The organism is Aliarcobacter trophiarum LMG 25534, assembly GCF_003355515.1.
Classification (GTDB): Bacteria; Campylobacterota; Campylobacteria; order Campylobacterales; family Arcobacteraceae; genus Aliarcobacter; species Aliarcobacter trophiarum.
The window spans coordinates 1,038,085-1,095,755 of sequence record NZ_CP031367.1 but is presented as its reverse complement, the minus strand read 5'-3'; the positions used below and the strand labels follow the sequence as shown (position 1 = coordinate 1,095,755).

Genomic DNA, 57,671 nt, shown 5'->3' with positions numbered 1-57,671 from the left:
ATACTCTTTAGTTGCAGCTAGGTTTTTACTTCTCTTATCTCCAATAGATATAAGTTTGTTTGATGAACTTTTTGAATATCCAGGAAGAGCAACAGCAATAGTTGAAATATCACTTCTCATAGCGATATCTTCAGCAAATGGTGAATATCTAGCAAGGGTATCACTTCCTTCATCCCAAGTTCCATGAATAATAATATTTAAAGCTTCACCATCACCATCAAATTTTTTATAAGATATACACTCATTTTGTACATATATAAAATCCTCACCTTTTTTATTACAATCCTCTTTTATACTGTTTGCAAAAGCAATATTTGCAAATAAAATTGAAGTCAAAATCAAACATTTTTTAAACATTTTTTATCCTTTTTTATCTATTTAGTAAGCTGTAATTCCTATATAACCAGCAACTTGTCTCTCTATTACTTCTACTATTCCAGCTTGAGTAAATGAAACACCATCTATAAAATCACTCTCTTCCCATTTCATAGTTTCCATTGTATTTTTACAAGCTATAAATTCAACATCATACTCCATAAGAGAACTTATTCTTGTAAGAGTTTGTTTATCTGCATCTTTTTTTAAAGCCCTAAGACCTTTTCCATAAGCAACAACTACAATTTTTAAACTTTCAGCTGGGTACTCTTTTAGAATATTATACATAGAACCAATAGTATGATTTACTGTATCCATATCTCCTGTATATAAAGAGTAAACAACTTTTCTAGGATTTTCAAAGCTAGGTTTTGGTTCACTAAATTTATTCTCTCCAAATACAAAACTAACTAAACAAAAAATTAAAAACAGTTTTTTAAACATTATAACTCCTCTACATTCATATTTTTTAAAATCTTTCCAGATTTTATGATTTTACAATAAATTCCCCTTTGTCCTTTTAAAAGCTTTGGTAAGTTCTTATCAAAAACGGATAAATGGTTACAAACTGTACATATTTGTGTAGTTTGAATAACTGCATCACCTATTTTAAAGCAAGTTCCTACTTTAAAATCGTGAGGATCAAAATCTACTAAGATATTCTCTCCTAAACTCCCTAATTCCAAATCTATATTATTTGCTTTTGCTAATTGATATGACTTTATACCAACAATCATAACAGTTTGGTCAAGATTCTTTTTTGCGAATTTATCAAACTCTATTCCATGGTTTTCTATTAGATTTAAGTTTACAACTTTTGGTCTTGGTAGTCCACTTGACTCTTTTGTTGCACTAAATATTTCTAAAACTTCACCTAAAATCATCATTTATTCTCTTTTAAAATATTCATAAAATCACTCTTTATCCAAGCTCCAGGGTATTGAGATATTAACTTCGCATTGCTATTTAAAAAGAAAAAACTAGGAGTAAGCCTTTTATACTCTTTTTGTAAATTAAAAGGCAGTGAAAACTTATCCATATCTATTTCTAAAAATATAAAATTTTCATCCAACATTTTTCTTATAGAGATATCTTTAAAAACTTCTCTATCCATTTTTTTACAAAAATAACAGCTCTCGGAAGTTGCATATATTATTATTTTTTTATTTTCAATTGTAGCTTTTTTTAAGATTTCTTTCTCTTGCTCTTCTGAATAGTTTGAGTATTTAAGAGTATCTTTTTTATCTATATTCTCTTTGTATCCAAAAAAATAACTAGTTAGATTTTTATAATCTTCATCATTTAATTGCCCTTTCATACTAGCCTTATTATCATAGAATGGAAGAATATTATCATCGCAAATAGAGTTAAATCTATCTGGATTTTCTAAGTAAGATTTTAAAAAACTCTCTATTTCTAGCTCTTGGAACTCTTTTTCATTCTCATCTCCAATCTTTTTTGAGCTATCAAACATTGCAAAAACTATCATATTTGCACTAGGAGCTTTTAAGTTTAGTAAAGAGTTTTGTTTTTCAAAGAAGTTCTCTTTTATAGAGTTCATAGGGATATACTCTTTATGACAAGAGATACATTTTGTATCAAACACTTTTTTACCATCTTCAAAATTTGCAAATAGAGTTAAAGCTAAAACAAATAAAATAGATATGATTTTCATATAAATTCTCCAAATTTTTTCTAAATAGAACAATATAAACTTATAGCTCTATTTAAAAAAACATAAAGAAAAAATCTTTATGTTTTTTAGATTATATAATCCCTGGATTACCTTTAACTCCTACAATATCAGGAGTATCAATTTTTAATTTACTTATATGTTTCATATTTTTTAGATATGCTTCAACAGTCTCCCAAACAGGTTCACCATCAGATTTTGCTCCAACAGTTGACCAACCAGAAACTTTATAAGATTTATTTGCATCCAGTTTTTCACCAGTTTTACTTAAAGTAATATTTGAAATTCTATTACCAATTTTTGCTTTTGGATCGATTCTATAAGATATTCCACCTGTTCTCACCATATCACCACCTTGTTGTAAGAATGGGTCTTCATTAAATAGGTTATCAGCAACATCTTCTAAAATATCTTTTAAATCACTACCTTTTATATCTCTTAAGTAAGTTTCAGGATAAGTCATAGCTGTTTGAGTCATTAAATCATCAAAAGTAATTGTTTGATTTGGCATAATTGAAGTTCCCCATCTAAATCCTGGGCTTAATGAGATTTGAGCACCTTTTACATCAATTAACGCATCACAAATAATTTGATCCCAAGAGCCATTGAAATTTCCTCTTCTAAAAAGAGTCTCTTCTGTTGTAGCAATTGGACGAGTTAGCTCTTTTAGATATGGTAGCCTTACATCTTCAATATATTTTTTCATAGCTTTATCTTCTGGAACTAAATCAGAAAAGATTGGAAGAAGTGTAAATTTAAAATCTTTGATTTTTCCATTTTGAATATCTAAATCTAAAACATTCAAGAATTTACCATTACTTCCCGCATTACAAACATAAGTTGTTCCTGCTGAATTTTTAACTGGATATGCTTCAGGAACACCATCATGTGTATGCCCTCCCATAATAAAATCTATTCCAGTACAAACTTCTGCCATCTTTTTATCTGTATCAAATCCATTGTGAGAAAGCACAATAATAGCATCTGGTTTTTCCTCTTCTTTGATTTGATCAATAAGCTCTTGCATACTATTTTCATTTATTCCAAATGTCCAGTCAGGAATAAATCTTTGTGGATTTGCAATAGTTGTATATGGAAATGCTTGACCAATAATTGCTACTCTTGCATTCCCCATTTTTTTAATTGTATAAGGTTTAAAAGCATGTCCACTATCTTCATCATAAGCTTCAACTCCATTCATCATAGAGTCCTCTTTTACAAAAATATTTTGAGCTAGAAATTCAGATTTCAACTCTTTTATATTCTCTAAAATCTCTTCAGCTTTATATGTAAACTCCCAGTGACCAACACATATATCAACTCCAAGTAAGTTTAAAGCTCCAACCATATCCTTACCTCTAGTCCAAAGTGAAGTTGCACTTCCTTGCCATGTGTCTCCACCATCTAAAAATAGGGTTTTATCTTTTCCAAAACTATCTCTTAAAAAATCTACTACTGTTTTTATTTGTGCAAAACCACCTGTTTTTCCCATAACTTTTGCATGCTCTTCAAAATTTACACAAGAAAATGCATACTCTAATCTTTTATTACCTTTTATTCCATAATAATCTAAGAACTTTTCACCAACAATATGTGGTGGTTTTCCTAAGTTTCCAAAGAAACCTAGATTTACACTAGGCTCTCTAAAATATACAGGTAAAAGCTGTGCATGACTATCTGTCATATGTATAAATCTTGCATTCCCATAAGGTTTTAATTTATAATAATCTTCTATCTTTTTAGAAGTTTCTACCATTCTTGTATGTGAGTTTGCAAATACAGGAGCAGCTCCTAGAACAGCCATCATATATACAAATTCTCTTCTACTAAATTTACTCATTTTTATTCCTTTTGCTCTATAAATAAAAAAAGTCAAGATAAAATCTTGACTTTTAAAAAATAGTTTTAAATACTTTTAGTATTTGTAACCATCACTAGGGCTAGCTAGTTTCCAAGTTTTTTTTGCTTGAGCCTCTTGAGTTAAAGCACTAATTGCAAAACTACAAGATCTCCATGTTGCAAACTCAATTGAAACTTTTTCGCCTGTTGGCTTAGCTTTTTCATCTACAAGCTCAATCTCTTTTGCACCATTTTTGATAGCCTCTTTAGAAAAATCAATATATTGACTAGCTTTCATACCAAATCTCATGAATTCAACACTATGTTCAATAGCTATTTTATTGTACTTTTCAGCAGTTTTAATTACTTTTTCAAGACCGTTTGCCTTAACATCACACTCTTTTATTACATCAAGTTTTGAATAATCTTCTGCAGCACTTAAAGTTAGTCCAAAAGATAAAAGAGCTACTACTGTTGAAATTTTTAAAATATTTTTCATTTTCATATCCTTTATTTTCTTACATCTGGACCATCAACTGGCATACCATTTGACATATAAGCTAAGAAATATAGCAACTCAATCATAGTTTGACTCTCATCTTTTGGTGGAACTTGACCTTGATCTACAACACAACCAGAAAGTCTTCTTTCTACTGTTCCTATATCTGTCCATTTAAGTCTTAGTACAGGAAAGTGTGTAACTTGTCCTAAAAGAGGAGATAAAACCTCATTTCTAACTCTTTGACCAGAACCTTGAACGTGGCAAGTTGCACAAGATAGTTTTAAATATCCTCTTTGAGTATAGTAATACTCTTTTCCTCTTTCATAAGCTTCTTTTTCAGCTTTACTATTGATTTTTATATCAAAGTTTTTACCAGCTTCTTTGCTTTCATTTACCCAATAAGCTTGAAATTCAGCCATAGGACCTTTTTTAGTTCCCCACTCTTTTTCACCATTTGCTCTTAAACAATCATTTATAGTACTTGTTAAAGATACCATTTTTTTTGTTTTTGTATCATAATATGGATATGTTCCTGCATTTGTTAAATCAGGAAAACAACTCTGTAAAGAGTTACCATTTGCAAATTTCTTTGTATATAAAACTTCACCTTTTTCGATAGCATCTTCATATGGTGGCATCTCTTTTAGAGCTTCATATTGGCTTCTTGCATCTTTTGAATATGCATAGCTTCCTATATTGAAGTCCATATGTTTGAGGTTTTTATCATATTTTTGTTCAAGCTCTTCTTCTGTAAAGTATGTAAAAAATCTATCTTTATTTTTTGCTGGGTCATCAAATTTTGCTTCAAAGAATTTAATCATCTCTAATCTATCTTTTTCAGCCCCTGCATTAAAATTAGTAGCACTTAAAACTGTTGTTGTTAGAGCTAAAATAATTGTAGATTTAACTAGTTTGTTAAGCATTTTCTCTCCTTTTATTTTAAATCAAATAGTTTTAAACTATTTGATTTTTTCTACAGTTATATCACTATTGCCTTTTAAATCTTTCCAACTTATCTCAATTTCATCACCAACTTTTGCACCTGTAAATGAGAATTTAAAGTAAGGGTCTTTTGATAAAAATTGACTAGAAGATACTTCATATACAATTTTTCCACCAACTTTTGCAACTAAATACGTAATAAAATTTGCCTCTTTTTTAGCTCTTTCTGCCTCTTGATAACTTAACATATCGTGACTTGCTAATGCTTTTACTTCACATACACCGTTTTTATCAATTTTTGCTTTTATTTTTGTTGTTCCTGCCATTTTATATCCTTTTATTTTTATTTATATATATTTATTTGTTTTTTAATATTGATTCTTTGTGGTTAAATCAACCACCACATCCACCGATTGTTACTTTTATCTCTTTAGAAACAGAGTGTAATTTTCCACCAACATCTGCAATTATTGTAACAGTACCTGTTTTTGCCATTTTAATTCTAAATGCATAATCTAAAACCATATCAGGTGTTGTTGTAAATACTGCAACTGCACTTTCAGGATTTGCATCTTGGAATACTGCTATTTTAGTTGCTTTTAAATCTGTTTTAAAAGATACTGGAATAACTGCACCATTTTCAGCAATATCTGGAGCTGTTAATGAAATTCCACCTTGAGTTGTAGCAGTTGAGCCAAAAATCTCTTTAACTGCATCATCAACTTTTGTAGCAGTCCAAGCTTTTGGTTTAGTAGTTCTAAAATCCTCTGCACTTAAACTATTTGGAATTGCAGCTACTGCAATAGCACCTAAACCTAAACCTAAAAAATTTCTTCTATTTAACATAATTCTTCCTTTATTTTAATTTATTGTTTTTAAATAAGCAACAACGGCTTTTATTTCATCATCACTTAGCCATCCATTTCTTCCAAATGCTGGCATAGCTGTAATTGGGTCACCAGGGTTTGTTGGATCGAAAATTTTATTATATAAAACTTCATCTGGCCAAAGAGCTAGATATTGTAATTTTGGTCCCATTGTTCCAGGTCCATCTAGCGTTTTCCCATTTGCATCATGACAAGCGATACAGTTACCTTTTGTATTTGTAGTGTATATCTTTTCACCTTTTTTAATCAATTCAGAATCGTCTGCTTGAGCATTTACTAAAAAAAATAAACTAAAAGCAACACATATAGCACTTTTCTTGATTAAACTCATAATACTCTCCTTATTTACTTGTTTCAATCATATAGTCAATGATTTTTTTAAGTTCATCATCACTAAGATCAGTTCCGCCTTTTGGAGGCATGCTATTTATACCATTAATTCCATTATAATAAACTTTATCCAATCCTTGTTTCATAACAGTTTCCCAAGCAGCTTTATCCCCTAAAACAGGTGCTCCTATAGCTGCATTTGCATGACAAGCTGAACAACCAGCATTCTCATACTCAGCTTGACCTGGTAATTGAGATGATTTATCAACTTTTGGTAAATCTCTAGCAGTTGATAGTGGCTCATTTGCAGTTGCAGTTAAATCATCTTGGATTTTCATAACAAGAGCATTTATATCACCTTTTATACAGTTTTTCATACATCTTTCACCTTTACCATAGTTTGTAGGATTTGAAAGATATTTTTTCATATTAAGAACACCTTCTTTTGGGTTCTTAGGTGTATTTGTCTCTGGATAGAAGCCTTTTTCGTTTGGCATAACTATTTTTAAAAACTTCTCTTTGTCTAATATATAGTCATCATCAAGCTCTTCACCATCTATTGTAATATCATTTATAGATAATAAATATGCTGTAAGTGCATAAGTTTCACTATTTGTTAAAGTTTTTGGTGCATTAAATGGCATTGATTCTTGAATATACCAAAAAAGTGTACTAGCATATGGCCAATATGAACCAATAGTTCTATCAGGGTTCATTGGATTTGGATTTTCATCTGCTGGATTTAATCTTTGATTCTTTAAACTCTCAAGACTTCCACCTGCAAGTTTTGGATAACCTTTTCCTCCACTTCCAAAATCTCCATGACACATAACACATTGTGCATCATAAAGTTCATTTCCAAGCTCAACACTACCTTGTGCTTTTTTAGGTTTTCCATCTTCTAAAACAACTTCACCTTCGTGCATATCGAACTCTGGTAAACCTGTTCCATCATACATTACATCTTTATTCCAAGCATCTATCTCTTTTTTAGTAGCATCTCTACCTAGATTAAACCCTTTTATACTTTGAGGGTTTATATGATATTGTGTATATTTACCATCTTTTATAGGATATTTAACAGCTCCATCAACAGAAGATGTAGAAGAAGCTTCAGCAAAACTTACTAAAAGTGTAGCTAATCCAATACTTAGAATAGTATTTTTAAACTTTGTTATGTTTTCTAATTTGAACATTGTTACACTCTCCTTTTGAAGTAATTTCCCAAGTAACTATTGCATTTCTATGATAAACACTTTCAACTCCAACAGCTTTTGTCTCTTGGTCTATTGTAGGTTGAATGTTTCCAAAATCGTCATAAGCTCTGCTTGATAGTAGAAGTGGTTTTCCATTCCATTTATAAATATAGCTAAATCGTGTCCATGATTTTGGCAATACTAAACCTTTTAGTTTTGCTTCAACCCAATTGTTTCCACCATCAAAAGAGATATCAACTCCTTTTATAGTTCCATGTCCACTCCATGCAAGACCTTCAATCTCTACCATATCACCAGCTTTTAGGTGTGTCCAAGGTTTCTCAGGACAAGGCTTTGTAATTACACTATTTACTTCATTTACCCAGAAAAATCTTATAGCTCTTCCATCTTTTTGAAGCATAGTATATTTTGAAGTCTCTTCTTTTGCGTGCCAAGGTTTGTCACTAAACTCTAATCTATTTAGCCATTTAGTATTTAAATTTCCTTCCCATCCTGGAACAACAAGTCTTATTGGGTAACCTTGTTCAGGTCTTAAAGCTTCTCCATTTTGTCCCCAAACAACCATAACATCATCAAGGGCTTTTTCAACTGGAATTGTTCGTGGATTTGAAGCATTATCGCTTCCAACTGCTAACATCCAAACAGCATCTTTATCTAAACCAATATCATCTAGTATTGTTTTAAGCATAACTCCAGTCCATTGTGCTGAACTCATCATACCTTTCATAAATTGTAAGCTATTAAATTGTGGTCCTCTCCATTCAGGACTTCCATTTGCAGGACACTCTATAAAATAAGTTCGTGTTTCACTAGGATATCTTTTTATATCTTCTAGTGTTAAAACAACCTCTCTTTTTACTTTTCCATGAATCATTAGCCTAAACTCATTTGGATCTACATGAGCAGTTCCTCCATGGTTTCTTGTAAAGAATAGTCCATTTGGAGTGATTATTCCTTCACTTTCGTGAATAGGGCACATTGATATTGATGCATAAGCATCACCTGAAGATAGAAGATTGTGAGTTCTTCTTATATTGTTATGCTCATAAGGTGAAGGAATACCATATAGATTTTTATCTACAGGGTCTCCTAGTTTTTGTCCCCAAGGAGCTTCTTTGATAATTGCATTATCGTCAGCTCTTAAAGAGACAGGCGATAAAATTGATGCCGCACTTATTGCCCCAGCTGAGTACATAGCAGTTTTTTTGAAAAAGTCTCTTCTGCTGTTAATAATTTTTGGCAAAGAGTTTTCTTGTTTTGTTAAAACTTTACTATTTTTCAAGCTAACCTCCTAATAAAATTGACTATTATTTAAATAGTTCTGAACTTTAATTATAGGTTTTATAAGTTGAAATAAAACTTAAAATATTAATTTTTCTTATAGGATAATTATTAAAAAGTAGTAAAAAATAGCATATAAGTAGCATATATAAATATTTGTTATATCTTGAATTTGTTTAGTTTATAAAGTATTAAAATTTACTTTCTACAGGCTTTATATCTAATTTAAAAAACTTATATAATTTTCTAATTAACATCATTAAAAATAAGCCATCTAACATACTTGCTATTATGAATGAAAAATACTCTTCTTGTGTTATTAAACCATAGTTATATGAAATCATTGCAATTGCAACCATAAAGGTAAGTGGCATTGAATCACTTAATGCAAATAGTGTTGTTTGTTTTGGTTTTAGATATTTTAAGAATACTAAAAATGAACTAATTAATCTTATAGATATAATAGTTATTATTATAAATAGAGCATGTTTTAAAATATCTAAAGTTATCATATCTAGTTTTACTGTTGAACCAGTATATATAAAGAAAATTGGTGCAAAGAAACCAAATCCAAAAGACTCTATTTTATGTAGCAACTCTTGTCTTTGCATAAAAAACATTTTAAAAAAGAGTCCAGCAGTAAATGCCCCTAAAACAACATCTATTTTTAAAATAAGCATGATTGATACTAAAATTAAAAGTAAAGAGATAGAAAATCTTATATCTTGATCGTGTTTATCATCTGTACTATCTGGAATTAAATATTTTTTAACCTCTGGAAACCACCAAAAAAGCATATAAGAGAATCTAAGAAGTAAAATTGTACCTATTATTACACTAACAATTGTTAAAATTGATATAAAAAATCCACTACTTAAACCACTATTTTCTGTCCAACTAGAAAATAGTGTAAGTGCCAAAATACTTACAATTTCACCTACAACTCCAATAGATAAAGCTAGATTTAACCAAGGTTCATCTTTACCATACTCTTTTATTAACATCATTAACATTCCCAAAGAGAATATTGGAATGGCTACAAAATATGTTAAGCCTAAATTAAAAAACCAGCAAACAGCACCTGCTAGTGAATATAAAAGAACAAAATATAGTATTACATTTATGGTCATTGTAGCTTTTATTATTTTTACTAGTTTAAAATTTATCTCTAAACCTGCTAAAAACATAAGATATATAAAACCAAATTTAGCAACCAGTTTCAAAGTCTCATCGCCATAAATAAGCCCAATATAACCACAAATTAATCCTAAAATTATCTCTACGACTACAACAGGCGCTTTTATAAGTTTTGAAACAAGAGGCGAAATCATTATTATTGTACAAATTGTAATAATTAAAATAATCTTTTCCATATATATCCTAAAAAAATATTAATATTTTGAAATTTTGATATTAATATAACTATTCTTTATCTTCTATTATCATTCCAGCTTCCCTTAAGAATGGGCTAGCAACAAAACTTATTTTTTTTAATTTATCATATTTTGCAAAAGAGAGATATAAAATATCCTTTGCTCTTGTAACTGCAACATAAAAAAGTCTTCTCTCTTCTTCAAGACTTCCACCTTTACTCATGAGCTTTCTATTTGGAAATCTTCCATCCATTAAATCTATTATATAAACCTCTTTAAATTCTAAACCTTTACTTGCATGAATTGATAAAAGATTAACTCCTTCTCCTTCGCTAAGTTCACTTCCACCTAAAATCATTGAGTTAATAAATTTTGATAAATCAGAGAAGTTTCTTGATAAATTCTTTAATAACATAGCTTTTCTATTTATCTTTGCCAAAGATTTTGTTTTTTGTATAGGGTTTATTGTTCCATCTTTTTGTGTTGCTCTTTTTGTTGATAACATATCTTTTAATCTTGAATAAATCATTGAAGAGCTAATTGATGTAACCATTGTTTCTGGATTTTTTGTTCTTTTTAACTGTTTTAAAAGAAGATATAAATCATAAATATATTTAGCTCCATCAACTCCTAATTTAGGGTGTTTTAGTATGGGATTACTTAAAAATGCCTCTTCAAAATTACAATCTTTAAATTTTGAAACAGACCCTAACTCTATAAAATCATCAAAAAGACCTAATTGTTGGCTTTTTCTTTTTGTTTCATAAGGATTGTTTATATCTTTATTTGGATAAAAAAGTCCATTTAGTAAATTTCCACTTCCTAATTTAATTAAAGCATCAAAAATATCTTTTGCGATTGCCTTTCCTATACCTTTACCATGTTCAACTATATGAATAAATGCCATCATATCATTGCTTATAACTTGTAAAACTAAAACATCTAAAATAAATTTAACTTCAATAGAGTCAAAAAAACTCATTCCACCTTTTCTCTTTGCAGGAATTCCAAACTCTCTTAAATTTGCTTCAATCCCATCTGCACTAGAGTTATTTCTATAAATTATTGCAATTTCACTATGAGAAGTCTCGCTTTTTGAGATAAGTTCTGAAATATATTCGTATTGTGAAAAAAGCTCGTCAAAAGCTAAAAGCTTTGGAAGATACTTATGTTCAGCTCTAACAACTTCTAGTTTTTTTGGATAAATTCTCTCATTATATTCAATAACTTTTGTTGCTAAGTCTAAAATAGGCTTTGTGGATCTATAGTTTTTTTTTAAAGTAAAAACATTTGCATCAGGATATCTCTTACTAAAACTAGAAATAATACCAATATCAGAACCATTAAAAGCATAAATACTTTGGTCATAATCTCCTACACAAAATAGTGATTGTGGTAAGAATGCATCAAGAAGCCTTCCTTGAAGTGGGTTTGTGTCTTGATATTCATCTACAAGAATCTCTTTAAAACTGAATCTCTTATCTTTTAAGACTTCAAGCATAGTTGTAAGTAAATCATCGAAATTAACATATCCATACTCTTTTTTAAGAGAATTAAACTCATCAATAACATCTTCATAAATTAAACTATATATCTCTTGACTTGAATTCTTCTCTTTTAACCAACTGCTGAAATCTTCACTATTATTTGAATTTAGATATAACGAGTACATATCATACAAATATCCACCATCATAAGGATTTGCTTCCTCATCTCTATCCATAAAAACTCGTTTTTCATAAATAGATTTAAATAATGTTTTAAGCTCATTTGGTTGTTTTAAAGTAATATTTAACTCTAGTTCTTTTAAAAGTTTATATGACACTGAGTGAAATGTTCCTGCCATAATCTCTTTTGCTATCTCCTTTGAAAAGATATTAGAAACTCTAGAAACCATCTCAGAAGCAGCTTTATTTGTAAAAGTTAGTAGTAAAATCTCCCTTGGTTTTACTCCATTATTGAGTAAATGAGAGATTCTTCCAACAATAGTAGAAGTTTTACCAGTTCCTGCACTTGCAATTATAAGATTGTAACCGCTTTTACAAAGGATAGCTTCTTTTTGTTCGTGATTTAGATTTGATAGAGGCATATTAAAAGCTTATATATTTTTTAGAGTATAAAATCATTTTGAAATAGTATCATAAAAGCTTTAAGCTAGATTGAAAATGAAGTGGTTGAAAAAATTGAGCAAAAAAAAAGGCCGCCTAGGGGAAGCGACCTTTCTACACAAGGAAACATAAAAAAATTATCTATTTAAGAAACTTATCTTAAAAAATACTCGTATAAATTAAGTCATAAACTTAACTTATGTTGAAATTATACAGAGTAAAGATTAATGTAAGATTAATAAAAAGTAGAAATCTATAAATTCCTACCTTAGCCCAGGATTATGGGTTTTTCACCTCTTTTTACAACTTCACCAATGATCTTTGCATATCCAAAACTATAATCTTCAATCTCATTTATAAACTCTTTTGCATCCTCTTTATTTATAGCTATCAAAAGTCCGCCAGAAGTTTGAGCATCACATAAGATTGCTTGTAAAATAGGGTCTATCTCAGTTTTAAATATAATTTTATCTTCTATAAACTTCATATTTCTTTTTGAACCACCTGGAAGAACTCCATCTTTACAAAAAGAGAAAGCCTCTTTTACAAAAGGAACTTCATTTGTTGATATAGAAAAACTAATATTTTGATTTATACATTCAAAAGCATGACCTAAAAGCCCAAATCCTGTGATATCTGTACAAGAACTAACTCGATATTTTTTCATAATTTTTGATGGAATATAGTTTAAACTAGACATGATATCTGCACAATGTTTGATTAAATTTAAAGGAATTAAATCTCTTTTTATTGCTGTTGTTAAAACTCCCATCCCCAATGGTTTTGTTAAAACAAGGAGATCTCCAACTTTTGCACTATTATTTCTTATTATATTGTTTGGGTGAATTATTCCAGTTACACTCAAACCATAGTACATTTCAGGTGTTTGAATGGTATGACCACCAAGAAGTGAACCACCACACTCTTTTATTTTATCATTTCCACCTCTTAAAATCTCTCCAAGTGCCTCTTTTGAAATATTTGTAGCATCAAAACCAACTACATTCAAAGCAGTTTTAACATCAGCACCCATCGCAAAAATGTCGCTTAAAGAGTTTGCAGCAGCTATTTGCCCATAAATATAAGGGTCATCAACTACAGGAGTAATAAAATCTACAGTTTGAACCAGTGCTAAATCATCATTTATTTGATAAATACCAGCATCATCACTTGTATCAAATCCTACTAATATATGTTCATTTTCTGCTTTTAAGTTACAAAGAGCTTGTTTTAGATCTCCCGGACCCATCTTTGCAGCACAACCAGCAGCTTGAACAAACTTTGTTAGTTTATATTCGTTGTTCATTTTCGTGTCTTTTTTTAAATTTAATACATTATACTTAAGGAATTTTAAATTTTTAGTTAAATAAAAAGTAAATAAATTTTTACTATTTTAAATGTTCTCTAAGGACTCTTCATTAAAAAAGTATGTTTTATGAGCTGTTTTTATTAAGATATTTTTATCTGCTAAATCCTTAAAGAGTTTTACCAAGGTTGGTTTAGATATAGAAAATTTCTCCATTATTTCACTATATGAAGCATAAAACTGATTTTTCTCATCAAGATTATTGAATATATATTTTATAATTTCAACTTGTTTGCTATCAGTTATTGCCCCAATTGCTTTTATAATATTACTATTTTTTCTTATCTCTTTTTCTTGAATTTTTGGTAAAAGAACATCATATAGACTCTCTAAGAGCTCTTCAATATTTATAGGTTTTACAAGATAATTTTCAACTTTCAGTTTTATTGCTTCTATCAAATAGTTTGTATCTGTATGAGCTGTTGTTAGAATAGAAGGTATTTGTATATTTTTATTTTTGATATATTTTAAAAAGTTTATACCATTTTCATTTTCAAGTAGAATATCACTAATTATAACATCAACTCTTTTTTCAAGTAAAATATTCATTGCTTCAATAGTTGTTTTAACGGCATAAATATTTGCAACAAAATCTTCTAAAATATCACTTGTATGTTTTAAAAGGTTTGTATCATCTTCTAAGTATAAAATATTAAATTTTTTCAATATTTCTAAATCTTTATTCATTATTCTTATTTCCTTTTTCAGTATTTATTGGTATTTTTATAACAAAGGAAGTTCCTTTGAATGTTTTATTATCTACTTTAAAACTTATGTTTTTAAAAGAAATTTCACCTTTGATATGTTTTTCTACTATCTGTTTTGACATATAAAGTCCAATTCCAGTTCCTGCACTTTTATATTTTGTTGTGTAGTAAGGTTCAAATATTTTTGGTATAATTTCAATTGGAATACCACCACCATTATCGCTAATATTTACAAAAACAAAATCATTTTTGCTATTTACTACAACTCTTATAACTCTACTTTCGTTTGAGATATTATTTACTAATGCATCTTTTGAATTTGATATTATATTCAAAAAAACATGAGATAGCTCATTCTCAAAGCTATATATTTTTACATCTTTTTTAATAATTAAATCTATATTTATACCCTCTTTATTTAAGAAGTATTTTGATAATTCTATAGAGTTGTTTATACAATCTTTTATGAAGAAACTATTTTTTGATTTATTTGGTGTAAAAAAGTTTTTAAAATCATCCAGGGTATTTGACATATTTTGTGCTAAAAGTAGGGCATCTGAAACTTTCTGCTCTACAAACTCTAGTGAAAGTTTATTCAGCTTCATTTTTGTTTGAAAGCTTTGGATAATCATACTAATACTTCCTAAAGGTTGCCTCCACTGATGTGCAATATTGTTTAACATCTCCCCTAGACTTGCAAATCTTGCTTGTTGAAACATAATAATATCTTTTTTCCTATTTTTTGAAACCTCTTGAGATATTCTTAGCTCCAAATTACTATTTAACTCTTTTAGCTCTTTTGTTTTGTCTTCTACAATTTTTTCTTGTAAATCATGAATTTTTCTAAAATGGACAGTTATAAATAAAGATAAAATTATTGTAAATAAAACAACTAAAAATATAGAAATAAAAGAAAAAATTGTTATAAGATGAAAGATGTTGTCTGTATCTCTTTTTTCATTTATTGCTAAGTTCAAATCGTAGTTTACTAAACTTCCTAAATAGACAAATATAGAATCAATTTCAAAATTTAAATTTGTAAAATACTCTTTTTTATTTGGTTTTTCTATATTTTTTACATAATCAAAAATTTTTACCATTTTTTTATCAACATTCTCTATATTAAAATTTTTTATGCTCTCATCTTTATAGTAGTTTTTATTTGAAAAATATTTTTTTATATAACTTATTGCAAAGTTTGTATCTTCAAAAATTGAGTTGTTTTTATATTCTTTCCAATTTTTTTCTATTATCTCATTTGCTATTTGCAAAACTTCTAAAGTTTGTTCATAGCTTAGATTGTTCTTTTCAAACTCACTTAGAGTGTTTTGTATATTTATTTTATATGAATCTTTTATGCTTTCAAGTTTTATTAAGCTCTTTGTTCTTTTATCAAATAGAGTGTCAAAATCATTTTTTAATATTAATATAGATATTTGAGATAGAACTATAATTGTAAACATTCCACTAGAGATAATAAAAATTAAGAAATTTGTTTTGTACGAAAATTTTAGATTATCAAAATAGTTTAATATCCTTTTCATCTTTTTATCTCTTCAAAATTATTGTTCTTATATTCAAAAAGATAGGTCTTATTTAAGAGTTGATTGTTTTTAAACCCCATTTCTATCTCATACAAAAGATTTTTTGGTGGGTTTTTAAGAGTATTTAGTAGATTTTTTTGATTTAATTCTCCTATTTTTTCTAATTTTGATATTTGGTTTACTAAAACTTTTGAAGCTAAAAAGGCTTCAAATGAGATAAATCCAAGTGGTTTATCTTTTGCATATTTTTGCATAATAGATTGGTACTCTTGAACTATTTGTAAAGATTTATCATTATAGTTTGGCACAATTTGAGAAAATATAAGGTTTTTTGTATTTGTATTTGTACTTTCTAACTCTTTAACAATAGAGTTTGCATCACCAAATGATATGTTACAAAAAATTGTATCTTTTAAAACTTTATCTTTCTTTGCTTTTTCTATAAATAAAGATATCGCTTTATAAGCTCCTATCATTACTATTGCCTCTGGCTTTGAGTTTTTTATCTCATTAAAAGCATGACTTATAGAAAGAGAGTTCCTTTTGTAAGTTCCTGTTGCTGAAAGCTCTATATTTTTATCTTTTAAAATTTTTAAAGTAGATATTAAACCCTCTTCCCCATACTCATCATTTTGATAAAAGATTGCAATCTTTTTCAAGTTTTTTTCATCTATAATATAGTTTAATAAATTTTCAAGCTCTTCTTTATATGATGCCCTAAAATTTACTATGTTTGGAATTGTATTATTTCTTAAAAACTCTGCTCCAGAAAATGGTGAAAAATAGAGTAAATTGTTTTTTTCTAAAAGAGGAAGTATCTCTTTATTTGTTGGAGTCCCAACTACACCATATAGTGCTAAAATATTATCTTTTGATAGTTTTTGTATATTTTCATAAGTTAGGTCTGGTTCATACTTATCATCAAGGGTTTTGAAAACGATTTTTTTATCTTTTAATAGATTATTATCATTTACATAACTAAAATAGCTATTTGAAGCAATTAAAACAGCATCTCCCCAAGCTTTTAAACCAGAACTTTTTGGAATAGAGGAAGCTATTAAAATCTCATCACCAGAGTTCTTTTTTTCAAAATTAACTAGATAAAACAAAATAAGAATAATTGTAATAAATAAAACTTTTTTAACCATATATAAGTTTACATTATTTAATATTAATTTAGAGAAGATGGCGAATAATTAATTTAATGTAGGTTAGAATTTTATAAATTAAGTACAAATTAACTTTCTAAAGTATAGAATATGGTAAAATATTTTTTACTTAAAAATTAAGGGCATAGGTTATGCAAGATTATATCTACTATAATAAACTGGGATTGGATTTCCCTTTAAATGAAAAAATCCAAGTTGCTACAAATCTTGAGGATATAAAAGACAAAAGTTTTTTAATATCAAATTCTAATGATGTAAAAAATGAGCTTTTAGGCTTAGAAATAGACTATTATATAAAAAATTCAAAAGATAGTCTGGCAAAAAAAATTGAAAATACTCTAAAACTTTATGAGATTAATGCTACAAAATTTGATTTTGCACAAGATGTTCCCCAAACAATAGATAATATTCCAAACTCTTTAATGATAATATATAAAAATATAGATGATTTTAAAAACTTTACACAAAACTTAAGTAAAGATGATTTTGATTTATATAAAGTTGAAGAAAATTTAATAAAAAAGATAGAGGGTTCTATTGGAAATTTTGAAGTTATTGTTGATGGTGGCAATAGAGATATAACTCTTAAAACTTCTCAAATTATATGGTTTGATGAAAACTTAGAGAAAAAAATGTCTGGAATTTATGATCCAAATCTATTGGGAGAAAAGATAGTTTTACAAACTATAAAAGAGAATTTAAGTGGTTATAACTTTTTTAAAACTATAACTTATGATAAAACAATTTGCCAATATAATGAGAGAAAAGATGATATCTGTGCAAAATGTGTAGATGTTTGTCCTACAAATGCTATAACAAAAGATGATAAAAATAGAAAATTAGTCTTCTCTTTAGTTGATTGTATTAGATGTGGAAATTGTGTAAGTATTTGTCCTAGTGGTTCAATAAATAGTGCTGCAACTTCAAGAGAGAGCCTTTATGAATTAAGCTCATTTTATAAAAATACAAAACCTTTGATTCTCTCTTCAAAATCAAATTTGAGTGAGCTTGATGTAGATTTAGATGAAAATGTTTTACCACTTTGTACTATTGGAGATATTTTTGATGAGACAATTTTTCTTACGTATTTACAAGTAAGTGGTTCGCAATTAGTATATTTTTCAGATAATATTACAAAAGGAACATTAGAGAGTATAAATTTATTAAATGAGATATATCTTAAAAAGTTTGGAAAAAAAGCTGTTTTTTTGGCTACAAATAAAGAGGAGTTAAAAGAGGCTTTAGCTTTACAAGAGTTTATAGATGGCTCATATTATGATTTTAACCAAAGGGATATGAGAAAGAGAGAGATATTTTCATATAGATTGGAAAAACTATTAGATAAAGAGGATTTAGGAGTAGTAAAGACTACAAGAGATTTATCTTATGCTAGAGTTTTGGTAAATGAAGCAAACTGTACTTTATGTCTATCTTGTGTTGGAGCCTGTAATGTTGATGCACTGTTTGCAAATGAAGAAGATTTTACTTTAAGAGTAAATCCTAGTCTCTGTACAGCTTGTGGATATTGTGAAATAGTTTGTCCTGAAAGTGACTGTTTAACTATAAAATATGATGAACTTGAACTTAACTCATCATGGTTTAGTGAGACTATTTTGGCAAAAGACAATCTTTTTGCTTGTGTTGAGTGTGGAGTTGAATTTGCTACAACAAAGGCTATTGAAAAGATTGCAAAGCTAATGGAGCCTATTTTTAAGACACAAAGCCCTGCAAAAGCTAGAAGTTTGTATTGTTGTTCAAACTGTAAGCCAAAAGTTATGATTATGGAGGAGTTAAGTAAAAATGAAAAATATACAAATTGATCAAGCTAGACTTTTTGTCTATAATCTTTTATCACTATTTTTTGTAGAAGAGTACACAAAAACAAAACAAGATGAGATTATTGCTAGTCTTGAAGCTTTTAGTGAAAATGCCTTTAATAGTGAAGTTGAAGTAGCTTCAAAAAATATTTTAAAAATAGTTGAACAAAAAGGTAAAAATGAGATTTTTAATCAGTATCAAGAGCTATTTTTAATACCCTTTGGAGAGTTTGTATCTTTGAGTGTTTCGTGGTATCACGAACATAGAGAAGGTGGAATAATGCAACTAAAAGTAAAAGATGTATTAGCAAAAACTAAAATAAGAAGAGATGAAAAAAATTTTACAGCACAAGAAGATCATTTTGGATTTATCTTTACTTTAAGTGCATATTTAATTGAAGAGCAATTAAATGAAAATATAAAAGAGGATTTACAAAAAGAGCTTTTTGTAGAGGTGATAAACCCCTATTTGGAAAAGCTATTTTTTAGATTAATGGCAGTAAAATCTGATATATACTTAAATGTTGGAGTTATTTTAGAAAGTTTTTATAACTTTGAAAAAGGTTATTTAGAAGTTTAAATTTTTGGGAAAAAGTCGCTCTAAAACCTTAATAGAGTTTTTAGAGGGGCTTTTTACCCTAAATCAAACAAAGGAGTTATCATGGCAGATGAGTTAGAGCAAAGACGACAATTTATCAAAAGAGCTGGTATAGCTGCTACTGTTTTGGCTGGAAGTGTTGCAGCTGTTGCTGCTACAACTGAAAAACAAGATAGAGGTGCTAATAGCAATAAAGGTAACGGTGTAGTTGTTGGAAGATCAAATAAAAAAGAGATTTTATACAAAAACACAGCAGCTTGGGAAGAGTTTTATAAAGCTGCATATTAATAAAAAATAAATAAAGGAGGATAGTATGGGAGCAAATAGCTTTGGTAGAAGAACATTTCTTAAAATGGCTTCACTAGCGACTGCTTTTACTGCTACATCTGCTTTTGCAAATACATCTAAAGTTTTAAGAGATGCAACTGAAGAGGAAGTAAGAAATCCTTTTCCAGGTTCAAAACTTATAAAAACTATTTGTACACACTGCTCAGTAGGTTGTGGAGTAATAGCTGAAGTTCATAATGGTGTTTGGGTAAGACAAGAGGTAGCTCAAGATCACCCAATTAGTAGAGGAGGACATTGTTGTAAAGGTGCTGATATGATTGATAAAATCAGATCAACAAATAGGCTTCAATATCCAACAGAAAAAGTAGCTGGAAAATGGAATAGAGTATCATGGGATGATGCTATGACAAAAGTAAGCAACAAACTAATTGAACTAAGAGAAAAATTTGGACCAGATTCAGTAATGTTTTTAGGTTCAGCAAAAACAAGTAATGAGCAAGGATATTATATTAAAAAATTTGTTTCAATGTTTGGAACAAATAATATAGATCACCAAGCTAGAATTTGACATAGTCCAACAGTTGCCGGTGTGGCAAATACATTTGGATATGGAGCTATGACAAATCACTTAGGAGATATGCATAATTCAAAAGCCATTATTATTATTGGTTCAAACCCTGCGGATAACCATCCAATTGCAATGCAACATATTTTGAAAGCTAGAGAACAAAATAATGCAAAAATTATTGTTGTAGATCCTAGATTCACAAAAACTGCTGCAAAATCAGATTTATACTGCAGAATTAGAACAGGAACTGATATCGCTTTCCTTTATGGAATGATTAGATTGATAAAAGAGAATAAATGGTATGACGAGAAATATTTGGCAGATAGAGTTCATGGAGTTGAAGAGGTGTTTAAAGAGTGTGAAGAATACACACCTGAGCATGTTGAATACATAACTGGACTACCAAAAGAGGATTTAATCCAAGCAGCAACACTATTAGCAAGTGCAGACCCTGGATGTTTGATTTGGAATCAAGGGTGGACACAACATACTATTGGATCATCTAATACAAGACTAGGTTCAATAATGCAACTAATTTTAGGAAATGTTGGAAAACCAGGTGGTGGATGTAATATTTTAAGAGGACATGATAATGTTCAAGGTGGAACAGATATTGGATGTTTATCTGATACATTACCAGGATATTATGGTTTAGCAGAGGGTTCTTGGAAATATTTTGCAAAACAGTGGAAAGTTGATTATGAATGGTTAAAAGGAAGATTTAAATCTAAAGAGCTTATGGAAGCTAAAGGAAATACGCTTTCACTATTTGCAGATGGAGTTATTAACGAAGAAAATGCAAAATATAATGGTGGAAGCCCTATAAAAGCCCTTGTTTGTATAGGAAATGGTATCTCTACAGTTACAGATGTAAAAAGAATAAAAGAGGCTTTAGATAAGATGGAGCTTGTAGTATTTATTGATCCATATGTAAATGATGCTGCAGTTATTACAACAAGAACAGATAATCTATTCTTACTTCCAGCTGCTTCACAAGTTGAAACAAGTGGAACAGTTGTAAATACTGGAAGAAGTGTACAATGGAGAACAAAAGTTGTAGAACCACTTTACGAAGCAAGAACTGACCATGAAATTTTGTTTGATTTCGCAAAAAGAATGGGCTTTTATAATGAACTTGTTGCTGGTATGGGGAAAGGTGATAGCTTCCAATGGCCAGAGGATGCAACAAATGAAATTGCAAGAGCTTTAAAAACTATTGGTATGACAGGTGTTACAGCTGATAGAATTAAAAAACAACAAGAGAATTGGCATCTATTTAATAATACTACTCTTCAAGGAACAGGAGAGTTTAGCAAAGAGTATTATGGTTTACCGTGGCCATGTTGGTCAACTTCTCACCCTGGAAGCCCTGTTTTATATAATACTACTTTACCAGTTTCACAAGGTGGTATGGGATTTAGAGCAAACTTTGGACTTGAAAGAAATGGAGTTAGTCTTTTAGCTTCAAGCGGAAGTCATCCAAAAGGTTCAAAAATAAAAGGTGGATATGCTGAAATAACTGCTGCAAATATTGAAGCACTAGCTGGAATTACTTTAAGTGCTGAAGAGAAAGCTTTAGTTGAAGGTAAAAACTGGAAAACTGATGATAGTGGAATATTGGTAAAATATGCACTTGAGGCTGGACTTGTACCTTATGGAAATGCAAGAGCTATGACTATAGTTCCATCATTTGCAGACCCAATTCCAAAACATAGAGAGCCACTTCACTCATTTAGACCAGAATTAGTTGAAAAATATCCAGCAATCAAAGATAAAGCAAATCACTTTAGAGTTGATGTAAGATATGAGAGTGAACAGAAAAAACAAAACTGGTTAGAAGAGTTCCCTATTAATATCGTTTCTGGAAGAGTTGTTGAACATATGGGAACAGGAACTGAAACAAGAGCTAGTAAATATTTAGCAGAGTTAAGTCCTGAGATGTATGGTGAGCTTCATCCAAATCTAGCTTCTAAACTAGGAATTAGAGATGGACAGATGATGTGGGTTCATGGAACAACAGGTAGAAAGATAAAGATCAAATGTAAAGTAAGTTTAAGAGTAGCTGAAAATAGTGTATTCTTACCTCAAAACTTCTCAGGATGGTGGAGTGGTGAAGATTTAACACATAGATATCCAGCTGGTACAGCTCCGTATGCTATGGGTGAAAACTCTACACAAGTTACAAGTTATGGGTTTGATCAACAAACAGCATGTCCAGAGACTAAATGTTCTTTGGTAAGAATTGAAAAAGCGTAAAGGATTAATCATGAGTAGTAATAATATAGATTTTTCAAGAATGAAATTTTATTGTGATGAAAACCTTTGTATAAACTGTAATGGATGTGTAGTTGCTTGTAAAGAGGCTCACGAGGTTCCAGTTGGAATTAATAGAAGAAAAGTTGTAACAGTAAATGAGGGTGTTGTAGGAAAAGAGTTCTCTATTTCTATGGCATGTATGCATTGTGATGATGCACCTTGTGAACAAGTTTGTCCAACTGATTGCTTCTATATAAGAACAGATGGAATTGTTCTTCATGATAAAGATAAATGTATTGGTTGTGGATATTGTCTATTTGCCTGTCCATTTGGAGCTCCACAGTTTCCAAAAGATGGTGCATTTGGTACAAAAGGTAAAATGGATAAATGTACAATGTGTGCAGGAGGTCCTGAAGAGACAAATACACCTGAAGAGTTCCATAAATATGGACAAAACAGAATTAGTGAAGGTAAAGTTCCTATGTGTGCTTCTATGTGTTCAACAAAAGCACTTTTAGCAGGTGATGCAAATGAGATAGCAATAATAAAAAAATATAGAGCTGTTTCAAAAGGAAAAGGAATTGCAACTCCTTCTTATGGTTGGTAAGGAATAATATATGGAAAATAGCTCATTTATGAAAAGAAATGGGGCATATATCTATACCCTTTTAGGTCTTGGACTTGTAGGGTTTGTATTTGTAAATTTTTTGATGATTATGGATTGGGGGTACTTATTTAGGTACACAATCCATGTATTAACAGGTGGAAACCTTGATGGTATATTAGAACCAGCAAGAACAGGTTATATTGAGATGGTAAATAGAGCATTTGGACCTGAGTACAATGCTATTGCCCCTGAGATTATAAGAGCTAGTAATGAAAGACAACTATATATTTGGTGGGTTTTTGTAGCTGAGATTGCTATTTTTTGTGTAATGTATGCATTTTATGGAAGAAAAGAGGCAATAATTACAAACCCAAATGATACAGTAGAGGTGTTTTCAGTACTACATAGAGCAATAATTTGGTTAAATGTAATTATTATTTTAACTTTAATTATTACAGGATTTAATATAACATGGAGCTTAAGAAGTGAAGGTGGATATATTCCATTTATTTTAAGAGGGACACATGAAGTAACTGGACTCTTATGGTTTCCTATTTGGTTATTAATGAGTATTATTGCATTTAAAGATTTAAAAATCTTATCTAAAAACTCTCTTATTAGAAAGATTACACTATTTGGAAAACATACACCTATGAAGAGAGTTATCTTTATAGTGTTTGTTTTAATGGGTGGAGGTCTTCTTTTTAGTGGATTTTTGATATGGTTTATTCATCCAGATGCTCTTACGAATGCTCAATTTATACAGTTCAAAAGGGCACTATTATATGTTCATTTTGGAGCTAGTGTTTTAATTATGTTTTTCTTAATGGATTTTGTATATTCAAGTTTGGTTGCTGTAAAAGGTAACTTAAAAGGCTTGATTACAGGAAAATATCCAAGGGAGTATTTAGAACAACTTGCCCCTGATATTTTAGAAGATATTAAAAAAAGAGAAGGCAAATAATGACAGCTCTTGGAACCGAGGTTTTAACCTCGGCTTTTTTAAATAAAGATGATAAAAATTCAAAAAAGATTATTTTAGATAGATTTGTTGAAAATAACTTTGAGAGTTTTGAGGATTATGTTATAAAAGATGAGAAGATAGATTTTTATCTAAATGGTGAAAAATTAATCTCAGTTATGACTATAAAAGAGCATCAAGATGCTCATATTGTTGGTTTTTTGTTAAGTGAAGCAATTATATCAAGTGTTAATGAGATAGAACTACTAAAAATAAGTGAAGATGGTTTAAAAGTTTTTGTAGAGGCAAATATAAAAGATGATGCTTTTGAAAATCTTTTTAAACAAAAAACTCTTACTTCAGGATGTTGTGTTGGAGTTACAGGAAATGCTGATTTAAGTTTTGATTGCTCATTTGTACAAGAGAATTATCAAGTAAAAGCTTTACATATTTTAAAATATATGAGTGAATTTAACAAATCCTCAAAGCTCTTTGATGACACAGGTTGTGTACATAAGGCAAAACTTATTTTAGAGGATGGTACTATATTTGAAGCTGAAGATATAGGTCGTCATAATGCAATAGATAAGGTTGTAGGACTAGCAGCAATGAGCAAAAAAGATATTAGAAGATCTATTTTGTATGTAACTGGAAGGTTATCAAATGAGATGGTTGTAAAGTGTGTAATGCATAAAATTCCAATAGTTGTTTCAAAAGCAGCAGTTACTTTTGAAGGTATTAAAGCAGCTTCTTCTCATGGAGTTACACTAATTGGTTTTGCAAGAGAGCATAAAATGAATATATATACTCATAGTGCTAGGATTTTACTTGATTAGACTAAACTTTTTACAATATAATCCTTCGGATTTTGAGTTAAAAAAGAGTTTAAGTTTAGATAGTTTAGTTACAAATCTTGAGTTTGAATCTCTTTGCAAAGAGTTTCTAAATGCTCTCTCTTTTAAAAAATTAAAAACTTTTTCTTTTTCAAAAGAGGGGTTTTTAGGCCTTCTCTTGGAATTAAAAGATAAAAAAATTGCAATAAGTAAAGCTGAAAGCGAAGCTTTAATAGATGCTTCTAGAGTATATGAAGATTTAGGATTTAATATTACATATTTACCTTTAAATCAAGATGGAAGTATTGATATAAGTTCTTTAAAAAATCAAAATTTTGACTATATCTTTCTATCTTCATATACTATGGATACTTTTTTAAGTGTAGATTTAAAAGAGATTAAAGTTTTAACTACTGCAAAAATAGTTTCGAATGCAAGTGCTGATTTATCGCCATTTAGTGACATAATCTATTTTGATAACTATAAATTAAGTGGATATTTTTTAAGTAGTGTAATGATGTTTAATGATGATAGTTTTCATCAAAACAATATTGCTTTTACTGATAGTTTTGCTATTTATTCTTGTTTTAAGTCATATCAAAATATAAAAAAAGATATTAATATAAAAGATATTTTTTTGACAAAACTACAAGATAGGTTCAAAGAAAATCTATATTTTTTTGTGGACAATAAAAATACGCTAAATAACTCTTTTCATATTGCTTTAAAAGGGATAAAAGCTAGAGAAATTATACGAACTTTGGCTTTTAATAATATCTTTTTATCAAATGGTGAGGGGTGTAGTTTGGGACTATCTAAACCATCTAGGGTAATTGCTGAAATGGGATATGAAGAGAGTCTTTGTAGAAATGCATTAAGCTTTAGTTTTAATGAAAACTATAAGGAAGAAGAGATAGATTTTGTAGTAGAACAACTATATAAAAAATATATACAAATAAAAAGTTTACAAGAGTAGGGAATTTATGAAAAAGAGTTTAAACTATGTTAATTTTGATTTGGCTTATAATCTTGGATTAAAATTATGTGAAGAGATTAAAAGAAAAGATAGCGAAAATATTGCAACTTTAGATAGTTTAGGAAGAGTTCTAAGCAAGGATATAGTTTGTATAAAAAATCTTCCTAGTTTTAATAATTCAGCCATGGATGGTTATGCTATAAGAGTTGAAGATTTAAAAAAGAGCTTAAAGATTGAAGATACTATTTTTGCTGGAGATAAAAGAGAGTTTAAAGAGCCAAAAAGTGAATATTGTTATAAAATTATGACAGGGGCTTCTGTACCAGATTTTGTAGATTTAGTAGTACCCTATGAACTTTGTGAATCCTTAGAAAATGAAGTAAAATTTACAAAAGATTTAAAAAGAGGCTCAAATATTAGATTAAAAGGGGAAGAACATAAAATAGGAGAAATCCTTTTAAAAAAAGGAGATAAAATAGACTCATCTTTAATCTCACTGTTAGTTTCTCAAGGTGTAAAAGAGTTAGAAGTTTATAAAAAGTTAAATATTGCAATAATCTCTAGTGGAAATGAGTTAAAAGAGCCGTGGGAAGAGGCAAGTGAAGAAGAGATTTATAATATAAACTCATTTTTTATAAAAAGCTTTTTAGAAGAGAACTATTTCTCTTCAAGTTATTTAGGAGTTGTTCCTGATAATTTGGAAAAAAGTATAGAGTTTATAAAAAAACTAGAAAATTATGATGTGATAATAACTAGTGGAGGGGTTTCTATGGGAGATGCCGATTTCTTAGCAAAGGCATTTTTAGATTGTGGTTTAGAAGTGACATTTCATGGAGTAAATCTAAAACCAGGACGTGCCATGATGCTAGGAAAACTAAAGAATAGTTTAGTTTTAGCACTTCCAGGAAATCCTCTTGCTAATGCCATAAATTCGCATATTTTTTTACTCCCACTTCTAAAAAAACTTCAAGGTGAAACTAAGTTTAATCATGACTTTATAGAGTGTAAAAATAGTAAAGATTTTGGAGTAAAACTAGATAGAGTAGAGGCTGTTTTGGGCTTTGTGGAAAATGGAAAATTCCAAGCTACAAAAGATAATAAATATGGTTCAGCTATGATTAGTTTATTGTATCTTAGCAACTCTATAGCTTTAACTAGTGGTAAAAGTGCTCTTATCAAAGATTCTGATACGATAAAAGTTTTACCTTTTATTAAAAAATATATTGAAAATAGGGTAGATTTTTTAAATTAAAATTTTAAACATTTTTAGTGATAATTAGATAAGCTTTCATTTTAAAATAAAGGAAGCAAATTATGAAAAAGGTTATAATAGGAGTTGTTGCAACTCTTTTAATTGTTGCAGCTATATGTTTTGGTGTTAAAAGTTCTATAAACAAAGAGTTAGCTATAAAAATAGATGAACTAAATAAGAATGGTTTTTCTATTTCACAAAATAGTTCAAATCTTCCAATGAAAATAAGAAAAGATGGGCAAATTGAGATAGTTGATGCTATCAAAGCGCTAGATTTTATATCTAATAATATGAAAGAGAGCCAACTTAAAGAGCTTTTTGTTGAGCTTTTAAATCTTTTTGATAATAGTTCAAAGCAGTTAGCACTAGAAGGTACAAAATTTGATTACGATATCTCTTTAAATATTTTGACAAAAGAGTTGAAAGCTGATTTGTATTTAAAAGAGTTATCAGTAGTTATTCAAAAAGAGCTTGAAAGTAGTGAGGATGAGGCTAGTAAAGAGCTTTTATCTTTATTAAAACAAAAGGCTATTCACCTAAAAATTGATGATAAACTAAACTACAACTTAGATGATATTGCTTTTAGCAATAGAGACACAATAATTTCACTAAGAGGTATAAATGGAGATAAGAATAGTTTAAATATTGAGTTATTTAAAGTAATTGGTCCAAATAATGAGAGTTTTGTAATAGAAAATATGAAAAATTTCTATAAAGAGAGTGATAAAAATATAGATACAAAATTTTCAGTCTCAAACCTATCTTTAGATAGTGAATTTGTACAAATGGGTATAAAAAATATTCAATTTGATGGAACTTCTATAAATATAGATGATAAGGTTAGTACAAAAGATAAAATATCTTTTGATGAGTTTTCACTTGTTAGTAATGATGTACAAAGTTTAATAAATGGTTCAAATGTTATAAATATAAAAAATAGTGAAATTAATTTTTCTTTGGAAAATTTACCTTATAAAGAGTACAAAGAGCTTATTAAAGTTTTAGATAGTGAAGATGAAGAAGTTTTTACAAAGGCTTTTGATACTTTTTATAATGAAATATTAAAGAGTGATATAAAAGTTTCATCTTCTGGAACTTCTTCTTCTTTTTCTCAAAATTCAGAAACAATTTTTGAGAAATTAAGATATGAAGCAAATCTTGTTTTAAATAAAAATATGAAACCAGCACAAATTACTGCTTTAAATGATATTTTTGAAAAAATAGATGTAAAAATTGATTTAGATAAGAGTTCAGCAGAGAGATTAATAACTCCATTAAAAATGAGTTTAGGAGTAAACTATAAAGATATTCCAAATGAAGATTTAAAAAGATTTGAGCTATCTTTAAAAGATGGTATTTATATAAATGATATTAAGCTTTTAGATGAAAAAGATTTGAAATTTTCACAGCAAGAAGGAGATTTTGATTACTATGATGATGAAAATCTTACTACTTCTTATAATATGATAGGTGAAAATCTTCTAAAAATAACTTTTGGATATAAATCTATGTTAAATGAAAATAGTCAAAAAGGTTTAGTTGTGTCTTTTCCACAACTAAAAGATAAATCAAGAGTTGTTTCTACTATTTTAGGGGATTTAAAAGAGATAAATATATATGAACCAAATAGTGAGTTATTTACTATAAACCCTTATGAGAGTATTAAAAATAGTTTTTTAGCAATAGAGGCTTATGATGATAATTTAAGTGAAAATTCACTAAAAGAGTTTAGTGTGATTTTAAATATAAAAGAGTTTGAAGATGAGATTTTAGAGATAAATTTTAGAGCTTATTCTATTGGTTCAACTGAGCCAAATGGAACTATAAACTATGAAATAACTCCAAAAATAGGAGCTAGTTTTACAAAAGATGAGCAACAATATCCTGTTAAGATTTCTGATATTGAGCTATCTGAAGTGATAAATCAGAAAGTAGAATAAAAGTATTTAGAGAGTAAAGCTTTCTAAATACTCTCTTTTTTAATAATAAGCTCTTTTTCTATTAAAATAAATAAAAAAGGTATTAAAGAGTATATAAATAGTTTTAAACTAAATAAAAATCCCCATTTATATTTTTTCATAGCTCCATATAAAGCTACACAAAAAAGTATAAAAAATATTCCATGCATCATTCCAAATATTTTAACAGCCATAGGTTCATCAAAAAAGTATTTCAACGGCATTGCTAGAAGCACTAATACTAAATAAGATATTCCTTCGATTACAGATATAGCTCTAAATTGAGAAAATTTTGTTCTAAGCATTTCAACCCTTATAAAAAATTTAGGCAATTATAGTAAATCAAACTATATAAAAGGTTAATGTAACACCATTTTGTGTAAAATCCACCACATGAATAACAATAATAGTAACAACATAGATATAATCTTTACAACACTAAATTCAAGATTTTCGCACTCTAGTTTATCTTTGCGATATTTGTTTGCAAACTTAAAAGAGTTAAAGAATAGTGCAAAGATTTTAGAGTTTGTAATAAATAGCCAAACTCAAACAATAGTTGAAGAGATTTTGGCATATAAGCCAAAAATAGTCTGTATAGCAACATATATTTGGAATGCAACAGATGTTGCAGAAATTGTAAAATATATAAAACTAATAAGCCCAAATACAATTGTAGCTCTTGGAGGTCCAGAAATAAGTCATCTTCCTCATAGGGTCAACTTTGAAAAAGCAGATTATTTTATGTTTGGAGAGGGAGAAATAAGTGTATATAATCTTTGTCAAAATGTATTAGGTGGAGTTCGTCCAAAAGATAAGATAATACAAGCAAAGCCAGTTGAGTTTGATAAGATAGCTCTTCCATACGATTATTACACAGATTTTGATATAAAAAATAGACATATTTATATAGAAAGTAGTCGAGGTTGCCCTTTTACTTGTGAATTTTGTTTGTCTAGTATTGATAGTTCAATGCGATATTTACCAATAGATGTTTTTTTGGCTGAAATTGATAAACTTTGGAATAGAGGAGCTAGAAGTTATAAATTTATAGATAGAACTTTTAATTTAAAAATCTCTTATGCAAAGGCTATTTTGGAATATTTCTTAGTAAAAGATGAAGACTATTTTTTACATTTTGAGGTAATTCCTGATAACTTTCCAGATGAATTAAGAGAGCTTTTAAAGCAGTTTAAAGCTGGAAGTTTACAATTAGAAGTTGGTATTCAAACTCTAAATTTAGAAGTAGCAAAAGAGATTAATAGAAATCTTAGAATTCAAAAAATCAAAGAAAACTTAGCTTTTTTGGATAATGAAACAAAAGCTCACGTACATATAGATTTAATAGTAGGGCTTCCAAGTGAAACAATAGAAAGCTTCTCTTCAAATTTGGATTTACTTTATAGTTTAAGTAGTGGAGAGATTCAAATAGGAATTTTAAAGAAGCTATCAGGAACTACTTTAAATAGGCATGATGAAATACATGGAATGGTATATAATCCAAACCCGCCTTATGATATTTTGCAAAACAATTTAATACAGTTTGAGCTTATGCAAGATATGAAAAGATTTGCCAGATTCTGGGATATTGTTTACAATAGTGGAAATTTTGTAAAAACTTCAAAACTTTTATTTAAAAATGGAAAGGTTTTTGATAATTTTTTCTCTTTTTCAAAATGGTTATATAAAAGAAGTGAAAGCACTTTTAAAATCTCATTAGATAGGGTTGCAGAGTATCTGTTTGAGTATTTAAGCAAGGATTATGATGAAGAGCTTTTAGTAAAAACTATTTTGGATGATGTTATGCTAATAGAGGGGCGAAAAATACCACCATTTTTGAAAAAATATAAAAAGTATGAAAAGGATTTTATACAAATAGAACAAAGCCGTGCAAATAAAAGACAGGTTTTGAGAAAGGAGAGTGATGAAGAATAGTTTAAAAAATGAGGTAATAGATTTTTTAAAACAAGAGTTTCCTCAAAGTTTAGAAAAATGTGAGATTGAAGAGATTTCATCTAAAGGTGCAACTATTATATATCAAGTAGATAGTAAAGATTTAAGACCAGGAAATACTGTTTCTGGCCCAACAATGATGACTATTGCTGATTATGCTTTATATATTGCTATTTTAGGTGAAATAGGTATTGTTGGATTGGCTGTAACTACAAATTTATCTATTAATTTTTTAAATAAACCATCACCTTCACAAAATATTCGTGCTGTGTGTAAGTTAATGAAAGTTGGTAAAGTATTGATTGTTGGTGATGTTTGGTTGTACTCAATAGATTGTGATGAACCAATAGCACATGCTGTTGGAACATATTCAATTCCACCAAAAAAATCTTAAATATTCATATTATGAATTATAGAATGATTATCTTTTCACTTTTGGTACTATATATTTTGGCTGATATTTTTCACACATATTTTATTAAGTAAGTAAATTTTACTTACTTTTATTTTTTAATAAATTAGTTATAGTTTGAAAGTAGAAACAGTATTGAAATTTTCTTAATCAAATCTATGTTGTAAGTTGTTGCTTTACAAACTCTTTGTAGTGTCCTGTTTCATCCTCTAACTCTTTATGTGTTCCACTTTGCACTAAATTTCCATCATCCAAAACAAAGATTTTTGAAGCATTTTTAACAGTGCTTAGTCTATGAGCGATAGTAATAACAGTTTTATCTTCTAAAAAACTCTCTAAATTTAAGAATAGTTTTGTTTCAGTATGAACATCTAAAGCTGAAGTTGATTCATCAAAAATAACTATACTAGGATTTGCTAAAACCATTCTAGCTATTGATAATCTTTGTCTCTGTCCACCACTTAATCTCATTCCCATTTTACCAACAACAGTATCAAGCCCATCTTTTAGACCTAAATACATCTCTTTTAACTCTGCAATAGCTAAAGCTTCAATAATCTTTTCATCTTCTATATCTTCGCCCATAGTAAGATTAAATCGTAGGGTATTATTAAATAATATAGGCATTTGAAGAACCAAAAATATATGCTCTCTTAGGCTCTTTTTTGAAATCTCATCAATGCTTATATTGTTATATAAAATATCTCCACTTTTTTTTGCATAAAATCCAGCGATAAGTTGAGAAATAGTTGTTTTTCCACTTCCACTAGCACCAATTATTGCCACTTTTTCACCACTATTTATCTTTAAATTGATGTTATTTAAACTATTCTTCTCTTTAGTGTAAGCAAAAGATAAGTCTCTTATTTCAATATCGACTTTGTTACTATTTAGCTCTTTTTCTCCATCACTTTCAATATTTAGTTCTAAAACTTTGTTTATTCTACTAATAGCTGCTTTTGCACTTGCTAGTGAGTATTGAATAGATAAAATCTCTTGAACAGGTGTCATAATAAACCAAATATATCCAAACATAGCGAACATAAGCCCTATTGATAAATCACTATAGGCTACAAGTAGAAGTCCTGTTGCTCTAAAGATTTCAAAGGCAAAAAGAAAAATCGTATAAGATAGTTTTTCATAAGCTACACTTTTATAGTTAAACTCATTTGAAGCTATTTTTATATCTTTTGCTTTATCTATTGATGTATTAAAGAAGCTTCTCTCTTTGTTACTTGCTTTTATTTGAGGAAATAGATCTAAAGTTTCATTTATATTACTTTGAAAAGCTTCTATTGCAGCATTTTCCTCTTTTTTTAGTTCACCTGTTTTTTTAGCTATTCTTCTTGAAAATATTGCAATTGTTGGTTGAGTTAAAAGAATCATAAGCCCTAAAAGAAAATCTATTTTTATAATTACAAAACCAACAGCTAAAAGAGTAAGAGTAGAAGTTATAAGTTTGCTTGAAATATTTACAATAAAGCTATCTAAAGTATTTACATCTGTTATCAAATTTGCAGCAATTTTTCCACTACCAATACTTTCATACTCATTTATATTTACTTTTTGAAGGTGTTTTAAAAGCTTTACTCTAATATCAAAGATTACTATTTTTGATATTTTTGTAAATATTTTTGTATTAATTACTCCAAAAATAAAATGTAAAGCTCTTAAAATAATCACAACAACAGTAACTATAGCCACATAATAAAAAGCATTTCCACTTCCAAAGAGTTTATCAATACTATTTACAAAAAAATCAGGTTTATTTAAAAGCACTTCATCTACTAATAGGGGTAGTAAAAGAGGAATAGGAACACTTATTAGTATTCCTATTACTGTGAAAATTTGTCCCCAAATAAGAGATTTCTTGTTTTTTAATAGAAGTTTATATATAGATTTTAAAGATATTTTTTGATTCATAGATTTATTATATCAATTTTTAGCTATAATCAACAATTATTATACAGTTCTTTTATAGTATAAAAATAAAAAGTTGGGGTTTATGAATAGAGTTATTTTATTTGTTTTACTTTTGTCTATCTCCTCTTTTGCAAAAGAGAATTTTAGCCAAATGAGTAATCAAGAGCTAATAGAGATAATTGGTTTTGTGGATGAGAAAGATATGGCAGATTTCCAAAAAGAGCTAGATGTAAGATTAGGAAAAATGAATACATATGAAAAAGCTCAATATGAAAAGAGATTAGTTGAGATACCTGAAAGAAAGATAATTGAAGATGAAGAGTAAAATTTTACTACTTGAAGATGATTATAATTTAAGTGAAACTGTTTTTGAATATTTTATTGAAGAGGGGTTTGATGTTATTTGTGTTTATGATGGAGAAGAAGCTTTAGCAAAAATCTATGAAGAGCACTTTGATGTTTTACTTCTTGATGTAAATGTTCCAAAAAAAAATGGCTTTGAAGTTCTAAAAGAGGCTAGGGCTACTGGGAAAACAACTCCAGCAATATTTATAACATCTTTAAACTCAATGAGTTCACTAGAAGAGGGTTTTTTAAGTGGTTGTGATGATTATATTAGAAAACCTTTTGAGATAAAAGAGCTTCTTTTAAGAGTTCAGATTCTAATAAAAAAAGAGTTTGCAAATAAAAATGAGATAGTTGAGATTTCTCCAAATGTTACATTTAATACAATCTCAAATGAGCTAAAATACGATAGTGAAGAGGTAAAATTAAATTTAAAAGAGTTAAAACTATTGAAGTTTTTTCTTCAAAATCCAAATGAACTGTTATCTCATGATAGGATATATGACTTTGTGTGGGATTATGATGAGGAGTATAGCGATAACTCTTTACGAACATATATAAAAAATCTTAGAAAGATTTTAGGAAAAGATAAAATTGTTAGTCTTAAAAAACTCGGGTATAGATTTAACAAAGAGTGAAACTAGAACCATTATTGGGTTTAGTTTAATATACTCAATACTAGTTTTACTTATTTTGAGTGCTATCACTTTTTTATATTATCAATTCAAAAAAGATTTAATGCTTCAAGAAAAAAGACAAACTCTTCAAAATTACTCAAATACTCAAATTGCAAATCTAAAAGAGCTACATATAAATATAGATAAATCTGATATTTATCCAAGAGATGAGAGATTTAGCTCTGCTATTTATGATAGTTCAAAAAAGATAATTTTCTCGAACTTAAAGATGAAAGATGTAAAACTTGATAAAGTAATATATATAAAAGATGGATATATTCACCTAATTAAAGAGCCTGAAGCTTATTATTTAGGGAGTAAATATGTAATAGTTGAGATAGAAGATGATAATCTTTGGTTTTTGAATATTAAATATAAGATTATATTTTGGTTTTTTATCTCATTTTTTATACTACTTACTATTGGATACTATATTGCAAAACTTTTTTTAAGACCTATGAGAGAAGCAATTTTGATGCTTGATAGATTTATAAAAGATACAACTCATGAGCTAAACACACCTGTAACTGCAATACTATCAAATATACAGATGATAGATAAAAATAGTATAGATGAGAAGTTAGCAAAAAAGATAAATCGTATAGAAATAGGGGCAAAAACTATCTCAAATATATATGAAGATTTAACTTTTGTCTCTTTAAATAATCAGATAATTTCAAACAATGAAAAAATTGATTTTTCAGAAATATTAAATCAAAGAGTTGATTTTTTTAAATCAATTGCAAATAGTAAAAGAGTAGAATTTATTTTAGATATAAAAGATGATGTTTTTATAGATTGCGATATAAAAAAACTATCAAAACTAATAGATAACATTATTTCAAATGCAATAAAATACAACAAATTTAAAGGTTTTATAAAAGTTACTTTAAAAGATGGATTAATGATAATTGAAGATAGTGGAAAGGGTATTAGTAAAGAGGATTTAAAAAGCTTATTTACAAGATATAAAAGGTTTGACAAAAGTGTAGGTGGTTTTGGAATTGGGCTTAATATTGTATCTCTTATAGCAAAAGAGTATGATTTAAAAATAGATGTTATCTCTAAAATTGATGTAGGAACAAGGATAAAAATAAGATGGTAAGAGTAGTGTTTTTGTTATGTTTGGCTTCTGTTTTTGCTTTTTCAAATTCTAAAAATATTTATGAAAAGAATTGTATAACTTGTCACAATAAAATTCCTGTAACTATTGATAAATATTTTTATAGATACTTGCTAGAGTATAGTAATGAAGAGGATGTGAAAAATGCAATGTTTGACTTTTTGAAAAATCCAACAAAAGAGGGAAGTCTAATGTCTGAATCTATTATAAAAAGGTTTGGTCTAAAAAGAAAAACAAGATTAAGTGATGATGAATTAAAAGAGGCTTTAGATATATATTGGAGAGAGTATAATCTTTTTGATAAGCTAAAATAAAAGAGAGGTTAACTCTCTTTTAATATAAGCTCTTTATATAGTTTTTCATGAGTTTCTATTTCAACTCTATTGGCTTTTCTTCTACAAGAGAGATAGCCCTTTGAACCATCACTTGTTACTGTAGGAAAAACTGTCGCATAGACCCAATAAAAATCACCATTTTTAGCACGATTTTTTACATATCCAGTCCAAATAACACTTTTTCTAATAGTATCCCATAAATCTTTAAATGCAATTTTTGGCATATCTTGGTGTCTTATTATATTGTGCGGTTTACCAATTAAATCATCAATATCATAACCAGCAATTCTACAAAAATCATCGTTAGCAAAGATTATTACACCTTTTTCATCTGTTTCGCTTACCAAAAAAGTATAATCATCAAGTAGTATCTCTTTTGACATATAAAGCTCCTAGCTTACTTTTTTTGTTTTTGCATCTTCCACTAAAATTTTTGCCATACTTAAAGTTTCATTTGCAATTAGTGCAACATTACTAGCTTCAGAGGCATTCTCTTGAGTTACTCTATCTAAAACAGATACTGCATCATTTATCTGTTCAATTCCTTTTAGCTGTTCGCTAGAAGCAATACTTACATCTTGAATAATATTTATAGTTTCAGAGATAAGTTTATTTAGGTTGTTGTATCCAGTTTTCATATCATCAGATATTTTTTTACCTTCATTTGTTTTACTTGTTGCATTCTCTACTAAATCTTTTATCTCTTTTGCAGCTTCTGCGCTTCTATTTGCTAGATTTCGTACCTCTTGAGCAACAACAGCAAACCCCTTTCCTGCTTCACCAGCAGTTGCAGCTTCAACTGCTGCATTTAGACTTAAAATATTTGTTTGGAAAGCAATTTGATCAATTACTTCAATAGCTTCATTTATAGCTTCTACCTTTGCATTTATCTCATCCATAGAACTAGCTGTCTTATTTGCTAAATTTTCACCTAGAACTACACTATCTTTTACATCTTTACTTAAAGATGACATTTTTTGAGCATTTTGAGTATTATTTTTTGTAATGCCTGTAATCTCTTCAAGAGCAGCAGCAGTCTCTTCTAAACTAGCTGCTTGTGCATTTGCTTTATTCGCTAAGTTTTCAACACTTCTATTCATAGTGATTGAGTTTTTCTCTAAAGCATCACCATTTCTTAGGTTCTCTTTTGCATTACTATTTAGCTCTAATCCTAATTGATTAATTCTCTCCATAGTAAGTCTCATTTTACCTTTTAAGATAGGATTTATGTTCATTTGGTTTCTATAGTCATGCTCAGAATAAAGTCCAACAATATTAACTAAATCTTCCATATTTTTGTTTGATCTACTTAACATCTTATTTACAACCTCTTTTAAAGTGTGAACCATAAAGTTTGAAGTTGTTGAATTTATTTGTGTATTATAAATACCTTGAGCAACTTTATCAAGTGCTATTACCATATCTCCTAGAACATGCATATCGTCTTTTCTCATTTTGTCATATTTTTCAAAATATATATTTAGCTCTTTTAATATCTCTCCAATATCATCATTTTTGATATATTCTGCTTTTCTTATATTATTTGTATTGAAAAACATATAATCCATAAGATTCTCTATATACTCTTTAATCCTATTTATACCACCTACAACTCTTTGCATTGAATTATAGTTTATATAGCCAACAATTGCAGCAAATACAATATTTACAGCTATGATAGCAGAGATAGTATGTTCACTTAAAATTGCAACTGTACTAATAGCTGCAAAACCAATTTGGCTTAAAACCATATTTAAAAAGAAACGTGATTTTGAAGAAAGATGAAGAAACATTAAAGTCCTTTAATTATATTATCTGGAAGTATAGATAAATAATTTTTAAAGGTATCTTAAATAAGCTTATAATAATTGATATTGAATTTATATTTATAGGTTCTTAAAAAGAGTTGAGCCAACTCGTATCAAATTTGAACCACAAGCAATTGCTAATTCAAAATCATTACTCATGCCCATTGAACAATATCTAGCTCCAAGTGGTACTAGTTCCTCATATATTTTTTTAGTAAGTTGAAATGATTTTTTTATGATATCTTCATCTTCAACATTAGCACCAATGCTCATAACACCTTTTAAAATAATATTTGGACATAGATTAATAATTTTTTTATAAATATCAACTGCCTCTTTTGGATCAACTCCTGATTTTGTATCTTCAAAAGCAGAGTTTATTTGTAGTAAACATGACATTTTCTTGTTTTTTGCTTCAAGTTTTTTGTTTAACTCAATAGCTAAATCAAGACTATCTAAAGAGTGAACTAAAGTAGGGTTTAAATCTATTAGATTGTTTATCTTGTTTTTTTGTAAAGTTCCTACAAAGTGCCACTCTATAGGAAATTCATCTAAAGTTTGCATTTTATCTTTTAAATCTTGAACCTTATTTTCACCAAAAGCTCTTTGTCCTACTTCATAAAGTGTTTTTATATCTTCTGCTGTTGAATATTTTGAGATACCTATAATTTTAACAATATGGTATTCAGATATTTTAAGTCTCGCAGCTTCAACCTTAGTGATTAAACTATTTAAATTTCTAGTAGCAGTTGTTTTTTCCATAATAAACCTCTAATTATTTAAAAAAATTCTATTTATATCGTTGTAAATTCCAAGAAGCATTAGGCTTCCCAAAATCAACCATCCAAAAATTGTTAAAAACATAAAAACCTGATCACTAGGTTTTCTTCTAACGATCATCTCATATAGATTAAACATAATATGTCCACCATCAAGGGCAGGAATTGGTAGAAGATTTAGAACTCCTAAGTTCACAGAAATTAGTGCAGTGATTGTAAGAAGTGCAATAAAAGAGCTCTCACTTGCATCACTAATAATTTTTCCAATACTAATAACACCACCAACTTCACTAGATGGAATTATTCCAGTAATTAATTTTTGAACACCTTGAAATATCATAGTAGAAGCAAAAATAGTTTTATCATAAGCATAAGCTAAAGAGTCATAAAAACCTAATTCCAACGTAACAACTTCTCCTTTTGGAGCAATTCCTATCATTCTTTTTTTGATTCTTTCATTAAACATATTTTGACTATCTGATATTTGTGGATTTATAATTTTTATTAAGAGTTGATTATCTCTTTGGATATAAAACTGTAAAGCCCCTTGAGTTGTTGTAATTACTTTTCCTATCTCATCCCAAGCTTTTATCTCAGTCTCATTTATCTTTAAAATTTTGTCATTCTCTTTTAGACCAGCTTCAAAAGCAACTGAATTAGGACTAATATTCCCAATTGTTGGAGCTAAAGTTTTTGCACCCATTAAAGCTATCGCAAAATAGATAATTGCTGCCAAAAGAAAGTTTGCAAAAGGACCAGCAAATAGTATAACTATTCTTTGCCAAGGTTTTTTTGTGTTATATGAATCATCTCCACTCTCATTTAGAGTTGGTTTAGAGTCATCTTGACCTTTCATTTTTACATATCCACCAAGTGGAATTAATGCAATTTGCCACGTTGTCCCTGCCCAATATTTTGAATAGATTTGTTTTCCAAACCCAATAGAGAAAACATGAACCTTAACGCCAAAAAATCTAGCAGCTAAAAAGTGACCTAGCTCATGAAAAAATACTAAAAAAGATAATACAAGTAAAAAAGTGATAGTACCCAAAAAAAGCCTTAAATTCTGAAATAGTCTCTAGTGTATTCATAACCAGAGTAGAGAGTTAAAATAACTGCAAACCAAAGTAAAGTTGTAGCATATGGCCAATTCATTATTAAAAATCCAATAGCAAACATTTGAGCTACTGTTTTTACTTTTCCTGCCATTGTTGAAGCCACATCTTTTCCTTCAGCAACTGCAACAACTCTAAGAGTAGTTATGAAAAATTCTCTTGAAAGTATTAGAAATACAGCCCAAGCACTAGCTCTATCTATAACCATAAGTCCCAAAAAAGCAGCAAGTACTAGCATTTTATCTGCAAGTGGATCTAAAATCCCACCTAGCTTTGTTATTTGATTCCAAGCTCTAGCAATAAAACCATCAAAAAAGTCAGTAACACTAGCTATTATAAATATAAGCCCCGCAAAATAGTCAAACCAAGAGGGATGCCAAGATGAAAATATAGTGTTGTCTCTATCCACAAAAAACCATAGCATTAGTGGAGCTAATGCTATTCTAAATAGAGCTAAGATGTTTGGTAGGTTTAAAGCTTTTGACATTATCTAAAAGTTGTCCCACCGTCAACAATTAATGTATGTCCTGTTATCCATGAAGCATCATTTGTACATAAGAAATAACAAGATTGTGCTAAATCTTCTGGTTGACCAATTCTATTTAAAGGAGAATATTCAGCAGTTTTTGCTTTTACCTCTTCATAGTTTGTAAATGCTTTTAAAGCATCTGTATCAATTGGTCCTCCTGAAACTGCATTTACTCTAATTCCAAACTCTCCTAACTCATTTGCTGCATATCTAACCATTGCTTCAACTGCAGCTTTATTTGTACCGTGTCCTGCATAGTTTTCTATATACACTAAATTACCAGTTGATGATAAGGATACTATTGCTCCACCACCTATTTTTTGCATTCTTTTTGCAGCTTGTTGAGAACCACAAACAAAAGCATTTACAGTTGCAGTGTAAATATTGTTTAAACCTCTAGGTTTTAGTTTCATAAATTTACCATATCCGCCAACAACAGCACGACCATAAATCATTGCATTTGATATGAAAAAGTCAACTCTATCAAAATCTTTATCTATCTCTTCAAAAAGTTCACCATATTTTTCTGGTTCCAATATATTAAAAGGATATGCACGACATTTTACTCCAAATTTTGCTTCAACATCTTTACAAATTTCAAGAGCTATTTCACCATTTGAATTATATGTAAATGCAACATTTATTCCATTGCTTGCAAATTTATACACACACTCTTTCCCTATACCTTTTGTACCACCTGAAATTACTAAAGTTTTACCCTTCATATTACAACTCATTATTTAATTACCTCATATTTTTTTAAAATTTTTTCTAATTTATCTATTGTTTCTCTACTAGGTTTTGTTAATGGTAACCTAAATTCTAAACTATCTAAAAGACCAGACAAATACATTGCTGCTTTTATTGGAATTGGATTACTTTCACAAAATAGAACTTTGTTTAGTTCATATAAATCATTATGAATTTTTAGTGCAGTTTCATAATCTTTATTAAATACACTATTTACAAGTTTAACTTTTAAATCTGGAACTAAATTTGAAGTTACAGAAATTATCCCTTTTGCTCCACTTACAAGCATTGGAAAATCTATTCCATCATCTCCTGAAAATACCAAAAAATTTTCTCTTTGTGACATAAGAGCAGTAGCCCGTTCTAATGAACCTGTAGCCTCTTTTATACCATAAATATTTTTTACATCATCAAAAAGCTTAATTGCAGTCTCTGGTAACAAATCAACAGCAGTACGTCCTGGGACATTGTAAAGCATAAATGGAATTTCAACACTTTGTGCTATTGTTTTGTAGTGTTGATATAGTCCCTCTTGAGTTGGTTTATTATAATATGGAGCAATAGAAAGTATTGCATTAGCACCAATTTCCTGAGCAAATTTTGCCAACTCACAAGCTTCAGCAGTGGCATTTGAACCAGCACCTGCAAGAACTTTTACATTTGTATTTTTACAAGTAGCAACTGCAACTTCTATACACTCTTTATGCTCTTTATGAGTTAGTGTTGCACTCTCTCCTGTTGTTCCGCAAGGAGAGACTACATCAACACCAGCATTTATTTGTCGTTTAATTAATGACTCATATTTTTCTAAATCAACTTTTCCATTTTTAAATGGGGTAATTAGTGCTGTCATAGAACCAATTGGGGTATCCATTTTCTTCCTTTTTATTTTTTTTCTTTTAATATAAGAGTTGTTGAGTTCTCTTTTACTAAATATTTTTTTGCAACGTTTACAATATCTTCAATTTTTAACAACTCTAGGTTTTTTTCATACTCTAAAAGAGGTTTGATATTGTCTCGTACAAGATAAGTTCCAAATAGTGAAGCAACATCGCTTGAGCTTTCAAGAGAGTAGATAAAATCTGCTTTTGTATTTATTTTAAGTTTATCAAGCTCTTTTTTTTCTATTTCACCATTTTGAATAGCCGATATTATATCTAAAATCTCTTTTTCTATTTTTAAAGCATCAATGTTTTCATTTGCAACTGCCATAAACATAAAAACTCCAGGATCTTTTAGTTCCATATTATAAGCATATACACTATTTGCTAATCTCTTTTTATCAACCAAAATTTTTTGTAAAATAGAAGATTTCCCACTACTTAAAAGTTGTGATAATGCACTAAGAGCTATCTGGTCTTTATGTTCAAAATTTGGAATGTGGTATGTTATTGTAAGCATCTCTACATTTGTTTCTTTATTTACAACTCCTCTTTTTTCTCCATCTTGAACAGGTTCTATTGTATGAATAGATTTTGGAATCTCTTTTTTGTTTTTAATATCTTTAAAGTGCTTTTCAACCATTGAAAAAATATCATCTTTTTTTATATCACCAGCAACTAGAACTATTGCATTTTTTGGTTGATAGTATGTAGAGTGAAAATCTTTTATATCTTCAATACTCCAGTTCTTAATATCATCCATAAACCCAATTGGAGTCCAGTGATATGGATGATAAGTATAAGCACTATTAAATGTTCTAAACTGTAAATATCCCATAGGATTATTGTCTGTTCGCCAACGTCTCTCTTCTGCTACTACATCACGCTCAGGTTGAAACTCTTCATCATTTAGAGTTAAATTTTGCATTAATTCAGCAAATAACTCTAAAGATTTATCTGTGTTTTTTGATGAAGTTTTAATAAAGTAGTGAGTGTAATCAAAGCTAGTTCCAGCATTATTAACTCCTCCAAAACCTTTTACAATCTCGTCAAATTCCCCAGCTTTTAAGTTTTTTGTAGATTTAAAGTTTAGATGCTCTAACATATGAGCAATTCCACTTTTCCCCATAACTTCATCTCTACTTCCAACTTTATAAAAAACATCTACACTTACAACATTTGTGTTGTTATCCATAGGAATTGCAACTATTTGTAAACCATTATCTAGATTTTTTGTATAGTAATTTGGCAAACTATTTGCACTCATAAACTCTCCCAATAAAATAAAAAATATAAAAAATTTTAAGAATTTTTTCATTATCTTAAGTTTGCTCCAATAGCTTCAGAGATATTATCATACCCATCAGCTTTTAAAAGCTCTAAAATCTCTTCATTGATTTTTCTAGCTAAAGAAGGACCTTCAAAAATTAAGCTAGAGTATAATTGTACTAAAGAAGCACCATTTTTAACTCTTTCGTAAGCTTGTTTTCCTGTAAAAATTCCACCAACACTAATTAAAATAGTCTTTCCATAAAGCTCTTTTGCAATCTCTTTAAATAAAAGTGCTGATTTTTCACTTAAGACTGCACCACTTAATCCACCAAAATCTTTACAATTTTCTATTAAACTATAATCAATAGTTGTATTTGTGGCAATAATACCAGCTGCTCCACTTTCAACTGCAGTTTTACAAAGATCAATAGCTTGATTTACTTCCATATCAGGTGCAATTTTTAAGAAAATTGGTTTAGTTGTAAGCTCTTTTGCCATAGTAAAAAGCTCTTTTATAAACTTCTCATTTTGTAAATCTCTTAAGTTTGGAGTATTTGGACTTGAGATATTTATAATTATATAATCAGAATAAGCTTCTAATTTTTTGATTAAAACTTTATAATCATTTAGAGCATACTCTTCTGGTGTTGTTTTATTTTTCCCAATATTTACTCCAATTGGAATATAAAAAGGGTAGAGTTTTTTTAAATTTTTTAGTGCTTGATGAGCCCCTAGATTATTAAATCCCATAGCATTTTGAACACTTTTTTGTTCTGGATATCTAAACATTCTAGGTTTTGGATTTCCATCTTGAGGCATAGGTGTAACTGTTCCTATTTCTGTAAAACCAAAACCTAAGCTTTTCATAGATTTTATCATTGTTGCATTCTTATCGAACCCAGCTGCAAGGCCAACAGGATTTAAAAAAGTTCTTCCAAAAAGCTCTTGTTCTAAAGCTTTGTTTACTATAAAATTCTTTTTTTCATAGTAATTTCTTAAAATTCTACATTTTCCTAGAAACTTCAGACTGCTCTCAGCAATATTGTGTGCTCTCTCAGGATTAAATAAAAATAGTATTTTTTTTAGATTTTCATAGTTAAACAATTCTTTTCCTTTTTAAAAAATTCATATATGTTAGCAAAAAATTATCAAATATTTGCTGAATTATACAATCTTTGATACTCTTCACATCTACTTAAAAGTTCATCTTGTGTTCCTGTATCAACTATTTCTCCAGCTTTAAAAACGGCAATTTTTGATGCATTTTTAATAGTGCTTAATCTATGAGCAATTACAAAAGTTATCCTATCTTTTTTTACCTCTTCTATTACTTCACTAATAACACTTTCACTTTTATTATCTAAAGCTGAAGTTGCTTCATCCAAAATCAAAATTTTTGGGTTTTTATATAGAGCTCTAGCTATTGCTATTCTTTGTCTTTGTCCTCCGCTTAGGTTTGAACCAAATTCATCTAAAACAGCATGAATGCCATGTTTTAACTGCAAAATAAACTCATAAGCATGAGCCTTTTTTAGAGCTTCAACTACTCTTATATCATCAAGCTCTTCTCCATAAGCAACATTTGCTGCAACTGTATCATTGAATATATATACTCTTTGTGTTACAACACTTATATTTTCTCTTAATGTTTTTAAAGATAGATCTTTTATGTTTGTATCATCAAATTTTATCTCTCCACTAGTTACATCATAAAATCTTATGAGTAGGTTGATTAAAGATGACTTTCCTCCACCACTATCACCAACAAGAGCTACAATTTCTCCTTTTTTTGCATTTAGGTTTATACCTTTTAGAGCCTCTAGTTCACCATACTTTAGTGATACATTTGTAAAATTGATCTCTTTTATATCATCTATTTTTTCTAAATTCCCAGATATAATTGTAGGATTTATAGAAAAGATACTATTTATTCTCTCATTTGCTGCAATTGCATCTTGCATTTTGTTGTATAGAGTTGATAATCTTTTTATTGGAGTATAGAGCATAAAAAGTGCTGCTATAAAAGAACTAAACTCTCCTGTTGTAAGCTCTCCATTTACAACATGAGTTCCACCAACAAAAATAACAGCTCCAAATGCAATAGCACCTAAAATCTCCATAACAGGAGATGTGAGTTCATTTGTTTTTACTGCTTTCATATTGTATTTAAAGAAAATCATATTAAATACACTAAACTTTTTTGCCTCAATATTTTCAGTATTATTTGCTTTTATTATCTCTATATTGTTGAATGATTCTGTTAAACTTGAAGTTATATCAGAGTTGCTCTCTTGAGATTTAAAAGAGAGTTTTTTCATTCTTTTTGCAAGAAGACTAAGAGGATATACAGCTAAAGGTAAAACGACTAAACCATAAAAGGCAAGTTCTGGTGAACGATAAATAACTAAAGCAACAAGAACAACAATCGTTAAACTCTCTCTAATAATTTCAGCTAAGTAGCCAGAAACTGCACTTTGAATTCTATTTATATCATTTACTATACGGCTTACTAGCTCTCCACTATGGGTTTTTTGAAAAAATTGTAAATCTAATTTTAGGACATGTGAAAATAATCTATCTCTTACAATTCTTGTAATATCTTGTCCAATATATGATACAAAATAGGCCTGAATATATCTACCAAATCCCTTAGCAGCATAAAGTGCTACTACTATTATTGGCATGATATAAAGCATCTGGATATTTTTATTTATAAAAATATCATCAAGTAAGGGTTGTATTGCATAAGCTGTTCCAGCAGTTGCAAGTGCTACTAGAAGAATTCCAATAAAAGCATAAAAAATCTGTAGTATATAATTTTTATAAAATGGGCTATACTGTTTAAAAAAATCTCTCATATATTTCCTAATATTTAAAAAAAGTCAAAGATTCTACCAAAACTTTGCTAAAACTAAGAGTTTTTGAACATCAAGATAAGTTTTTTGAAACCAAATGCCTTAATAGTTAAAAAAAATAGTACAAATCCACTAAGTGTTCCTGAAAAAGCAAGTCCAACTGCTCCAAAAGGTTTTATTAAAATCAGTGAAAAAATAATATTTGCTATTAAGCTTTGAGCTGATATTTTTGCTGTTATTATTTGTTGCTCTTTTGCATATAGCCATAGTGAGAATATTTTTGCTAGTCCAAAAGGTAAAAGTCCAATTAAATACATAGATAGTATAAGTGCTGTATTTTGTGTATCAGAAGAGGTAAAAGCACCTCTTTCAAATAAGAGCTTAATAATAAATTCATTAAAAACTATTCCAATAATCATAGAAAAACTTAAAACGGCAAAGAGTATTAGAGCTGATTTTTTCATAAGTTTTAATGCCAAATTTTCATTTTGGTTTTTTATAGCCTTTGAAACCATTGGAAATAGGGCTATAGAAGTTGCTATTGCAAAAATTGCTAGAGGAAGTTGAAAAACTCTATTTGCATAATATAAATATGAAATAGAACCACTAATTAACATTGAAGCTAACCATGTATCTATAAAGGCTGAGATATGCATTGTTGAAGAACCTAAAGTTGCTGCAAAGAAGTTTTTATAAAACTTATTCTCTTCTCTCTTTTTGTGTTTTTTAAATGTAAATATTTTTGTAAGATTTGCTCTTCTTATAGCAATTATATGTACAATTACTTGTAAAATACCACCAAATAGAACACCAAAAGATAGATAAAATGTAATAGTATATTGCTCTAAGCCTTTTGCTATAATCAAACTAGCAATCATTGAAAGGTTTAAAAGTGCAGTTGAATAGGAAGTTGTTGCAAAATGATGTTTATATTGAAGTAAAGCACCCATAAATGTAACTATAAAAATAAGAGGTAAATAATAGAAATTTATAGCAAAAAGTGGTGCAGCTAAATCAACTGTTTCTTTACTAAACCCAATTGCAAAAGCTTTTGCAAAAAGGTGTGAAAATAGGGTAACAAATAAAGATAAAAGTATTAAAAAAGCTAAAATTTGCAAAAAAACTATAGATGAAAATCTAATTTTATATTTAGACTTTGCATAAGAAGGGATAAAAGCTTGTGTAAAAGCCCCATCTGCAAATATACTACGAAATAAGTTTGGAAACTTAAAAGCTATAAAAAATATATCTGAGTAGATATTTGCTCCTAAAATTGAAGCAGTCATTAAATCTCTTACAAAACCAGTTATTCTTGAGACTAAAATACCACTACTATTTGTAAATATTGATTTTACTAATCTATTTTTTTGACTCATTTTAACTCTTTATAATCATCTTTTGTATGAAATATTATTTGCATATTTCCTTTAAATGAGCCTAGTTGAGCATTTATTATCTCTATAGTAGTGCCATCTTTGGGTAAAATATTTTTATCTTTTGCAAATAATTTTATTGTTTTTCCACCATTTATTTGTAACTTTCCTTTTGAGATAAAGCCTTTGAGGTTTGTAATAATCTCATTTTCATATTTAAAATCAAAGATATCTATTTTTGAGCCATCTAAGAAGAGCTCTTTGTAATCTTTTATATTACTATTCTCTTTTAAGATATTAAAATCTTTTATCTCTTTTAATCCATAAAAGTCGTAGATTTGGTTTACTTGAATATTATATGAAAAGCCTTGTTGTAAATCTTTTGCCCCTTGAAAAATATAAATTGCTCTATTGTTTTTTTGTTTTATTATTGCTTTATCACCACTTTTATATAAAACTATGATATTTTCTAAAAATATTGGAAATATTAGTTTTTCTTTATTATAAAGAGAAGATATTGTGCTCTCTTTTTCAATACTCTTATCTGATTTTATATTATTTTTTGATTTTTTTGTTGAAAATAGTGCAAAAATAGGAAGATGGTCAGAAAAACCCTCTCCTTTATGAATTTTTTCATCTCTATTTTCACTCATTTTCCATCTTTGTATATGATTCTTTTCAAATAAATAAATTGGTTTAAATACTGAAAAAGAGTCTTTAACATAATATAACCCATTGTTATTTACTAAAGAAGAGCTTATTATCATATTGTCAGGTGTATTGTTTTCATCTCTAAATTTTGTTGAAAATCTCTCATTTATAGGTAATTCTAACCAAAGGTTGTAGTGAACTTTTTTGTTAAAACTATTAATATCATCTAAAATAACAAATTTATCATCAATTGTTGTATTTAATATATGATTTATTCCAGTAATCCCAGCTGTTGTATTTAATTTTTGTGTATTTCTAAATGTTTGAAGTTCATTGTAGTTAGAGTTGAAATCTCCTAATAAGATATAAGGATAATCTTTTGAAAGCTCCTTTAGTCTATCAAACAAAGTTTTTGCATATTTAACTCTATAACTTTCAGAAGCTTTTTTAGATGGCCAGTGATTATTAAAAACTTTGAACTCTATATCATCTAGTTTAAAAGTTGTCTCTAAAATTGGTCTGTAGGTTGCTTTTTGGAATTTTACATTTAAATTTTGGCTATTTTTTATAGGTATTTTTGATAAAAATCCTAAACCAATGGCACTATTTGGATATTTTGAAAAGCTATAATAGCTATATTTTGGGAGTTTTTGTTTTAAAAGTTTAATTAATTTTTCATTTTCTATCTCTTGCAAAGCAATAATATCAGCATCTAAATCTTCAATTACTTTTAAAATATTTTTTAGTTTTATATCAAATGCTCTTTGATTCCATAAAGATTTACTATTTGGTATATACTCATTGTACTCTGTTTTATCATGATTTAGGTCAAAAAAATTCTCTACATTATAAGATGCTATTTTTAAATTTTGAGCATTTAAAATTATGCTAAAAAGAAATATTATTAAATATTTATACAAGGTTTGTTTCCATTTTTTTGGCAAATTGTAGCAAATATTTTATTTTTTAAAGGTAAAAGATAAGAAATTCTTTTATACTATTTCTAAATAAATTTTATTATTTGATAAGAAAAAAGAGAAATTTTAATTTATCTTCGATATAATTTTTAAAATTGTATAGATAACTATATAGAATAAAGGAAAAAATATGCTGAATATTTCAGGATTACTAAAAGAGTATGACTTAAAAGTTACTCCACAAAGAGTTGCTATTGTTGAAGAGTTATATTCAAATGGACATATGAATATTGATGAAATTTATAAAAAATTGACACAAAGATTTCCATCTGTTTCTCTTGCAACAATTTATAAAAATATAAATTCTATGGTTGAGAGAGTTTTTTTAAGTGAAGTTAAAATTCCAAACGCAAAATCTGTTTATGAGTTAATAAAAACAGAACATGCTCATTTAGTTTGTAAAAATTGTGGCTTTATTGAGGATATTATGTTGGATTCAAGTGATATAGTAGAGCAAGTTTCTAAACTAGCTCCTTTTAAAGTAGATTCAACAAATATTGTTTTAAGTGGAATTTGTAAAAAATGTATAAATTGTTAGTTTAAGAGTTTCTTACTATTAAACTAGAAGGAAGATTAAACTTTTTTATTAGTTCTTCTTCTTTTTCTCTATGCTCTCCATTATCAATTTCATGGTCATATCCTAAAAGATGTAAAAGCCCATGAATAAATAAAAGTTTTATTTCATCATTTGTAGAGTGATTGTACTCTTTTGCTTTCTCTTCTACAAAATCTTTTGAGATAATTATACTTCCAAGAGGCATATGTGGGAAGTTTTGTTCAAATGGAAAACTTAAAACATCTGTTGCCTCATTTTTATCTCTATTTTCATAATTAATCTCTTTTATTCTCTTATTATCTACAATAATTAGTTCCAAATCTTTGTTTGTTAAAGAGTCCAGAATCTCCTTTAACTCTTCTATTTTTACACTTAAATCTGTTTGGTTTTCAAAATCTATCATTTTTTATCCTATATTTAATTTAATTTCAATAGTATATTACTTTTAAAATAAATACAAGGAGACAAGATGAGTTTAATGGTAGGGAAAAAAGCATCAATTGATTATAAAGTAGAAAAAAAAGATTTAGCTTCAAATTTAAATATCTCTATTGATGATAATTTTCCAGAGGTTTTTGCAACAGCTAGAATGATAGCTTTAATGGAGTGTAGTGCTGCTAAACTAATGCTTCCACTTTTAAAAGATGATGAGCAAAGTGTTGGGGTTAATTTGAATATTACACATATGGCAGCAACTTTGGAAAATGATGTAGCTATTTCAACTGCAACTTTTGTTGGAATGGAAGGAAAATTATATAAGTTTGAAATTGAGGTTATTGATAGTGGAGGAGTTTGTGGAAGAGGGACTCATACAAGAGCTATTATTAGCCCAATAAGATTGGTTGAGGGTGCAAAAAAAAGAGCTATGAAAAATAGTCTTTAAATAAAAATAGAGCTTTTAGCTCTATTTTAAAATAATTCTATCATTTTCGAGACTTCATCAACTGCAAAAGTTTTTAAATCTAGTTTTAGATTTGTTTTTTGAGCAATAATCGCTTTTTTTATACCTTGTGCTTGAGCCTCTTTAAGTCTTAAATCTATGCTATAAACATCTTTAATTTCACCAGTTAAACTAACTTCACCAATAAAAACAGACTCTTTTGAGATTGGTCTATCTCTAAAGCTTGAGATAATTGCGGCAATTACGGCTAAATCTGCACTACTTTCTTTAATCTTTATTCCACCACTAATATTTATAAAAACATCATAGTTATTAAAAGGAAGATCTAGTTTTTTCTCTAAAAGTGCTAGAAGCATAGTCAAACGATTTGCATCAAATCCTGTAGCACTTCTTTTTGGATTTGGAAAAGTTGTCTCACTAACAAGTGCTTGAACTTCAAGTATAATAGCACGACTTCCTTCCATACTTACAGTTAAACTTGATCCACTTTGGGCTTTGCTTTTATCAAAAAACTTTGAAGCTATATCTTTTGCACTCACAAGTCCTTCTTGTGTCATCTCAAAAATTCCAATTTCACTTGTACTTCCAAAACGGTTTTTAAAACCTCTTAGCATTCTTAATTCACGACTTGCTTCACCTTCAAAGTACAAAACTGTATCAACCATATGCTCCAAAACTCTAGGTCCTGCAATACTTCCATCTTTTGTTATATGTCCAATAATAAACATAGCAATATTTGACTCTTTTGCTTTTCTCATTAGTTCAAAAGTAATCTCTCTAACTTGGGAAACACTTCCAGGGCTTGAGTTTAAGTGGCTTGAATAGATTGTTTGAATAGAGTCAATAATACAAACTTCATAATTCTCTCTTAGAAGTTCACTCATAATCTCTTCAAGTTTTATCTCACTTAATAAAAAAAGTTCATCATGATTTGCATCCAATCTATTTGCTCTTAGTTTTATCTGTCCAGCACTCTCTTCTCCTGATACATAAAGTACCTTTTTCCCACTTTTTGCAATACTTCCTGCAACTTTTAGAAGTAGTGTAGATTTTCCAACTCCTGGGCTTCCTCCAATTAAAGTTAAACTTCCTGGAACAACTCCACCACCTAGGACTAAATCAAATTCATAGTTAAAAGAGGAAAATCGTAAAACATCATCTTGCTCTATTTGGGTAATTGGTCTTGCTTTTGAGCTTGAACTACTAGCTGTAATAGTCTGCTTTAAAACCTCTTGTTGTATTTCATTTAACTCTATAAAACTATCCCAAGAGTCGCAACTAGGACATTTGCCAAGCCACTTACTAGATTGTTCACCACAGTGTTGGCACTCAAATAGAGTATTTTTTTTCTTTGCCATCTTTTGCCTTTTTGGAATAAAATTCTATTAATATTTTTAAATCTAAAATCTCATAATAAACCCACATTTAAAAGTTTTTATTATAATATAAAATCTATAAACTCACATTGAAAGAAGATTATGAAAAAAAGCATTACTATTATTGATACATTTGGATTTTTATTTAGAAGTTATTTTGCACTTCCACCTTTAAGATCAAACACAGGTTTTCCAACTGGACTTCTAACAGGATTTATGAACTTTGTTGCTGGAATTGGAAAAGATTTTAAGACTGATTATATAGTTTTTGCTCTTGATGCGAAAGGAAATACTTTTAGAAATGATTTATTTGAGAACTACAAAGCTCAAAGACCTGATGTTCCAGAAGATTTACTAGCACAACTTCCAGTTGCTATATCTTGGATTGAAAAAATGGGATTTAAAGTTGCTATAAGAACTGGATACGAAGCTGATGATATGGTTGCAAGTATTGCAAAAGATGCGAAAGAGAAAGGTTTTGAAGTACGAATAGTATCTCATGATAAAGATTTATATCAACTAATAGATGATTCAAATAGTGTATATTTATTTGACCCAACTAAAAAACAGATTATAAATGAAGCTAAATGTATAGAAAAATATGGAGTAACTCCAAAACAGTTTATAGATTATCAATCATTAGTTGGAGATACAGCTGATAATATTCCAGGAGTAAAAGGTGTTGGAGCAAAAACAGCAGAGTCTTTGATAAAAGAATTTGGAAGTTTAGAAAATATTTATGAGAATATTGAGAATATTGAGAAAAAGAGAACAAAAGAGCTTTTATATGAAGGTAAGGAGAACGCTTTTTTATCAAAAAAACTTGTAACTTTAAAGGATGATTGCCATTTTATATCAAATATTGATGAATTTTCCTTGCCAAGTGAAAATCCTATTTTAAAAATCGCTGAAGATTTAGAGTCATATGATATGAATAGAATATTAGATAGAGTAAATAAAAATGGCTTAAATTATAAAACACAAATTCCAAAAAAAGAGGAAGAGCAAAAATTAGAGTATATTTTATTAGATAATGAAAATGATTTAAGTTTAGCGATAAATAAAATTCCAAGAGATGCAATAATAGCTTTTGATACAGAGACAACTAATCTTGATACATCAAAAGCAAAGATTGTTGGATTTTCGTTTTGTTATGAAGAGAAGAAAGCATATTATGTACCGATTTCTCATAACTATTTAGGAGTCCAAAATCAAATTTCACTTGAAGCTGCTAAAAAATCTATAGAGATTTTAAGTAGATATAAACTTGTTTTCCAAAATTTTAAATATGATTGGCAAATTATAAAGAATAACTTCAATTTAGATTTAAAATTGTATGCAGATACCATGATTTTATCGTGGCTTTTAGACACATCTGAAAAAGTTGGAATAGATTATCAGATTAAAAAGTATTTTGATATACAAATGCTAAGTTTTAGTGAAATTGTGAAGAAAGGTGAAGACTTTTCAAGTGTAGAGCTAGAAAAAGCAACACAATATGCAGCTGAAGATGCTTTAATGACTTTGAAACTATTTAATAAACAGCTAGATATTTTTAAACAAAGAGGAGAAGAAGAGCTTTTAAATATAGCCTTTGAGTTGGAGTTTAATTTTATTTATGTTTTAGCTAGTATGGAGCAAAAAGGTATAAAAGTAGATATAAATCTTCTAAAAGAGTACAAAGATAGTAGTTTGATTTATCTAAATGAATTGACTCAAAGTATCTATGAAGCTTGTGGTGAGAGTTTTAATATTAATTCGCCAAAACAGTTGGGTGTTATTTTATTTGAAAAACTTGGACTTGCTTCTTCCAAAAAGACAAAAACAGGTTATAGCACAGATGAGTCTGTTTTGGAAAGCTTAAAAGATGAACATATAGTTGTGCCACTTTTATTAAAGTATAGAGAGGCTTTTAAGCTTCATTCAACATATATAGAACCACTTTTAGAACTTGGTTTAAAAGAGAAAGATAGTAGAATTTTTACATCCTTTTTACAAACAGGAACAACAACAGGAAGATTAAGTTCAAAAAATCCAAATTTACAAAATATTCCTGTTGGAGCAACTAGTAATATTCAAATAAGAAGAGCTTTTGTTGCAAAAGAGGGGTATAAGCTTGTAGGAGTCGATTATTCACAAATTGAACTTAGACTTCTTGCTCATTTTTCAAAAGATGAAGCATTAGTAAATGCTTTTAAAGAAGATTTAGATATTCACTTACAAACAGCTATTAAAATTTTTGGAGAGAATGAGGCAAAAAATAAAAGAGCAATAGCAAAAACTATAAATTTTGGACTTTTATATGGAATGGGAAGTAAAAAACTTTCAGATACTTTAGGAATTTCAACAAAAGAGGCAAAAGCATATATTGACTCATATTTTGAAGCATTTAAAAGCGTAAAAGATTATTTTAAATCTATAGAAGATAGTGCAATAAATAGTGGTTTTGTAAAAACATTATTAAATAGAAAAAGGCTTTTTGATTTTCAAGGAGCAAGTCCTATGTTAAAAGCTGCATATTTAAGAGAGGCGGTAAATACACTGTTTCAAGGTAGTGCAGCTGATTTGATAAAACTATCTATGATAAAAATTCATTTAAAATATAAAGAAAATCCAAATATAAAAATGCTTTTACAAATCCATGATGAGCTTATTTTTGAAGTAAAGGATGAGTATATCCAAGAGATAACAGAAGATATAAGAGATATTATGGAAAATATTTTTGTATTAAATGTCCCACTTAAAGTTTCAGTGGCAGTGGCAAATAGTTGGCAAGAGCTAAAGTAGTTTTATCAAAACATTATATACTTAAGTATATAATGTAATAAATAAAAAAATAGGAGATTTTATGACAAAAGAGATGATTATGACAACTCTTTTTGAGTTTTCAGCACCTACATACTATAAGTGGAAAAAACAAGATAAAAGAAAGATAATTTCACTTTTGGAGTATGCTTTTAGTGATGATGATTTAATAGAGTTTATAAATAGTGGTAAAATTTCAAAGATAGAGAATATGGGAAATGATGACTATTTATTAGATCTATCTATGAAGTTTTACAAACTTTTAAGACACATCACAAACTACAAAGTAGCAAAAAAAGTTTTAGAACTTTTAGAGTTTAGTTTTGAAAGAAATAGAGATAAAATAATAATAGAAGAGATAGCAGAGCTTATCTATAAAGAGAGTGATTTTTATACATCTATGAAACTTGCTATTTTAAATCTTCTACAAAAGCAAGAGCCACTTGTATTAGAATATTTATCAAAGAATAGAGCAAAAATAGAAAATGAGTTTACTAAAAAAGGCTCAAGAATGCTCAAAAAAATAGATTTTCTAAGCCCTAGTATTGCATAAATTATGATTAATTTTACAAATGAAGAGCTTTTAGAACTTTTAAGTGATGATTTGCCATATTTAGATTTGACTACATCTTTACAAGAGAAATCTTATCTTAAAGCTAAACTTGATATTTTTACTAGAGATGATATTGTAGTTTCTTGTAGCGAAGAGGCTTGTAAAATTGCAAAACTTTTAGATTGTGAAGTTTTACACTATTTACCATCTAAATCAAAAGCTTTAAAGAGCGATATTATTTTAAGTTTTACTGGAACATATGAAAATATTCATAAAATTTGGAGAACAACTCAATTGATTTTAGAATATAGCTCAAAAATTGCAACATATACAGCAAGAATGAGAGAAGAAATAGAGAAAGTAAATCCATATTGTCAACTTCTAACTACACGAAAAACATACCCATTCGCAAAGAAATTTTGTATTAAATCTATTTTAATTGGTGGTGCATTTGTACATAGATTAAATCTTAGTGAAACTATATTGTTTTTTCCAAATCATAGAGTTATATATAAAGATGATTTTGAGTTTTATGAACAAATAGGAAAATTTAAAATAAAAATGCCAGAAAAAAAGATAGTTGTAGAGAGTTCTAGTTTAGAAGATAGTAAAAAACTTTTAATGTTTGGAGTTGATGTTTTACAACTTGATAAAATGCTAAAAGATGATATAAAAATTATTGTAGATTTAAGAGATAATTTATATAAAGATGTAAAAATAATCTGTAGTGGTGGAATCGATATAAATAATGTGAAAGAGTATGCTATATTAGGTATAAATGGTATTGTATCAAGCTCTATGTACTCTTGTGGAATGTCTGACTTTGGAAGTAAAATAACTATATTATAAATAGAAAAGCACTATTTTGAAATAGTGCTTTTTTGTTATTTATTGTCAGCTATTTTAGCATATTTATAGCCTAAATCATAAGCTTTGTTGTTTAAATCATGAAGTTTTTCAGGAATTTTTGAAAGCATTGTAGCTCTTAAAACCTCTTTTGGAATAGTTTCTCCTGTAAAATAGTTTGCTATTGCTAAAGCTAGGATAGATTGTGTTATTACATTTCCTACTTCTTCTTTAGCAATAGTTATTATTTGAATCTCAATAATATTCCATCTTTTTCTATCTTCATCGCTTGGGCGAACTAAATTTGGTTCAATTACTATAGTTGCCCCATCTTTTACTCCATTTTTAAATAAATCAAAAGATATTTGAGCAACTGAAAGCATAAAATCTATCTCTCCATCATTTGCATAAGGGTAAATAATCTCTTCATCTTGAAGTGTAATATCAACAACAGTAGGACCGCCTCTTACTTGAGAAGTATAAGTTGCTGTTTTTAAACCAAAACCACCATTACTTATTTTTGCTGCTGCAAAGATTTCACCTGCAAGTAAAACACCTTGACCACCAACTCCTGTAAATCTCATTAAAGTTCTATTTGATGACATTTTTACTCCTTATAGTTCAACCATAGTTTTGTTTTTGTGGGCCTCTTTTACTTTTTCATAAGCTTCACAATATTCAATTGCATTTTCATCTTGTTTTAAAACACCAGTTGGATATTTTCCAACTTTTTGATTATCTTCAAGCATATCAAATTTAGTTTTTGCTAGAGAAATTGAGTCTATCCACTCTAAATTTGCTGTTGCACTTGCCATTTTATTTTTTCTTCCTAAATTTACATGACAGTTTGAAAAAACTTCTAAATATGAGAAGCCTTTGTGTTCAAGAGCTTTTACTAAAGCTCTTTCAAGTTTTTTTGGCTCTATCATAGTCTCTCGTGCTACAAAACTAGCACCTGCTGCTTCAACTAGTTTACAAGAGTCAAATGTTGGATCAATATTTCCTCTCTCCATTGTTGCAGTCCACATTCCTTTTGGAGTTGTTGGGCTTGTTTGAGAGTTTGTAAGACCGTATATGAAGTTGTTTATTAAAATATATGTTAAATCAATATTTCTTCTAGCTGCATGAATAGTATGATTTCCTCCAATTGCAAGACCATCACCATCTCCTCCTACAACTATCACTTTTTTATCTGGATTTGCCATCTTAATTCCAGTTGCATATGCTAAAGTTCTTCCATGTGTTGTATGAACTGTATTACAGTTTATGTAAGATGAAAATCTTCCAGAACAACCAATCCCAGAAACTACACAAACATCATCCATATTCCAACCCAACTTATCAATAGCACGAATAAGTGATTTTAAAATAACTCCATCTCCACATCCCCAACACCAAAGTGTTGGCATTTTATCTGTTCTTAAATATT

57 protein-coding genes (2 of these 57 only partly in view) are annotated in these 57,671 nt (G+C 28.6%); 21 read left to right on the top strand and 36 right to left on the bottom strand.

Going from position 1 to position 57,671, the window contains the following annotated elements:
* The 18 genes from ATR_RS05635 to ATR_RS05550 all read right to left on the bottom strand — a co-directional run.
* Positions 1–357, bottom strand: partial view of an alpha/beta hydrolase gene (locus ATR_RS05635; protein ID WP_115428502.1) — the start only. Its footprint begins 420 nt before the window's first position; the window shows 357 of its 777 coding nt (coding positions 1–357); it begins with the start codon at positions 355–357; its stop codon lies beyond the left edge, outside the window.
* A gap of 21 nt (positions 358–378) precedes the next feature.
* Complete coding sequence (locus tag ATR_RS05630) at positions 379–819, bottom strand: DsrE family protein (RefSeq protein ID WP_115428501.1); 441 nt, start codon at positions 817–819, stop codon at positions 379–381.
* Positions 819–1,262 (bottom strand): MOSC domain-containing protein, encoded by a 444-nt coding sequence (locus ATR_RS05625; protein ID WP_115428500.1) that lies wholly within the window; start codon positions 1,260–1,262, stop codon positions 819–821. The genes ATR_RS05630 and ATR_RS05625 overlap by 1 nt, the downstream gene beginning before the upstream one ends.
* Positions 1,259–2,050 (bottom strand): thioredoxin family protein, encoded by a 792-nt coding sequence (locus ATR_RS05620; protein ID WP_115428499.1) that lies wholly within the window; start codon positions 2,048–2,050, stop codon positions 1,259–1,261. Before ATR_RS05620 ends, ATR_RS05625 begins: the two co-directional genes overlap by 4 nt.
* A gap of 91 nt (positions 2,051–2,141) precedes the next feature.
* On the bottom strand, positions 2,142–3,908 hold the full coding sequence (gene soxB / locus ATR_RS05615) for a thiosulfohydrolase SoxB (protein ID WP_115428498.1): 1,767 nt from the start codon (positions 3,906–3,908) through the stop codon (positions 2,142–2,144).
* A gap of 75 nt (positions 3,909–3,983) precedes the next feature.
* Positions 3,984–4,406, bottom strand: a complete 423-nt coding sequence (locus ATR_RS05610) for a hypothetical protein (RefSeq protein ID WP_170126884.1) — start codon at positions 4,404–4,406, stop codon at positions 3,984–3,986.
* Between the two features lie 11 nt (positions 4,407–4,417).
* Positions 4,418–5,332, bottom strand: a complete 915-nt coding sequence (gene soxA / locus ATR_RS05605) for a sulfur oxidation c-type cytochrome SoxA (RefSeq protein ID WP_115428496.1) — start codon at positions 5,330–5,332, stop codon at positions 4,418–4,420.
* 36 nt (positions 5,333–5,368) lie between these two features.
* Positions 5,369–5,677, bottom strand: coding sequence for a thiosulfate oxidation carrier complex protein SoxZ (gene soxZ, locus ATR_RS05600; protein ID WP_115428495.1), 309 nt, complete (start codon positions 5,675–5,677; stop codon positions 5,369–5,371).
* A 67-nt stretch (positions 5,678–5,744) separates the two neighbouring features.
* Complete coding sequence (gene soxY / locus ATR_RS05595) at positions 5,745–6,197, bottom strand: thiosulfate oxidation carrier protein SoxY (protein ID WP_115428494.1); 453 nt, start codon at positions 6,195–6,197, stop codon at positions 5,745–5,747.
* Between the two features lie 15 nt (positions 6,198–6,212).
* Positions 6,213–6,569, bottom strand: a complete 357-nt coding sequence (soxX, locus tag ATR_RS05590) for a sulfur oxidation c-type cytochrome SoxX (protein ID WP_115428493.1) — start codon at positions 6,567–6,569, stop codon at positions 6,213–6,215.
* Positions 6,570–6,579: 10 nt separating this feature from the next.
* Positions 6,580–7,764 (bottom strand): c-type cytochrome, encoded by a 1,185-nt coding sequence (locus tag ATR_RS05585; RefSeq protein WP_115428492.1) that lies wholly within the window; start codon positions 7,762–7,764, stop codon positions 6,580–6,582.
* On the bottom strand, positions 7,733–9,067 hold the full coding sequence (soxC, locus tag ATR_RS05580) for a sulfite dehydrogenase (RefSeq protein WP_115428491.1): 1,335 nt from the start codon (positions 9,065–9,067) through the stop codon (positions 7,733–7,735). Before soxC ends, ATR_RS05585 begins: the two co-directional genes overlap by 32 nt.
* Positions 9,068–9,257: 190 nt before the next feature.
* Positions 9,258–10,439 carry a cation:proton antiporter gene (locus ATR_RS05575; protein ID WP_115428490.1) on the bottom strand — a complete coding sequence of 394 codons (1,182 nt, stop codon included), beginning with the start codon at positions 10,437–10,439 and terminating at the stop codon, positions 9,258–9,260.
* A 49-nt stretch (positions 10,440–10,488) separates the two neighbouring features.
* Positions 10,489–12,528, bottom strand: a complete 2,040-nt coding sequence (locus ATR_RS05570) for an ATP-dependent helicase (RefSeq protein WP_115428489.1) — start codon at positions 12,526–12,528, stop codon at positions 10,489–10,491.
* Positions 12,529–12,815: 287 nt separating this feature from the next.
* Positions 12,816–13,853 carry a selenide, water dikinase SelD gene (selD, locus tag ATR_RS05565; RefSeq protein ID WP_115428488.1) on the bottom strand — a complete coding sequence of 346 codons (1,038 nt, stop codon included), beginning with the start codon at positions 13,851–13,853 and terminating at the stop codon, positions 12,816–12,818.
* 87 nt (positions 13,854–13,940) lie between these two features.
* Positions 13,941–14,600 carry a response regulator gene (locus tag ATR_RS05560; RefSeq protein ID WP_306457755.1) on the bottom strand — a complete coding sequence of 220 codons (660 nt, stop codon included), beginning with the start codon at positions 14,598–14,600 and terminating at the stop codon, positions 13,941–13,943.
* Complete coding sequence (locus tag ATR_RS05555) at positions 14,593–16,164, bottom strand: sensor histidine kinase (RefSeq protein WP_228254199.1); 1,572 nt, start codon at positions 16,162–16,164, stop codon at positions 14,593–14,595. The genes ATR_RS05560 and ATR_RS05555 overlap by 8 nt, the downstream gene beginning before the upstream one ends.
* On the bottom strand, positions 16,161–17,312 hold the full coding sequence (locus ATR_RS05550) for an ABC transporter substrate-binding protein (RefSeq protein ID WP_115428486.1): 1,152 nt from the start codon (positions 17,310–17,312) through the stop codon (positions 16,161–16,163). The genes ATR_RS05555 and ATR_RS05550 overlap by 4 nt, the downstream gene beginning before the upstream one ends.
* Before the next feature lie 152 nt (positions 17,313–17,464).
* Here ATR_RS05550 and ATR_RS05545 point away from each other — a divergent pair, with 152 nt between their 5' ends.
* The 10 genes from ATR_RS05545 (at position 17,465) to ATR_RS05500 (ending at position 29,429) form a co-directional block, all read left to right on the top strand.
* A complete protein-coding gene (locus ATR_RS05545; RefSeq protein WP_115428485.1) occupies positions 17,465–19,153 on the top strand; it encodes a 4Fe-4S binding protein in 1,689 nt (562 codons plus the stop codon).
* Entirely contained in the window at positions 19,134–19,730 is a 597-nt protein-coding gene (locus ATR_RS05540) for a TorD/DmsD family molecular chaperone (RefSeq protein WP_115428484.1), read from the top strand. Before ATR_RS05545 ends, ATR_RS05540 begins: the two co-directional genes overlap by 20 nt.
* Before the next feature lie 81 nt (positions 19,731–19,811).
* On the top strand, positions 19,812–20,036 hold the full coding sequence (locus ATR_RS05535) for a formate dehydrogenase (protein ID WP_115428483.1): 225 nt from the start codon (positions 19,812–19,814) through the stop codon (positions 20,034–20,036).
* Between the two features lie 25 nt (positions 20,037–20,061).
* Positions 20,062–22,860: a molybdopterin-dependent oxidoreductase gene (locus tag ATR_RS05530; RefSeq protein ID WP_115428482.1), complete on the top strand. Its 2,799-nt coding sequence runs from the start codon at positions 20,062–20,064 to the stop codon at positions 22,858–22,860.
* A gap of 10 nt (positions 22,861–22,870) precedes the next feature.
* On the top strand, positions 22,871–23,467 hold the full coding sequence (fdh3B, locus tag ATR_RS05525) for a formate dehydrogenase FDH3 subunit beta (protein WP_115428481.1): 597 nt from the start codon (positions 22,871–22,873) through the stop codon (positions 23,465–23,467).
* A 10-nt stretch (positions 23,468–23,477) separates the two neighbouring features.
* Positions 23,478–24,431, top strand: coding sequence for a cytochrome b/b6 domain-containing protein (locus tag ATR_RS05520; protein WP_115428480.1), 954 nt, complete (start codon positions 23,478–23,480; stop codon positions 24,429–24,431).
* A complete protein-coding gene (gene fdhD / locus ATR_RS05515; RefSeq protein ID WP_115428479.1) occupies positions 24,431–25,264 on the top strand; it encodes a formate dehydrogenase accessory sulfurtransferase FdhD in 834 nt (277 codons plus the stop codon). Before ATR_RS05520 ends, fdhD begins: the two co-directional genes overlap by 1 nt.
* Entirely contained in the window at positions 25,257–26,237 is a 981-nt protein-coding gene (locus tag ATR_RS05510; RefSeq protein ID WP_115428478.1) for a cysteine desulfurase, read from the top strand. Before fdhD ends, ATR_RS05510 begins: the two co-directional genes overlap by 8 nt.
* A 7-nt stretch (positions 26,238–26,244) precedes the next feature.
* Complete coding sequence (locus tag ATR_RS05505) at positions 26,245–27,489, top strand: molybdopterin molybdotransferase MoeA (RefSeq protein ID WP_115428477.1); 1,245 nt, start codon at positions 26,245–26,247, stop codon at positions 27,487–27,489.
* A 62-nt stretch (positions 27,490–27,551) separates the two neighbouring features.
* Entirely contained in the window at positions 27,552–29,429 is a 1,878-nt protein-coding gene (locus ATR_RS05500) for a hypothetical protein (RefSeq protein ID WP_115428476.1), read from the top strand.
* A 23-nt stretch (positions 29,430–29,452) separates the two neighbouring features.
* Here ATR_RS05500 and ATR_RS05495 read toward each other — a convergent pair whose 3' ends face one another.
* Positions 29,453–29,752, bottom strand: a complete 300-nt coding sequence (locus ATR_RS05495; RefSeq protein ID WP_115428475.1) for a DUF3817 domain-containing protein — start codon at positions 29,750–29,752, stop codon at positions 29,453–29,455.
* A 70-nt stretch (positions 29,753–29,822) separates the two neighbouring features.
* On the opposite strand from ATR_RS05495, the gene ATR_RS05490 reads away from it, so the two are divergent.
* Together ATR_RS05490 and ATR_RS05485 are read left to right on the top strand one after the other, a co-directional pair.
* A complete protein-coding gene (locus tag ATR_RS05490) occupies positions 29,823–31,382 on the top strand; it encodes a B12-binding domain-containing radical SAM protein (RefSeq protein WP_228254198.1) in 1,560 nt (519 codons plus the stop codon).
* Positions 31,372–31,794 carry a PaaI family thioesterase gene (locus ATR_RS05485; protein ID WP_115428473.1) on the top strand — a complete coding sequence of 141 codons (423 nt, stop codon included), beginning with the start codon at positions 31,372–31,374 and terminating at the stop codon, positions 31,792–31,794. Before ATR_RS05490 ends, ATR_RS05485 begins: the two co-directional genes overlap by 11 nt.
* Before the next feature lie 174 nt (positions 31,795–31,968).
* Here the strand turns inward: ATR_RS05485 and ATR_RS05480 are convergent, their stop codons facing one another.
* Positions 31,969–33,735: an ABC transporter ATP-binding protein gene (locus ATR_RS05480; RefSeq protein WP_115428472.1), complete on the bottom strand. Its 1,767-nt coding sequence runs from the start codon at positions 33,733–33,735 to the stop codon at positions 31,969–31,971.
* Between the two features lie 82 nt (positions 33,736–33,817).
* On the opposite strand from ATR_RS05480, the gene ATR_RS05475 reads away from it, so the two are divergent.
* Genes ATR_RS05475 through ATR_RS05460 form a run of 4 tightly spaced genes read left to right on the top strand, consistent with a single transcriptional unit; the run spans position 33,818 to position 36,194 of the window.
* Positions 33,818–34,060 carry a DUF1104 domain-containing protein gene (locus ATR_RS05475; RefSeq protein WP_115428471.1) on the top strand — a complete coding sequence of 81 codons (243 nt, stop codon included), beginning with the start codon at positions 33,818–33,820 and terminating at the stop codon, positions 34,058–34,060.
* Positions 34,050–34,718 (top strand): response regulator transcription factor, encoded by a 669-nt coding sequence (locus tag ATR_RS05470; protein ID WP_115428470.1) that lies wholly within the window; start codon positions 34,050–34,052, stop codon positions 34,716–34,718. The genes ATR_RS05475 and ATR_RS05470 overlap by 11 nt, the downstream gene beginning before the upstream one ends.
* Complete coding sequence (locus ATR_RS05465; RefSeq protein ID WP_115428469.1) at positions 34,675–35,862, top strand: sensor histidine kinase; 1,188 nt, start codon at positions 34,675–34,677, stop codon at positions 35,860–35,862. The genes ATR_RS05470 and ATR_RS05465 overlap by 44 nt, the downstream gene beginning before the upstream one ends.
* A complete protein-coding gene (locus ATR_RS05460) occupies positions 35,856–36,194 on the top strand; it encodes a hypothetical protein (protein ID WP_115428468.1) in 339 nt (112 codons plus the stop codon). Before ATR_RS05465 ends, ATR_RS05460 begins: the two co-directional genes overlap by 7 nt.
* Positions 36,195–36,202: 8 nt before the next feature.
* Here ATR_RS05460 and ATR_RS05455 read toward each other — a convergent pair whose 3' ends face one another.
* The 12 genes from ATR_RS05455 to ATR_RS05400 all read right to left on the bottom strand — a co-directional run bounded on the left by ATR_RS05455 (position 36,203) and on the right by ATR_RS05400 (position 49,148).
* Positions 36,203–36,598 carry a PAS domain-containing protein gene (locus ATR_RS05455; RefSeq protein ID WP_115428467.1) on the bottom strand — a complete coding sequence of 132 codons (396 nt, stop codon included), beginning with the start codon at positions 36,596–36,598 and terminating at the stop codon, positions 36,203–36,205.
* A 9-nt stretch (positions 36,599–36,607) separates the two neighbouring features.
* Entirely contained in the window at positions 36,608–37,189 is a 582-nt protein-coding gene (locus ATR_RS09970; protein WP_407923297.1) for a methyl-accepting chemotaxis protein, read from the bottom strand.
* A gap of 912 nt (positions 37,190–38,101) precedes the next feature.
* Positions 38,102–38,785 (bottom strand): YggS family pyridoxal phosphate-dependent enzyme, encoded by a 684-nt coding sequence (locus tag ATR_RS05445; protein WP_115428465.1) that lies wholly within the window; start codon positions 38,783–38,785, stop codon positions 38,102–38,104.
* A gap of 9 nt (positions 38,786–38,794) precedes the next feature.
* A complete protein-coding gene (gene rseP / locus ATR_RS05440) occupies positions 38,795–39,853 on the bottom strand; it encodes an RIP metalloprotease RseP (RefSeq protein ID WP_115428464.1) in 1,059 nt (352 codons plus the stop codon).
* 8 nt (positions 39,854–39,861) lie between these two features.
* Positions 39,862–40,404, bottom strand: a complete 543-nt coding sequence (gene pgsA / locus ATR_RS05435; protein ID WP_115428463.1) for a CDP-diacylglycerol--glycerol-3-phosphate 3-phosphatidyltransferase — start codon at positions 40,402–40,404, stop codon at positions 39,862–39,864.
* Positions 40,404–41,183, bottom strand: a complete 780-nt coding sequence (locus tag ATR_RS05430) for an enoyl-ACP reductase (RefSeq protein ID WP_115428462.1) — start codon at positions 41,181–41,183, stop codon at positions 40,404–40,406. The genes pgsA and ATR_RS05430 overlap by 1 nt, the downstream gene beginning before the upstream one ends.
* Positions 41,183–42,070 (bottom strand): 4-hydroxy-tetrahydrodipicolinate synthase, encoded by an 888-nt coding sequence (gene dapA / locus ATR_RS05425; protein ID WP_115428461.1) that lies wholly within the window; start codon positions 42,068–42,070, stop codon positions 41,183–41,185. Before dapA ends, ATR_RS05430 begins: the two co-directional genes overlap by 1 nt.
* Before the next feature lie 11 nt (positions 42,071–42,081).
* Entirely contained in the window at positions 42,082–43,344 is a 1,263-nt protein-coding gene (locus ATR_RS05420; RefSeq protein ID WP_371273093.1) for a M16 family metallopeptidase, read from the bottom strand.
* Between the two features lie 50 nt (positions 43,345–43,394).
* Positions 43,395–44,453, bottom strand: a complete 1,059-nt coding sequence (locus tag ATR_RS05415; protein WP_115428459.1) for a quinone-dependent dihydroorotate dehydrogenase — start codon at positions 44,451–44,453, stop codon at positions 43,395–43,397.
* 44 nt (positions 44,454–44,497) lie between these two features.
* Entirely contained in the window at positions 44,498–46,207 is a 1,710-nt protein-coding gene (locus tag ATR_RS05410; protein ID WP_115428458.1) for an ABC transporter ATP-binding protein, read from the bottom strand.
* 53 nt (positions 46,208–46,260) lie between these two features.
* Positions 46,261–47,580 (bottom strand): murein biosynthesis integral membrane protein MurJ, encoded by a 1,320-nt coding sequence (gene murJ / locus ATR_RS05405; protein WP_115428457.1) that lies wholly within the window; start codon positions 47,578–47,580, stop codon positions 46,261–46,263.
* Entirely contained in the window at positions 47,577–49,148 is a 1,572-nt protein-coding gene (locus ATR_RS05400; protein WP_115428456.1) for an endonuclease/exonuclease/phosphatase family protein, read from the bottom strand. The genes murJ and ATR_RS05400 overlap by 4 nt, the downstream gene beginning before the upstream one ends.
* Positions 49,149–49,335: 187 nt before the next feature.
* Between ATR_RS05400 and ATR_RS05395 the strand changes: the two genes are divergently transcribed.
* Positions 49,336–49,743, top strand: a complete 408-nt coding sequence (locus tag ATR_RS05395; protein WP_115428455.1) for a Fur family transcriptional regulator — start codon at positions 49,336–49,338, stop codon at positions 49,741–49,743.
* A gap of 1 nt (position 49,744) precedes the next feature.
* On the opposite strand, the gene ybeY is transcribed toward ATR_RS05395, so the two are convergent.
* Entirely contained in the window at positions 49,745–50,164 is a 420-nt protein-coding gene (gene ybeY / locus ATR_RS05390; RefSeq protein ID WP_115428454.1) for an rRNA maturation RNase YbeY, read from the bottom strand.
* 66 nt (positions 50,165–50,230) lie between these two features.
* Between ybeY and ATR_RS05385 the strand changes: the two genes are divergently transcribed.
* The gene (locus ATR_RS05385; RefSeq protein WP_115428453.1) at positions 50,231–50,644 is read left to right on the top strand and encodes a thioesterase family protein; all 414 of its coding nucleotides are present in this window, start codon (positions 50,231–50,233) and stop codon (positions 50,642–50,644) included.
* Between the two features lie 26 nt (positions 50,645–50,670).
* Here ATR_RS05385 and radA read toward each other — a convergent pair whose 3' ends face one another.
* The gene (radA, locus tag ATR_RS05380) at positions 50,671–52,020 is read right to left on the bottom strand and encodes a DNA repair protein RadA (RefSeq protein WP_115428452.1); all 1,350 of its coding nucleotides are present in this window, start codon (positions 52,018–52,020) and stop codon (positions 50,671–50,673) included.
* 120 nt (positions 52,021–52,140) lie between these two features.
* On the opposite strand from radA, the gene polA reads away from it, so the two are divergent.
* From polA to modD, 3 genes are all read left to right on the top strand, one after another.
* Entirely contained in the window at positions 52,141–54,825 is a 2,685-nt protein-coding gene (gene polA / locus ATR_RS05375; protein ID WP_115428451.1) for a DNA polymerase I, read from the top strand.
* Between the two features lie 61 nt (positions 54,826–54,886).
* Positions 54,887–55,396 (top strand): hypothetical protein, encoded by a 510-nt coding sequence (locus tag ATR_RS05370; RefSeq protein WP_115428450.1) that lies wholly within the window; start codon positions 54,887–54,889, stop codon positions 55,394–55,396.
* Between the two features lie 3 nt (positions 55,397–55,399).
* On the top strand, positions 55,400–56,245 hold the full coding sequence (modD, locus tag ATR_RS05365) for a ModD protein (protein ID WP_115428449.1): 846 nt from the start codon (positions 55,400–55,402) through the stop codon (positions 56,243–56,245).
* A gap of 35 nt (positions 56,246–56,280) precedes the next feature.
* On the opposite strand, the gene ATR_RS05360 is transcribed toward modD, so the two are convergent.
* Together ATR_RS05360 and ATR_RS05355 are read right to left on the bottom strand one after the other, a co-directional pair.
* A complete protein-coding gene (locus ATR_RS05360) occupies positions 56,281–56,847 on the bottom strand; it encodes a 2-oxoacid:acceptor oxidoreductase family protein (RefSeq protein WP_115428448.1) in 567 nt (188 codons plus the stop codon).
* Positions 56,848–56,856: 9 nt separating this feature from the next.
* Positions 56,857–57,671, bottom strand: the 3' portion of a protein-coding gene (locus ATR_RS05355; protein WP_115428447.1) for a 2-oxoglutarate ferredoxin oxidoreductase subunit beta. 19 nt of this gene lie beyond the right edge of the window; only the last 815 of its 834 coding nucleotides appear in the window; its start codon lies beyond the right edge, outside the window; it ends in the stop codon at positions 56,857–56,859.

Bases quoted from the DNA above. Each gene is read 5' to 3' on its own strand.
- ATR_RS05575 (WP_115428490.1), bottom strand. From the start codon at position 10,439: ATGGAAAAGATTATTTTAATTATTACAATTTGTACAATAATAATGATT.
- ATR_RS05535 (WP_115428483.1), top strand. From the start codon at position 19,812: ATGGCAGATGAGTTAGAGCAAAGACGACAATTTATCAAAAGAGCTGGT.
- ATR_RS05610 (WP_170126884.1), bottom strand. From the start codon at position 4,406: ATGAAAAATATTTTAAAAATTTCAACAGTAGTAGCTCTTTTATCTTTT.
- ATR_RS05625 (WP_115428500.1), bottom strand. From the start codon at position 1,262: ATGATGATTTTAGGTGAAGTTTTAGAAATATTTAGTGCAACAAAAGAG.
- ATR_RS05475 (WP_115428471.1), top strand. From the start codon at position 33,818: ATGAATAGAGTTATTTTATTTGTTTTACTTTTGTCTATCTCCTCTTTT.
- soxA (WP_115428496.1), bottom strand. From the start codon at position 5,332: ATGCTTAACAAACTAGTTAAATCTACAATTATTTTAGCTCTAACAACA.
- ATR_RS05620 (WP_115428499.1), bottom strand. From the start codon at position 2,050: ATGAAAATCATATCTATTTTATTTGTTTTAGCTTTAACTCTATTTGCA.
- soxB (WP_115428498.1), bottom strand. From the start codon at position 3,908: ATGAGTAAATTTAGTAGAAGAGAATTTGTATATATGATGGCTGTTCTA.
- ATR_RS05430 (WP_115428462.1), bottom strand. From the start codon at position 41,183: ATGAGTTGTAATATGAAGGGTAAAACTTTAGTAATTTCAGGTGGTACA.
- ATR_RS05485 (WP_115428473.1), top strand. From the start codon at position 31,372: ATGAAGAATAGTTTAAAAAATGAGGTAATAGATTTTTTAAAACAAGAG.
- ATR_RS05505 (WP_115428477.1), top strand. From the start codon at position 26,245: ATGAAAAAGAGTTTAAACTATGTTAATTTTGATTTGGCTTATAATCTT.
- modD (WP_115428449.1), top strand. From the start codon at position 55,400: ATGATTAATTTTACAAATGAAGAGCTTTTAGAACTTTTAAGTGATGAT.
- ATR_RS05560 (WP_306457755.1), bottom strand. From the start codon at position 14,600: ATGAATAAAGATTTAGAAATATTGAAAAAATTTAATATTTTATACTTA.
- soxY (WP_115428494.1), bottom strand. From the start codon at position 6,197: ATGTTAAATAGAAGAAATTTTTTAGGTTTAGGTTTAGGTGCTATTGCA.
- soxZ (WP_115428495.1), bottom strand. From the start codon at position 5,677: ATGGCAGGAACAACAAAAATAAAAGCAAAAATTGATAAAAACGGTGTA.
- ATR_RS05570 (WP_115428489.1), bottom strand. From the start codon at position 12,528: ATGCCTCTATCAAATCTAAATCACGAACAAAAAGAAGCTATCCTTTGT.
- ATR_RS05360 (WP_115428448.1), bottom strand. From the start codon at position 56,847: ATGTCATCAAATAGAACTTTAATGAGATTTACAGGAGTTGGTGGTCAA.
- ATR_RS05455 (WP_115428467.1), bottom strand. From the start codon at position 36,598: ATGTCAAAAGAGATACTACTTGATGATTATACTTTTTTGGTAAGCGAA.
- ybeY (WP_115428454.1), bottom strand. From the start codon at position 50,164: ATGATAGATTTTGAAAACCAAACAGATTTAAGTGTAAAAATAGAAGAG.
- fdhD (WP_115428479.1), top strand. From the start codon at position 24,431: ATGACAGCTCTTGGAACCGAGGTTTTAACCTCGGCTTTTTTAAATAAA.
- ATR_RS05540 (WP_115428484.1), top strand. From the start codon at position 19,134: ATGAAAAATATACAAATTGATCAAGCTAGACTTTTTGTCTATAATCTT.
- fdh3B (WP_115428481.1), top strand. From the start codon at position 22,871: ATGAGTAGTAATAATATAGATTTTTCAAGAATGAAATTTTATTGTGAT.
- ATR_RS05545 (WP_115428485.1), top strand. From the start codon at position 17,465: ATGCAAGATTATATCTACTATAATAAACTGGGATTGGATTTCCCTTTA.
- dapA (WP_115428461.1), bottom strand. From the start codon at position 42,070: ATGGATACCCCAATTGGTTCTATGACAGCACTAATTACCCCATTTAAA.
- soxX (WP_115428493.1), bottom strand. From the start codon at position 6,569: ATGAGTTTAATCAAGAAAAGTGCTATATGTGTTGCTTTTAGTTTATTT.
- ATR_RS05480 (WP_115428472.1), bottom strand. From the start codon at position 33,735: ATGAATCAAAAAATATCTTTAAAATCTATATATAAACTTCTATTAAAA.
- ATR_RS05585 (WP_115428492.1), bottom strand. From the start codon at position 7,764: ATGTTCAAATTAGAAAACATAACAAAGTTTAAAAATACTATTCTAAGT.
- radA (WP_115428452.1), bottom strand. From the start codon at position 52,020: ATGGCAAAGAAAAAAAATACTCTATTTGAGTGCCAACACTGTGGTGAA.
- ATR_RS05520 (WP_115428480.1), top strand. From the start codon at position 23,478: ATGGAAAATAGCTCATTTATGAAAAGAAATGGGGCATATATCTATACC.
- ATR_RS05470 (WP_115428470.1), top strand. From the start codon at position 34,050: ATGAAGAGTAAAATTTTACTACTTGAAGATGATTATAATTTAAGTGAA.
- ATR_RS05630 (WP_115428501.1), bottom strand. From the start codon at position 819: ATGTTTAAAAAACTGTTTTTAATTTTTTGTTTAGTTAGTTTTGTATTT.
- ATR_RS05550 (WP_115428486.1), bottom strand. From the start codon at position 17,312: ATGGTTAAAAAAGTTTTATTTATTACAATTATTCTTATTTTGTTTTAT.
- ATR_RS05500 (WP_115428476.1), top strand. From the start codon at position 27,552: ATGAAAAAGGTTATAATAGGAGTTGTTGCAACTCTTTTAATTGTTGCA.
- ATR_RS05445 (WP_115428465.1), bottom strand. From the start codon at position 38,785: ATGGAAAAAACAACTGCTACTAGAAATTTAAATAGTTTAATCACTAAG.
- ATR_RS05385 (WP_115428453.1), top strand. From the start codon at position 50,231: ATGAGTTTAATGGTAGGGAAAAAAGCATCAATTGATTATAAAGTAGAA.
- ATR_RS05420 (WP_371273093.1), bottom strand. From the start codon at position 43,344: ATGAGTGCAAATAGTTTGCCAAATTACTATACAAAAAATCTAGATAAT.
- ATR_RS05410 (WP_115428458.1), bottom strand. From the start codon at position 46,207: ATGAGAGATTTTTTTAAACAGTATAGCCCATTTTATAAAAATTATATA.
- pgsA (WP_115428463.1), bottom strand. From the start codon at position 40,404: ATGTCAAAAGCTTTAAACCTACCAAACATCTTAGCTCTATTTAGAATA.
- ATR_RS05460 (WP_115428468.1), top strand. From the start codon at position 35,856: ATGGTAAGAGTAGTGTTTTTGTTATGTTTGGCTTCTGTTTTTGCTTTT.
- ATR_RS05370 (WP_115428450.1), top strand. From the start codon at position 54,887: ATGACAAAAGAGATGATTATGACAACTCTTTTTGAGTTTTCAGCACCT.
- ATR_RS05555 (WP_228254199.1), bottom strand. From the start codon at position 16,164: ATGAAAAGGATATTAAACTATTTTGATAATCTAAAATTTTCGTACAAA.
- ATR_RS05395 (WP_115428455.1), top strand. From the start codon at position 49,336: ATGCTGAATATTTCAGGATTACTAAAAGAGTATGACTTAAAAGTTACT.
- ATR_RS09970 (WP_407923297.1), bottom strand. From the start codon at position 37,189: ATGTCATCTTTAAGTAAAGATGTAAAAGATAGTGTAGTTCTAGGTGAA.
- murJ (WP_115428457.1), bottom strand. From the start codon at position 47,580: ATGAGTCAAAAAAATAGATTAGTAAAATCAATATTTACAAATAGTAGT.
- selD (WP_115428488.1), bottom strand. From the start codon at position 13,853: ATGAACAACGAATATAAACTAACAAAGTTTGTTCAAGCTGCTGGTTGT.
- ATR_RS05495 (WP_115428475.1), bottom strand. From the start codon at position 29,752: ATGCTTAGAACAAAATTTTCTCAATTTAGAGCTATATCTGTAATCGAA.
- polA (WP_115428451.1), top strand. From the start codon at position 52,141: ATGAAAAAAAGCATTACTATTATTGATACATTTGGATTTTTATTTAGA.